Consider the following 56,709-nt stretch of genomic DNA (forward strand, 5'->3'; position numbering starts at 1 on the left):
ATCGCAAGGCGGAGGAGGGAGCCACTGCGGAGCATTGGCGACCGACGACAACGCGGCGAGGTGCGTGCCCCGGCGTCGCCCCGCAGACGCGAGTTCGAAGACAGGCCCTAGCACCGCCAGGGGCGGGTCCCGCGGGATCCGCCGCGGGGCCGACCGGCCCCCGTGAACGTCCGGCCGCCGCCCCCGGCAGTGTGGGGCGGCGGCCGAAGCGCGCCCCGGGGCGCGCGCTCCACGGCGCGTCCGGATGCGAAGTCCCAGATGAGGAGCAGTACTGATGAGCGCGGACGGCCGCTGGATCCGGCCCGAGTCCACCCGCAAGCCCGTCCTCGGCGGAGCCCGGCCGGGCGGGGTGGCCCTCGGCGAGCGCGGCCGGACGGGCCCCGGGCCGACGCCGGCCTCCCCGGCCGACCGGCGCCGCCGCAGGCCCGGGCCGCCCCGGGTGCCGCACCCGGCCCGGCCGGTGCTGCGGGCGGACTGGCTGCCGCTGCTGGCCGTGCTGCTGGTCCAGGCGGCGCTCTCGTACCACCTGATCCTCAGCAACACCGCCTTCATCGACGAGGGCACCTACATCTACGCGGGCTACCAGGAGATCGCGCACCTGCGGCACGGCACCCCGGTGTCGACGTACGAGACCTTCTTCTCCGGTTCCCCGCTGATCTACCCGGTGGTGGTGGCCGTCGCGGACTTCGTCGGCGGGCTGAACGGCGCCCGGCTGCTGAGCCTGGCGTTCATGCTCTCCGCCACCACGGCCGTCCACCTGGCCACCCGTCGGCTGCACGGCTCGCTCGCGGCGTTCTGCGCGGCGGCGGCCTTCGTCGCGCTCGGCCCCACCCAGTTCCTCGGCGGCCTGGCCACCTACGACGCGATGGCGCTGGCGGTCCTCGCCTGGGCCGGGTACTTCGCGGTGCGGCTGACCACGGGCGGCGGGTACCCGAGCCTGGTCGCCTCCGGGCTGCTGCTGGCCCTGGCCGGCGCCACCAAGTACGCCGCGCTGCTGTGGGTGCCGGTGGTGTGCGGCATCGCGGTGCTGGCCGGGCCGCGCGGGTCGCTGCGCAGCTGGGAGGCCTGGCGGCGCGGGCTGCTGGTGCTGCTCACCTTCGTGGTGGCGGTCGGCGCGGCGGCGCTGGCGGCCGGCGAGAAGTACGTCAACGGCTTCAACCACACCACGCTCAAGCGCGCCCCGGGCCACGACTCGTACTCCTACGTGGCCTCGGAGGCCGCCCGCTGGGTGGGTCCGCTGCTGGTGGTCGCGCTGGCCGGGGTGCTGGTGCAGCTGGTGCGGGCGCGGCGGCGCGGCGGCGCGGCCTGGCCCGAGTTCTGGCTGGCGCTGTTGCTGCTGCTGGCCGGGCTGATGGCGCCGGTGAACCAGATCCGCATCCACACCTGGCTGTCGCTGCAGAAGCACGTCGACTTCGGCGCCTGGTTCTCCTGCATCGTGGTGGGCCTGGTGCTGGCCCGTACGGCGCTGTGGCTGAAGGGCCGTCTGCACCTGGTGGCCGGGGTGGCGGCGGCCGCCCTGGTGGTCGGCCCGCTCGCCTGGGTGGGCGCGGCCCAGGGCCGGGAGATGTACGGCGAGTGGTCGAACTCGAAGGAGTTCGTCGCCGCCCTGGAGCCGTACATCGTCAAGGGCGACGACCGGTACCTGGTCGAGAACTACAACGTCCCCGCGTACTACCTGCGCAAGCAGACCACCTGGCAGCAGTGGCACGACCTGGTGGCCGTCTTCCGACGGGACCCGGCCACCGGCGAGATGCAGAACGGGGTGCCCGCGATCCAGGCCGGCATCCAGGCCCACGAGTGGAAGGTCGTGGTCCTGGACTTCACCCAGACCGGGGCCATCGACAAGGCGATCCAGCCCACCCTGAAGGCCTCCGGGTACCGGGTGGTCACCGTGGTGACGAGCGGGAAGCACGGCCGGTACACCGTCTACGTGGCGCCCGGGTACGACAAGAAGCCGTGACGGGCGCCCGGGCCGGTCGTCAGAAGGCCATGGTGTAGACCATCAGGTCCATCCCCGGGTACGGGGCCCAGTCGCGTTCGGGGGTGCGCCGGAAGCCGATGCGCTCGTAGACGCGGTGGGCGGTGGTCATCTCCGGGCGGGTGGAGAAGGCCATGCCGGCCAGGCCGAGTTCGCGGCTGCGGGTGACGGTGGCGCGGACCAGGGCCTCGCCGACGCCGCGGCCGCGGGAGGCGGCGGCGGTGGCGAGCATCCGTATCTCGCCTTCCCGCGGGGTGGCGATGTCCGCCCACTCGGTGCCGCCGACCGCGTAGGTCACGCAGCCGAGGACCCCGGCTCCGGCCGTGTCGACGGCGACCAGGAGTTCGGCCTCGCGGGCCCGTCGCTCGGCGTCGCGCAGCAGGTCGACGTAGCTGCTCGTGGGGTTGGTGAAGCCGTCGCCGACGAAGGCCTCGACGGTGATCCGGCCGGCGTCGGCGAGGTCCTCCGGGAGGGCCTGGCGGATGAGGAAGTCCATGCGGCCAGTGTGCCGGAGCCCTGGTCGGGACGGTCCTCCGGGGTCGAACGGGTCGGAGGGGTCGAACGGGTCGGAGGGGTCGAAGCGCTCGACGGGGCCGGGGTCGAGGACGGGTCGGCGGTGCCGTGCAGCCGGTCGGGGCGGGCCGGGTCGGCCGGGTAGCCGCCCGGGCGGTGGTAGTTGTCGCGGCCGGCCGCCGGGCCGTGGGAGGTCTCGCGGCCGATCAGCAGGCCGAGCAGGCCGAAACCGCCGACGGCCGCGGTCATCGCGAGTGAGCCGATGAGGGTGTCGCTGTCCATGGGCACCACTGTGGCCGGGCGGCGCCGCGGCCACGAGTGGCAGGAACGACCGATCACCTCGAAATCCTGCCATCCTCCCGCCGTCCCCTTCCTTCCGCCGGGGCGGGCGCCGGGGGCATCCTGGTGGGCATGCTGAAGAACGTGGTCGCGGTGGTGCTGGAGGAGGTCCACCCCTTCGAACTGGGTGTGGCCTGCGAGGTGTTCGGCCTGGACCGCACCGCCGACGGGCTGCCGGGCTACGACTTCGCGATCGCCGGGGCCCGTCCCGGGCCGCACGCCACCCACTCCGGCTTCGCGGTGGACGTCCCGTACGGTCCCGAGCGCCTCGCCGGTGCGGACCTCGCCGTGGTCACCGCGGCGAGCATCCGCCCCGGCTACCCGGAGCCGCTGCTGGCGGCGCTGCGCGGGGTGGTCGAGGGCGGCGGCCGGGTGCTGTCCATCTGCAGCGGCGCCTTCGTGCTGGGCGCCGCCGGGCTACTGGACGGCCGTCGCGCCGCCACGCACTGGCGGCACGGCGAGGAGCTGGCCGAGCGCTTCCCGCTGACCACGGTCGAGCCGGACGTGCTGTACGTGGACGACGACCCGGTGATCACCTCGGCCGGGACGGCGGCCGGCATCGACGCCTGTCTGCACCTGGTGCGCAAGGTGCAGGGCGCCGAGGTGGCCCGGGAGATCGCCCGCCGGATGGTGGTGGCACCGCACCGGGAGGGCGGGCAGGCCCAGTTCGTGAACCGGCCGCTGCCGGAGGCCGCCGGCGACTCGCTGGCCCCGCTGCTGGACTGGATGCGCCACCACCTGGCCGAGGAGGCCACCGTCGAGCAGCTGGCCGCCCGGGCGCACATGTCGCCGCGCACCTTCGCCCGCCGCTTCCAGCAGGAGACCGGCACCACCCCGCACCGCTGGCTGGTCGGGCAGCGGGTGCTGCTCGCCCAGCGGCTGCTGGAGTCCACCACCGAGCCGGTGGACGCGATCGCCGCCCGCTGCGGCTTCGGCAACGCGGCCGCGCTGCGGCACCACTTCGGCCGCCGGCTGGGCACCACGCCGCTGGCCTACCGACGTTGCTTCGCCGACCCGGACCCGGACCCGGACCCGAAGGCGGGCTGAGGGGCCGCAGGCTCGCACCAGCAGGTCCCGCCGGCCGTCAGTCCGTCCCGGCCGTCAGGTGCCCGACGCCGTTCCAGCCGTCCGGCCGCAGCCGCCCGTCCTGGGCCCGCCAGAGGCTGGTGGAGCAGTTGTGCACCGGCCCGAGCGCGGTGAGCTGGTCCTCGGTGAGCCGGTCCAGCGCGTAGCGGAGCATCAGCACCGTGCAGTCGTGCGCGACCAGCAGGACGGGCCGTCCGGCCTCCTCCTCGCAGAGGTCCCGCAGCAGGCTGCGCACCCGCAGGGCGACGTCGGCCCAGGACTCGCCGCCCGGCGGGCGGTAGTACAGCTCGCCCATCTTGCGCCGCCGGGCCGCCTCCTCCGGGTGCTTGGCCTCGATCGCGGCCTTCGGCAGCATCTCCAGGACGCCGAGTTCGCGGTCGCGCAGCCGCTCGTCGTACCGGACGGCGAGGGTGACCGGGACGGAGCCGAGCCCGGCGGCCTGGGCGAGCGCGATCCGGGCGGTCTCGGCGGTGCGCACGTACGGCGAGCACCAGACGCTGCGCGGGCGGTCGGCGCTGGGCAGGCCGGCCCACCAGTGGCCGAGCGCCTGGGCCTGCTGCCGGCCCTGCAGCGACAGCGGGATGTCGGCGTCGCGGCAGCTGATCGGGACGCTGAGCGCTCCGGCGGCCTCGGCCAGCTGGAACTCGACGTTGGCGGTGGACTCCCCGTGCCGGGTGGCGATCAGCACGGACGGCAGCCGGCCGGCCGCCGACGGGCGGTGGGCGGTGCCGTGCTGGCCCTGGCCGGTGGTGTGCGGCCCGTGGCCGGCGGTGTGCTGACCCTGGGTGGTGCCGTGCTGGCCCTGCGCGGTGACGTGGTGGTGCTGGCCCTGCGTGGACTGGTGCTGGCCGTTGAGGGTGGTGCCGAGTTCTGCCATGGCCGCGAGCTCCCCGTGGTCGATCAGGTCCCGGCCGGATGCCGGTCCGGTCTGGTGGTGCCCGGCGTGCACGCCTGTTCATACATATGATCGCGCCGCCTTCTCCAGTGTTCACGGAGAAGGCGGCGCGATCACAGGGCGCGTACCGCGCGAATCAGTGCGCCGCTACAGGCTCCGGCGCGTTCTTCAGCTCGTCGTCGCCGGCTTCGGCGCTGTAGTCGGACGGCCTGGTCTCGTCCGGGCCGTCCGGCGCCTTGACCGCCCGCAGCACCAGGGTGAGCGCCACCGCGACGACCAGGTTGAGGGCGAAGGCGGTGACGCCGATGTAGCCGATCTCGCCGATGCCGGGGATCTCGGCCGCGTTGCCGCCGAAGTGCTTGGTGGCCGGGCTGGCGATCCCGTACGCCTTCCAGGTGCCGTACACCATGCCGGCCGCCCAGCCGGCGAACAGCGCCCAGTGGTGGAACCAGCGGGTGAACAGGCCGCCGACGATCGCCACGAAGGTCTGCAGGATCCACAGGCCGCCCAGCAGCTGGAGGTTGATCGCGGCCTGCTTGTCCATGCCGAGCACGAAGACCAGCGCGCCGACCTTCACCAGCAGCGAGACCAGCTTGGCGATCCGGGTCTCGTCGGCGGGGGTGGCGGCGGGCTTGAGCCACTCCTTGTAGACGTTGCGGGTGAACAGGTTGGCCGCCGCGATGGACATGATGGCGGCCGGCACCAGTGCGCCGATGCCGATCGCGGCGAAGGCCACGCCGGTGAACCAGTCCGGGAACATGTCCGCGAACAGCTGGGGCACCGACAGCTGGGCGTTGTAGCCCTTGACGCCCTTGCCGACGCCCGCCGCGAGCGCCATGAAGCCGAGCAGCGCCAGCAGGCCCAGCATCAGCGAGTAGGCGGGCATGATCGCCATGTTGCGGCGCACGGTCTTGCGGGACTTGGAGGCCAGCACGCCGGTCACCGAGTGGGGGTACATGAACAGGGCCATCGCCGAGCCGAGGGCGAGCGTGGCGTACGTCCACTGCTTGTTCTCGGGGATGGTCAGCGAGCCGCCCTTGACCTCCTTGAAGTGCTGCGCGGCCGAGTCGAAGATGTGCCCGTAGCCGCCGAGCCGGATCGGGATGTAGATCACCGCGACGATGATCACGATGTAGACCAGGGCGTCCTTGACGAAGGCGATCAGCGCCGGGGCCCGCAGGCCGGAGGAGTAGGTGTAGGCGGCCAGCACGCCGAAGGCGATGAACAGCGGCAGGTCCTTGACGAACCAGTTGGCGTTCTCCCCGCCGCCGACCCCCAGCACGTCCAGCACGGCCTGGATGCCGACGAGTTGCAGGGCGATGTACGGCATGGTGGCCAGGATGCCGGTGAGCGCGACCACCAGCGACAGCGGCCGCGAGCCGTACCGGCCGCGCACGAAGTCGGCCGGGGTCACGTAGCCGTGCACCCGGGAGACCGACCAGAGCCGGGGCAGGAAGAGGAAGACCAGCGGGTAGGCGATGATCGTGTACGGCACCGCGAAGAAGCCCGCCGCGCCGGTCGCGTACACCGCGGCCGGGACGGCGACGAAGGTGTACGCGGTGTAGAGGTCGCCGCCGAGCAGGAACCAGGTCACCCAGGTCCCGAAGCTGCGGCCGCCCAGGCCCCACTCGTCCAGGTGCGCGGCGTTGTCCGCGCGGCGCCAGCGCGAGGCGAGGAAGCCCATCACGGTGACGAGGGCGAAGAACAGCACGAAGACCACGAGGGCCGGCACGTTGACGTCCTTCATCGCGCACCGCCCTTCCGGGCCGCCTTGCGGGCCTTCTCGTCCCGGGTGATCAGCAGGTAGGCGGCGACCGTGAACACGGCCGACACCGGCACCCAGAGCAGCTGGTACCAGTAGAAGAACGGCACCCCGGCCACCGCCGGGTCGCTCTTGTCGTACGAGGACACCCAGAGCGTCGCGACGATCGGCACGAGCAGGGCGAGGCCGGCCAGCACCCGCTCGGGCGTCACGGCCGGGACGGGCCTCCCGGCTGGCTCGGGCATGACATCTTCGACGCTGGGAGGATCAGAGGGCATCTTCGGCTCCGCTCCGGAGGGGTTCCCCGTCGGCGCCGCAGCCCCTCGGCGCCGAGCGCCGCGCGGGCCCGCCGAGCAGCACCATCGGTGATCGGCAGTCAGGTCAGTACGGCTGCGCAATCTAGAGCATGGGGTGATCCATGTCACCGGGATTGACCGAACTTCCCACCAGCCGGACGCAACCGGCCGGAGTCCGCCGCCGGGGGGCGCAAAAGCCACCACCGCCGGGGGCCGCGGGAGAAGCCGCCGCGGAACGCGAAGGGCACCGGCGCGCGGGTCGCGCGCGCCGGTGCCCGGGATGCGGTGGGGGAGTGCGGCTACTCCGGACGCTTCAGTCGGGTGATGAACTTGTAGCGGTCGCCGCGGTAGATGGAGCGCACCCACTCGACCGGGGCCCCGTCGTTGTCGAAGGAGTGCCGGGAGAGCTGGAGCATCGGCAGGCCGAGGTCGGAGCCGAGCAGGCCGGCCTCGCGCGGGTTGGCCAGGGTGGTCTCGATGGTCTCCTCGGCCTCGGCCACGGTGACCCCGTACACCTCGCGCAGCGCCGCGTAGAGGGAGGTGTGCTTGGCCAGGTTGCGGCGCAGGGCCGGGAAGCGCTTGGCGGAGAGGTGGGCGACCTCGATGGCCATCGGGTCGCCGTTGGCGAGCCGCAGGCGCTCGATCCGCAGCACCCGGCCGCCGGGCTTGATGTCGAGCAGCGGGGCGAGCCGGTCGTCGGCGGTGATGTAGCCGATCTCGATCAGCCGGGAGGCGGGCTCCAGGCCCTGGGCCCGCATGTCCTCGGTGTAGGAGGTCAGCTGGAGGGCCTGGGCGACCTTGGGCTTGGCGACGAAGGTGCCCTTGCCCTGGATGCGCTCCAGCCGGCCCTCGACGACCAGCTCCTGGAGGGCCTGGCGCACGGTGGTGCGGGAGGTGTCGAACTGGGCGGCGAGCGCCCGCTCGGGCGGCACCGGGGTGCCGGCGGGCTGGGTCTCGGTGAGCTGCAGCAGGTGCCGCTTCAGGCCGTAGTACTTGGGGACGCGCGCGGTCGGGTCGGTGCCGGCCTGCGTCGGGAGGCTGTTCACCTCGGGGTCGTTGACCTGGGCGGTGGATCCCCCGTCGCTGCTCATCGGACCTGTTCTCCCGCTTCTCGCGAGGCCTACGGCGACCCCGCCACATCGTTAACGGCTCACATCGTTGCATGTATGGCTACGGAACGAATACCTCATCACGCGATGAACGATGTGCGGTGTCGGCTTGATAACGGGTGGTCGAGATCGGTCGAACAGCCGTTGACAGGCCCATTGGTCTAGGCCAAGCTCCAGGCAGCTGGTCTACACCACTAGGCCGGTAGCTATGAATCCCCCCACCCGTTCGAAGGGGTCCGCGGCACCTTTCCCCCCGCTTTGTGTGGGTCTGCCGCTGCCGCCCGACGGGGGTAACCCAGGCATCCCTCAGGAGGATGGCGTAATGAAGCGTCAGCTCATCGCGGCGGTCGGCGTCGCAGCAATGGTCGTCGGCCTGGCGGCTTGCGGCTCGGACGGCAAGAAGAGCGAGGGCGACTCGGGGTCGTCCTCCGCCTCCGCGGCGGACAAGTACAAGGGCAAGACGCTCAAGGTCTGGACCATGACCGGCTCCGCCCCGAAGGGCTGGACCGACGCGGTCAAGACCGAGTTCGAGACCACCTACCCGGGCTCGAAGGTCGAGTACGCGACCCAGGAGTGGGGCGGCATCGGCGCCAAGATCACCGCCGCGCTGTCGGAGGGCTCGGTCGACGTCCTGGAGGTCGGCAACACCCAGACCGCCGGCTACGCCTCCTCGGGCGGTCTGCTCGACCTCACCAAGGAGAAGGCCGCCCTGGGCGGCGACGCCTGGCCCGCCAACCAGAACGAGTCCGCCGTCCTGGACGGCAAGCAGTACGCCGCCCCGTGGTACGTCACCAACCGCGTGGTCGCCTACAACAAGGACCTGTGGACCAAGGCCGGCCTGACCGACACGCCGAAGACCCTGGAGGAGTTCTACAGCGACCTGGAGAAGCTGAAGACCACCGAGGGCGTCGTCGACCCGATCTACATGCCCGGCCAGGAGTGGTACGTCTACTTCGGTCTGCTCACCAGCGAGGGTGGCAAGATCGCCAAGAAGGACGGCGACAAGTGGGTCGGCGGCCTGGGCTCGCCCGAGAGCCAGAAGGCCTTCGAGACCTACAAGAAGCTCCAGGGCTACTCGGCCACCGGTCCGAAGGACAAGGACGAGGCCACCCCGCAGCAGAAGGACGTCTTCGCCCAGGGCAACGTCGGCGCCATGATCGGCCTCGGCTGGGAGCTGCCGGACGAGAAGGCCATGCCGAAGGACAAGATCGGCTACTTCGCGCTCCCCGGCAAGACCGCCGACAAGCCCACCGGCGTGTTCCTCGGTGGTTCGAACCTCGCGATCGCCTCGCAGAGCAAGAACACCGACATGGCCAAGGACTACCTGAAGATCGCCCTCAACGACAAGAACGAGGGTCTGTTCGCCGCCGCCGGCATCACCACGAACAAGCCCGCGCTGAACGCGAACATCCAGGGCGACTTCGCCAAGGCCGCCCAGCAGGGCGCCACCGTCGGCGCGATCACCCCGAACACCCCGAACTGGTCCAGCGTCGAGGACAACCCGAACCCGGTCAAGGAGTTCCTGACCGCTGTCCTCCAGGGCGGCGACTTCGCCTCCACGGCCAAGAAGTACGACGACGAGATCGCCAAGAAGCTCAACCAGAAGCAGTAAGCACCCGGGACCCGTCCTCGGCCCTCCCGCAGGCGGGAGTCCGGAGGCGGGTCCCAGCAGCGTCGTTCACCGGCCCCCGGCGGGGGGCCGGTGGGCGGCGCCTGTCCGTCGTGGCCAGGTTGTGAGGAAGTGAGAACGATGGCTGTGCATTCGGAGCGGGTGCAGACACAGTCCCCGGACCCAGGGAAGGCCGCTGTGGCCGGTCAAGAGACGAGCGCCTCGGGCGGCGGCTCGAAGGGCACCGCGCCGAAGGGCGCCAGATCCGCGGGCGGCCCCAGCCTGGGCTCACGCCTCGCGCCGTACCTGCTGCTGCTGCCGGCCACCGTGGCGACCCTGGCCCTGCTGGGCTGGCCGCTGCTCAAGACGGTCCTGCTGTCGTTCCAGAACCTCAACAGGCGCCAGCTGGTCCTGCACCTGACCGAGTGGACGGGCTTCGACAACTACAAGGAGCAGCTGACCGACCCGGAGTTCTGGTCGGTCACCGGCCGGACCATCGTCTTCACCCTGGTCAACGTGGTGCTGATCATGGTCGGCGGCACCCTGATCGGCCTGCTGCTGAACCAGCTCGGCAAGAAGATGCGGCTGGTGCTCCAGGTCGCGCTGCTGCTGGCCTGGGCCATGCCGGTGGTCGCCGCGACCACCGTCTACACCTGGCTGTTCGACTCCCAGTGGGGCGTCGTCAACTGGATCCTGGAGCAGCTCGGCTGGCAGTCGATGCACGGCTACAACTGGCTCAGCAACCAGTACTCGACGTTCTTCGTGATCATCCTGCTGATCGTCTGGATGTCGATCCCGTTCGTGGCGTTCAACATGTACGCCGGCCTGACCACCATCCCGAAGGAGCTCTACGAGGCGGCCCGGATGGACGGCGCCGGCGCGCGCAAGATCTTCACCGCGGTGATCTTCCCCAACCTGAAGCCGTTCTTCCTGGCCACGACCTTCCTCGAGGTCATCTGGGTGTTCAAGGCGTTCACCCAGGTCTACGCGGTCAACGCCGGTGGACCGGAGAAGCTGACCCGGACCCTGCCGGTGCACGCCTTCCTGGAGGGTTCGGCCGGCCAGCACTACGGCGTCGGCTCCGCGATCGCGGTGCTCACCATCCTGATGCTGGGCGTGCTGATGGCGTACTACTTCCGCATCATGATCAAGCAGGAGGACGAGCTGTGAGGCGCTCTCTCTTCGGACGTACCTGGCTGAACGTGATCGCGGCCGTCCTCGCCGTCTTCTTCGTGTTCCCCGTCTACTGGATGTTCGCGACCGCGTTCAAGCAGAACAGCGACATCATCAGCCCGACGCCGGTGTTCATCCCGCTCGACGCGACCTTCGAGCACTTCACCACCGCGGTCAACGCGCCGAACTTCTGGACGTACGTCCTCAACAGCGTCGTCGTCACCGTCGGCGCGGTGCTCGGGTCACTGGTGATCGCCACCCTGGCGTCCTTCGCCATCGCCCGGATGAGGTTCCGCGGCCGCAAGGCCTTCGTGCTGGTCATCATGATGGCCCAGATGGCGCCCTGGGAGGTCATGACCATCGCGGTCTACATCATCTCCCGCGACAACGACATGCTGAACAGCCTGGTGCCGCTGACCCTCTTCTACATGATGATGGTCCTGCCCTTCACCATCTGGACGCTGCGCAGCTTCATCGCCGCGGTGCCGAAGGAGCTGGAGGAGTCGGCCATGGTGGACGGCTGCACCCGCTCCCAGGCCTTCGTGAAGGTGATCTTCCCGCTGCTGGCCCCGGGCCTGATGTCGACCTCGCTGTTCGGTTTCATCACGGCGTGGAACGAGTTCCCGCTCGTCCTGATCCTCAACAAGGACCAGGGCAAGACGCTGCCGCTGTGGCTGTCGTCCTTCAAGACCGCCTTCGGCAACGACTGGGGCGCCACCATGGCCGCGTCCACGATGTTCGCCATCCCCGTGCTGATCCTGTTCGTCTTCCTCCAGCGCAAGGCGGTCGGCGGTCTGACCGACGGCGCCGTGAAGGGCTGAGTCCACGTGAGCATCCTCGTTCCCACCGTGCCGGACAGCGACCAGCTGCACCGCGACGCCCTGACCGTCCTCCAGCCCGGCTTCGTCGGCACCGAGCCGCCGGAGTGGCTGCGCCGCCACCTCGCCGCGGGCCTCGGCTCGGTCGCGCTGTTCGACCGCAACGTGGTCGACCTCGACCAGCTGTCCGCGCTCACCCGGGCGCTGCGCGCCGAGAACCCCGACCTCCTGATCGCCATCGACGAGGAGAGCGGCGACGTCACCCGGCTGGAGGCGGGCTCCGGCTCGTCCTGGCCGGGCAACCTCGCGCTCGGCGCGATCGACGACCCGGCGCTGACCCGGGACGTCGCCCGCGAGCTGGGCCGGGCGCTGGCCGCGGCCGGCGTCAACTACAACTGGGCGCCCACCGCGGACGTCAACTCCAACCCGCGCAACCCGGTCATCGGCGTCCGCTCCTTCGGCGCCGACCCCGAGCTGTGCGCCCGGCACACCGCCGCCTGGGTGGAGGGCCTGCAGTCGGCCGGCGTGGCCGCCTGCTCCAAGCACTTCCCCGGCCACGGCGACACCGCGGTGGACTCGCACCACGGCCTGCCGGTCATCGACGTCGACCTGGACGTGCTGCGGGCCCGCGACCTGATCCCGTTCCAGGCGGCGATCGCGGCCGGCACCAAGGCCGTGATGACCGCCCACATCATGATCCCGGCGCTGGACCCGAAGCTGCCGGCCACCCTGAGCCCGACCGTGCTGCGCGACCTGCTGCGCGCGGCCCCGGCCGACGGCGGCCTCGGCTACCAGGGCCTGATCGTCAGCGACGCGATCGAGATGGGCGCCATCGCCGACACCTTCGGGATGGGCGAGGGCACCGTGCTGGCCCTGGCGGCCGGCGCGGACGCGATCTGCGTCGGCGGCGGGCTGGCCGACGAGGAGACCGTGCTGATGCTGCGCGACGCCATCGTGGCGGGCGTGCGCTCCGGCCTGCTCGCCGAGGAGCGGCTGGCGGACGCCGCCGAGCGGGTCCGGGCGCTGGGCAGCTGGGGCCGGATCGCGGCCCAGGGCGAGCGGGTCGAGCCGGACCTGGCGGTCGGCCTGCGGGCCGCGCGCCGGGCGCTCAAGGTGGTCCGGGCGCCGGGCCAGGTGGTGCCGCCGGTGAGCGAGCGCCCGTACGTGGCCTCGTTCTCGGACGAGCCGAACATCGCGGTCGGCGACGTCACCCCGTGGGGCGTGGCCGGCATGCTGGCGGACCGCTTCCCCGGCACCCGCACCCGCGCGGTGTCGGCGGCCGAGGCCGCGCCGGAGCTGCTGGACGCCCTGGTCGGCGAGCTGCTGGCCGGCGCCGAGGGCCGCCGCCTGGTGCTGGTGGTCCGGGACGCGCACCGGCACGCGTGGATGTCCGCCGCGCTGCGCCGCCTGGTGGCGGCCCGGCCGGACGCCGCCGTGGTCGAGATGGGCCTGCCCCAGTCGGAGCCGGTCGGCGCGCTGTACATCGCCACCCACGGCGCCGCCCGGGTCTGCGGACTGGCGGCCGTGGAGGTCCTCACCGGGCAGCCGGGAGCGGTCGGCTGACACGATCGACGCGACGTCACCGGCCCTGTCCGGTGGCGTCGGTGAACGGGCCCGTCATGCGCATGTCGCATGGCGGGCCCGTTCTGTTTCCCCGCCGTCGACCCGGGAGACCGCCGAGTGACCGTGTTCCCTCAAGCAGGCCTTAAATCCACCTTAAGACCTACTTAGGGTGACGGAACGACGACTGGCGGCCACGCGGTACAACGGCTCTGCAACGGCCGCCCCGACGAAGGCTTTTGGTCGTTGACACCACCTATGGTCTAGGCCAGAGTCCAGTCATCCGGTTCGAGATTCAACCTCGCCGGATGTGGTATCGGCCCTCCCCCAAGCTCTTCGCCGCCCCCTGTCCGGACTCTCCGCCACGGGCGCCAATCACGCTGCCGGCGGGCACAACGGCTCTACACCCCTCGGAGGATGGCGTGAAGAAGCGTCAGCTCATCTCGACGCTCGGGACCCTGGCACTGGCGGTCGGCCTGACGGCCTGTTCCTCGACGGCGAAGCCCTCGGGCGACGCCGGCGCGGCCGGTTCCGCGGACCCGAAGGCCGCCGGTGGCACCGTCACCGTCTGGCTGATGGACGACGCCCAGAAGAACTGGCCGGACCTGGTCCAGCGGGTCAACGACGAGTTCGCGGCGAAGTACCCGAACGTCACCCTCAAGCTCGCCTACCAGGGTTGGGCCGACAAGCTGGCCAAGCTCGACAAGGCCATCGCCGACGGCAGCGCCCCCGACGTGGTCGAGCTGGGCAACACCGAGACCATGAAGTACGTGCTCTCCGGCGCGCTGGCCCCGGTGGACCGCGGCACCTTCGACAACTCCGACAGCTGGATCAAGGCGCTCGCCAACACCTGCACGTACCAGGACAAGCTCTGGTGCGTGCCCTACTACGCCGGCTCCCGGGTCGCCATCTACAACTCCACCGCCTTCCAGCAGGCCACCGGCAGCGCCGACTTCCCGAAGACCGAGGCGGAGCTGCTGGCCGCGCTGGACAAGGTCGCGGACCGGAACAAGGCCGACAAGACCTTCTCCCCGCTCTACCTGCCCGGCCCGTACTGGTACGCCGCGATGAGCTACGTGGCCGCGTACGGCGGCGGCATCGCCAAGTTCGACGGCTCCGGCAACTGGCACGGCACCCTGCACGACCCCAAGTCCCAGCAGGGCATCAGCCACTTCGTCGACCTGGTGCGCAAGTACAACAAGGGCGACCTGGCGGTGAACGAGCAGAACCAGTTCGAGTCGATGGCCCGCGGGCACGCCGCGTCCTTCTACGGCAACGGCTACGAGGCGGCCAGCGTCACCGCGCCGGTCACCGGCGACCCGAGCCTCAAGGACGCCGTCAAGGTGGCCACCATGCCCGGCCCGGACGGCAAGCCGCTGCCGACCTTCATCGGCGGCTCCGACCTCGCCGTCACCGCCAAGTCCCAGCAGGTGGCGCTGGCCACCGACTGGATCCGGATGTTCACCAGCACCAAGTCCGAGCAGGCGCTGGCCGACAAGGACATCCTGCCGAACAACCTGACCCAGCTGAACCCGCTGAAGAGCAAGCCGAGCACCGCCGCCGCGGCCAACGCCGTCCCGGACGCCTGGTTCACCCCGCTGGCCCCCGGCTGGGGCGCGGTCGAGAAGCAGAAGATCATCCCGGACATGCTGACCTCGATCCTCAAGGGCAAGTCGGTGGACCAGGCCACCAAGGAGGCCGACGCCGCGATCGACCAGCTGATCAACAAGGCGTCCTGACCTCCCGTCGCGCCCGTCTCCGGACGCCCGTCCCGTCGTCGGAAGGGCGTCCGGAGGGGCGCGCGGGTGGGCGTGCGCGCGGGTGTGCGGACGGAGGTGCCCGGCGGCGGGCGCGCCCGTAGGATCGTGGGACGAAGGACCGCAGCGAGTGTGCGGACTCGCCGCCTGGAGGTCCCCGCCGGGCAGCCGCCCGAGCGGGGTCGAACCGTCTCACCGGAGGCAGACCCAGATGTCCGACCCGCAGACCGTTCCCGTCCCCGGCCGGATCATGGCGGCGGAGATGGCCGAGCAGCCGGCCGTCCTCCAGCGCATCCTCGACGAGGGTGCCCCGAAGATCCGCGAGGTCGCCGCACAGATCGCCGCCCGCCGCCCGCGCTTCGTCCTGCTCACCGCGCGCGGCACGTCCGACAACGCCGCGCTGTACGCCAAGTACCTGATCGAGATCCTGCTCGGCAAGCCGGCCGGCCTGACCTCGATGTCCACCACCACCGCGTACGGCGCCAAGCCGGACCTCACCGACGTGCTGGTCGTCACCGTCAGCCAGTCCGGCGGCTCGCCCGACCTGGTGGCCTCCACCAAGGCCGCCCGCGAGGCCGGGGCCGTCACGCTCGCGGTGACCAACAACGCCGCCTCGCCGCTCGCCGAGGTCTCCGAGTTCCACATCGACGTGCTGGCCGGCCCGGAGAAGGCGCTGCCGGCCACCAAGACGTACACCGCCGAGCTGCTGGCGCTCTACCTGCTGGTCGAGGGCCTGCGCGGGGGCGACGGCGCGGCCGCCAAGGAGCTGCCGGGCCTGGCCGCCGGGGTGCTGTCCCGCCGGGCCGAGGTGAAGGCGCTGGCGGAGCGCTACCGCTTCGCCCAGCGCCTGGTGATCACCTCGCGCGGCTACGGCTACCCGACCGCCCGCGAGGCGGCGCTCAAGCTGATGGAGACCACCTACATCCCGGCCACCCCGTTCTCCGGCGCCGACCTGCTGCACGGCCCGCTGGCGATGGTGGACAACGTCTCGCCGGTCATCGCGATCGTCCCGGACGGCAAGGGCGGCGAGGCCCTCCAGCCGGTGCTGGACCGGCTGCGCGGGCGCGGCGCGGACCTGGTGGTGGTCGGCCAGCAGGCGCAGGTGGACGCCGCCTCGGCCGGCTTCGCGCTGCCGGCCGGTGTGCCCGAGGAGGTGCAGCCGATCCTGGAGATCCTGCCGCTGCAGCTGCTGGCCTACGAGGTCACCATCGCCCGCGGCCAGGACCCGGACGCCCCGCGCGCCCTGGCCAAGGTCACCGAGACGCGGTAGCCCGTCCCGCGCGCGAGCCGGCCCCGGTCCACGGATTGTGGACCGGGGCCGGCTCGTTGAGCGGCGGAGACATGGTTCCGGGGGTGGAAAACACTACGGGCCACGGCGCCGACACGGGACCCTCAACCCATGCGGCACCGCAGCCCGGAGCTGTCGTCGGGCGCCAGATGGGATCGAGAACTGTGCGGGGTCCTCGATCTGCGGCGTCCGACCGAGGAGGGGCCGCGCGCGGTCAGGGCAGTTGCGCGGGGACCTCTCCTTGGTGCCCTTCCATTGTGGACTAGACCAATCTCGGTTGTCCAGGCCTCCCGGAAAATTGGTCTAAACAACTCAGGGGGTGTCCGGACCCGGCGGGAGGCCTGGCGCGCCCCGCCCGGACCGGCGGCGCTACCCTCGCCATGTGCCCTCGCTGAACGAACTCGTCCGCCGCCACACCACCCTCACCGGGGCCGATGTGGAATGGCTCCACCACCTGGTCTCGGAGTGGCAGCTGCTCTCCGACCTCTCCTTCGCCGACCTGGTGCTGTGGATCCCCACCTGGGACGGCATCCGCTACGTCTCGGTGGCGCAGATGCGGCCCAACACCGGGCCCACCTCCTACCAGGACGACATGGTCGGCCACCTCGTCCCGCGCGGCCGCCGCCCGCTGCTGGACGCCGCCTTCGACGAGGGCCGGATCGTGCGCGAGGGCGACCCGGAGTGGCGCGAGGAGGTCCCGGTCCGGGTCGAGTCGATCCCGGTCCGGCGCGAGGGCAAGGTGCTGGGCGTGATCGCCCGCAACACCAACCTGCTGACCGTCCGCACCCCCAGCCGGCTGGAGCTCACCTACCTCCAGAGCGCCTCCGACCTGGCCCAGATGATCGCGGCCGGCTCCTTCCCCTTCCCCGGCGTCGAGCAGGCCGACATGGACGCGGCCCCCCGGGTCGGCGACGGCCTGATCCGGCTGGACGCGGACGGCGTGGTCACCTACGCCAGCCCCAACGCCCTCTCCGCGTACCACCGCCTCGGCCTCACCACCGACCTGGTCGGCAGCCACCTCGGCCGGGCCACCGCCGACCTCGCCCCGCCGTCCCGCTCGGCCGTCCACGAGGCGCTGGTGAAGCTGGCGAGCGGCTGGGCGCCCCGGCAGACCGAGGTGGAGGCGCAGGGGGGAGTGGTGACCCTGCGGGCGATCCCGCTCAAGCCCAAGGGCACCCTGACCGGTTCGCTGGTGCTCTGCCGGGACGTGACCGAGCTGCGCCGCCGCGACCGCGAGTTGATGACCAAGGACGCCACCATCCGGGAGATCCACCACCGGGTGAAGAACAACCTGCAGACCGTCGCGGCCCTGCTGCGGCTGCAGTCCCGCCGGATGGAGTCGGAGTCCGCCCGGGCCGCGCTGGACGAGGCGGTGCGCCGGGTCGGCTCGATCGCGATCGTGCACGAGACGCTCTCCCAGGCGCTGGACGAGCAGGTGGCCTTCGACGAGATCGCCGACCGGGTGCTGGCGATGGCGATGGAGCTGACCCAGGACGGCCGGGTGGCGACCCGCCGCACCGGCAGCTTCGGGATCCTCTCCGCCGAGGTGGCCACCCCGCTGTCGATGGTGCTGACCGAACTGCTCCAGAACGCCCTGGAGCACGCGTTCGGTCCGACCGCCTCCGGGAACCTGGAGGTCAGCGCGCTGCGCGGGCGGGCCCCGGCGACCGGCAAGGGCTGGTCGGACACCTGGAACGGCGGCGCCCGGCCGGAGGAGTACCTGCTGATCACGGTGCAGGACGACGGCCGCGGCATGCCAGAGGGCTTCGACCCGAAGACGGCGGGCAACCTCGGGCTGCAGATCGTCCGGACGCTGGCCACCGGCGAACTGGGCGGCACCTTCGACATGGTGGCCGGCCCGAACGGCGGTACGAAGGTGATCCTGGAGATCCCCGTCCGCTGAGATCCCCGTCCGCTGCGGTCGCGGCCGCGGGGAAACCGTTGCGCGGGGATGCGCACAGGTGCGTGGAGGGGGCGTGCGTCCGGCGGAAGCGCCGGGTGCGCGCACCCGCACGCCGGGGTGCGGAACGGGGTGCGGAAACAGAAACGAGGCCCTGTCGACCGGGGGGGGTGGGTCGACAGGGCCTCTCAACCCGTTCCGGCCGTCGGGGGGAGTCGGCCGGAGCGGGGGCTCTGGGTGGTGCGACACCTCGCCGGTGCGTTGCACACGGTGAGCGCCACAGCTCCACGATATTGCTCTAAGTGAACAGTATCAAGTGCTTGGGCGGGTCCGGTGTCGCGGGACCTGGCTGGGCGAGGTCCTTGGTGCGGAAGGCTTCACCAGGAGGTGCAGGGAAGCCTTTGATCATGTGTCGATCGGTACTGCGGTCACTGCTGGTACTACGGCGTGTGATCGCCGGGTGATCAGGCGGTGCGGGCGCGGTTGCGGGCTGCACGGCGCTTCATCGCGCGGCGCTCGTCCTCGCTCATGCCGCCCCAGACGCCGGCGTCCTGACCGGTCTCGAGCGCCCACTGGAGGCACTGCTCCATCACCGGACAGCGGCGGCACACGGCCTTGGCTTCCTCGATCTGCAGCAGAGCAGGACCGGTGTTCCCGATCGGGAAGAACAGCTCGGGGTCCTCTTCGCGGCAGACAGCGCGGTGGCGCCAGTCCATGGTCGTCCAACTCCTCCTGCCGCGGGGGGTGGCCCGATCGGCATAATCGAATGGCTTGTGAATGTGAACGCTTTCACGAATCCCGCAACAGCAAAAGAGACCAAAGGCCCGTCGGGCCCGGGTGGTCTGTGCTGGGGGGGATTCGGCGATTCGAGGGACGCCCCGCGGTCGGCGCTCCTGTGGTTCCGGAGTTGCCGTCGCTGCGATGTGTCCCGATCGCCATGTAGAGGTTCGCAAACCTCGGGCTCGGATACAACCCCCTTCGGGGAGGAATTTTGGATTCTTCGGTGTCGCCTAGCTCACAGCCAGTACTTCTATGGAGTGAAGGGGGCTTGTGCGTTCGAGAAGAAGGAGGAACCCCCCTTCCAGTCACACAATCACACGCAGTGCCCGCCGTACGCCTGTGAAACTGACGCGACTCCTGTCTCCAAGATGGTCCCCGTCGACCTGGAACGGGGCCGGTTCCTCCGAAACCAAGGTGAAGTGTCTGACGTCGTGATAGGAGACGACGTGCTTCCCGGAGGGACCGCTGGGAGGGGCGCCGTCACTCGAAGTCGTGTACGACCGCAGGATCTGACGGACCGTTCGAGCGGTGCCGAACGCCGTCATCCGGGTGATGCCGAAGACGTCCAGGTCCGTGTCGAAGGAGGCGAGCGGTGAGGGGTAGACCGGACGATTGCCGAGGAACGTCCAGGGAGAGGTGTTGCTGACTATCGACAGCACCAGGCCCGGAACCCGCTCGTGGCCCGGCAGCTCCAGGGAGACGGGGCCGGAACGGCGCTGCTCACGCTGGGTGAAGTAGTGCCGCAGGGCCTGGCCGACGTACAGGGCGTGGGTGGACTTGCGCCCGGCCCGGCGCTGCTCCTCGACCCGCCCGACCACCCCGGCGTCGAAGCCGAGGCCGGCGGTGAAGGTGAACCAGCGGTCCGGCAGCCCGTCGGTCATCGCCTTGCCCAGCCCGATCGGCCGCTCCCGGCCGTGCTCCAGCGCGTCCAGCAGGGCGCCGGTGGCCTCCACCGGGTCGTTGGGCAGGCCCAGCGCGCGGGCGAACACATTGGTCGAACCGCCCGGCACCACGGCCAGTCGCGGGACCTTCTCGCCCGGGCCGTGCGCCAGCAGCCCGTTCACCACCTCGTTGACGGTGCCGTCCCCGCCCAGCGCCACCACCAGGTCGACCGTGCCGTCCTCCGCCGCCTCGCGGGCCAGGTCGCGCGCGTGGCCCCGGTAGCGGGTCTCGGCGACCTCCAGCTTGAGATCGCTGCGCAGGGCGTGGATCAGGACGTCCCTGGTCCGGCCACTGGTGGTGGTGGCCTTGTGGTTCACGACCAGGAGAGCGCGCATGGGGAAAGCCTACGGGTCGGTACGGAGCAACCGGCGGCTACCCTGCTGGAGTGACCGCAGAAACCTCCGCACCCGTACCCTCGGCCGGATCCGGCCGCCCGGCCTCCCTGACCCTGGGCGCCGCCATCACGGCCCTGGCGGGCGCCGCGCTGGCCGTCGTCGGCGTCTGGGACATGGTGGCCGCGCTGTCCGGCCAGTCCAAGCAGCTGGCCCTGAACGAGTTCGGCGGAGCGGTCATCGTGCTGCTCGGGGTGCTGCCGGTGCTGGCCGCCCGCGCCCTGCTCAAGGAGCGCCGCTGGGGCCGCAGTCCGGCGGTGCTGACCAACTCGATCTGCCTGCCGGTCGGCTACTACATGGCCGAGAGCGGCGGCGCGATGATCGCGGTCGGCGTGCTGGTCGGCGCACTCGGCCTGGTGGGCATCGGCTGCCTGCTGAACCCGAAGTCGACGGCGGCCCTGTACGCCCCGTCCGAGGACTAGGGATACAGGGCCGCCGGGAGCCTGAAGCCGGGGGGACTGAAGGAGCGTCAGTCCTACTCCTCCACCAGGAGCTTCTCCCGCAGCTGGGCCAACGTCCGGGCGAGCAGCCGGGACACGTGCATCTGGGAGATCCCCACCTCGGCGGCGATCTGCGACTGGGTCATGTTCCGGAAGAACCGCAGCACCAGGATCTTCTGCTCCCGGGGCGGCAGTTGGGCCAGCAGCGGCTTGAGCGACTCGCGGTACTCGACGCCCTCCAGCGCCTCGTCGGTCGCGCCCAGGGTGTCCGCGACGGCCGGCGACTCGTCGTCGCTGTCCGGCACGTCCAGGGACAGCGTGGAGTACGCGTTGGCGGACTCCAGGCCCTCCAGGACGTCCTCCTCGGAGATCCCCAGGTGCTCGGCCAGCTCGTGCACCGTGGGGGAGCGGCCGTGCCGCTGGGAGAGCTCGCTGGTCGCCGTGGTGAGCGACAGCCGCAGCTCCTGGAGGCGGCGCGGGACGCGCACCGCCCAGCCCTTGTCGCGGAAGTGCCGCTTGATCTCCCCGACGATGGTCGGCGTCGCGTAGGTGGAGAACTCGACCCCGCGCTCGTGGTCGAAGCGGTCCACCGACTTGATCAGGCCGATGGTGGCGACCTGGGTCAGGTCGTCCAGCGGCTCGCCCCGGTTGCGGAAGCGCCGGGCCAGGTGCTCGACCAGCGGGATGTGCATCCGCACCAGCTGGTTGCGCAGCTCGACCCGCTCCGGGGAGCCCTCGGGCAGTGCGGACAGCCGGACGAACAGCGCGCGGGCGGCCTCCCGGTCCGGGGCGCCGGTGCGGTGCGAGCCCTGGGCGGGCAGGGCGACGTGCGGCTCGACCTCGGCCGTCGACTCGGCCTCGACCGCGGGGTCGGCCTCGACCGCCGGTTCCGTCCCGACGGCCGGGGCCGTCTCGTCCACCGGGTCCGGCGGGGGCGCGGAGGCAGGCGTCGGCTCGGACGTCGGCTCGGTGGGGTGGCTCATCCGCTGGGCGTCCTTCGGGTGCGCTTCGTCGTTGGCGGCGAGGCCGGGAACGCTCGCCTGGGTCGGTACGGCAGGTCCCGCCGTCGCGAGGCCGGTACGGTCCAGATCACTCACGGCCATTCCCCCGTTCCGTTCCGGGAGCACCGGGGCCGGTGGCCCCGGAATCGTCTCGTTGGTCGTACCGCGTGGGTGGCGGTACCGGGAGCCGTCCGTCGGTCCCCTGAGCGGGGGAGCGGCGGACGGCCCTTGCGCGGGTGCTGCTCGGTGCTGCTCGGTCGTGCGGTGCGGTCCGGCGCCCGACTAGTGGGAGGGGGACCCGCCGCGCTTCTTGTGCAGGCTGATCGTCACGGTCCTGTCCTCGGCGACCGAGGAGTCGACCTCGCCGGCCAGGGCGGAGAGCACCGTCCAGGCGAAGGTGTCCCGTTCGGGAGCCTTGCCGTCGGTGGTCGGGGCGGAGACGGTGACCTTCAACGAGTCGCCGACCAGCCGGAACTCGCAGGACAGTACGGAGCCGGGCACCGCCTGCTGGAGCAGGATGGCGCAGGCCTCGTCGACCGCGATCCGCAGGTCCTCGATCTCGTCGAGCGTGAAGTCCAACCGGGCCGCCAACCCGGCCGTCGCTGTTCGCAGGACGGAGAGGTAGGCCCCGGCTGCGGGCAGCCGGACCTCCACGAAGTCCTGAACGCCGAGATCGCCGTCGATCTGGGACACCCTTGCCTCCTGGGTGGCGCGCTGTGCTTTCTTGGTACCCCGCTTGTTACCGCTTGCTACCCCCGAAGGGGGCCCGGCGCCGCGGATCCGCCATCGCTCTGCCTTCCGCACCCCGGTTCGGGAGTTACTCATGGTAAGGCATTGCGACGCAGGGTGGCAGACCCTTTCCCCGGACTCCCGGGAGCCGTTCAGCGCTGCCCGGCGGCGGCCAGCGCCCCGTCGGAGAGCCGGTACACCGTCCACTCGTCCATCGGCACCGCGCCGATCGACTTGTAGAAGTCGATCGAGGGCTGGTTCCAGTCCAGGACCGACCACTCGACCCGGGAGTAGCCGCGCTCGACGGCGATCCGGGCGAGTTCCAGCAGCAGCGCCTTGCCGTGGCCGCCGCCGCGCGCCTCCGGGCGGACGTACAGGTCCTCCAGGTAGATCCCGTGGGTGCCGCGCCAGGTCGAGAAGTTGCGGAACCAGACCGCGAAGCCGACCGGTTCACCGGTGGCGTCGTCCTCGGCGATCAGCCCGAACAGGGCCGGGTTCTCGCCGAACAGGGCCTCGTGCAGCTGCTCCTCGGTGGCCTTCGCCTCGTGCAGGGCCTTCTCGTACTCCGCGAGTTCGCGGATCATGGCGTGGACGACGGGGACGTCGGTGGCGACGGCGGTGCGGATCATGTCCGTGAGCCTACTGCTCGGGACCGGTCTCGTCCCAGGCCTGGAGGGAGGTCTGGTCGATGATCCGGCCGTCCCGCAGACCGGCCATCGAGGACATCAGCACCCGGACGCCGTCCGGGTACCGGCAGGACTCCAGGAAGGCGACGTGGTCGCCCTGGACGACCACCTGTTCCAGTGTGTGGGTCATCTCGCGGCCGTAGACGTCGTCCAGCATGGCGCCGATCTCCTCCCGCCCGTGCATCACCAGGGGGTGGCTGGGCTGGGTCTTGCGGTCGACCATGCGCAGTTCGGCGTCCTCCGCGTAGAGCGCCAGGAGGGCCTCGGCGTCGCGGCGTTCGATGCCCTCGCGCAGTGCGCGGGTGTCGAAGGCGGCGGGGGCCGTCGTGGTGGTCATGATCTCGCTCCTCCGGTCGGGTTCCGTCGGCTCGTACCTTGAGCGTACGCCCGCGGCCGCCCGGACCCGGAGGAGCGGGATCCGGGCCGGTCAGGGGGCCGGCACGGTGCGCAGGTAGGCGGCCAGCGCGCTGATCGCGGCCGGGTTGCGCGGGCTCTCCACCAGGTCGACGTAGTCCATGACGAAGATCCGGCCGTTCCTGACCGCGGCGACGTTCGCCAGCGGCGGGAAGGACATCAGGAACTTCCGCTTCTCCTCGGCCTTCGGCGTCGCGTAGTCGTTGATCACGATCACCTCGGGGTCGCGCTGCACCACGCTCTCCCAGCCGGCCGTGACCCAGCTGTCGGCGAGGTCGCCCATGATGTTGGTCCCGCCCGCCTTGGCGATGATCTCGTTGGCGGCGGCGAACTTCCCGGCGGTGTACGGCTTGTCCTGCCCGCTGTCGTACAGGAAGACGGAGGGGTGGCGCTCGGCCGGCGGGACGGCGGCGATCCGCGCCTTGAAGTCCGCGATCAGCTGGTCGGAGCGGTCCTTGACGTCGAAGATCTCGCCGAGGTTGGCCAGGTCGGTGTAGAGCGCCTCCAGCGGGTCCATCACGCCGCGCTCGGTGCCCTTGCCGCTGCGGCAGGACTCGCTGAGCACGTACGAGTCGACGCCGAGCGCCCTGAAGGCCTGCGGGGTGACGCCGCTGCCCTCGTCGAAGCCGTAGTGCCAGCCGGCGAAGACCAGGTCGGCCTTGGCGTCCAGCGCGATCTCCTTGGTGAGGATCTTCTTGGAGAGCCAGGTGGTCTGCTGGTAGCCGTCCTTCCAGGCGACCTGGTCGATCTTCCCCTTGTCGTCGGGCATCACGTAGCCGGCCATCCGGTCGGCGAGGCCGAGCGAGAGCATCAGTTCGGTGATGTTGACGTCGTTGGTCACCACCCGGGCGGGCTTCTGCGCGAAGGTGAGCTTCTCCCCGCAGTTGTCCACCGTCACGGGGTAGTGGGCGGAGGCGGTGGCGGCCTCCTTCGGGGCGATCTCGGCGCCGCAGCCGACGAGTCCGAGGGCGAGCAGGGCGGTGGCGGCAACGGCCTTGGTGCGCACGGGAGTTCCTTGGGGGGTCAGGGGAGGCGGTCGAAGAGCAGCTGGAGGGCGCCGGTCTCCGGGTGGCGCACCGGGGTGCCCCGGACGCCGAACACCTCGGCCAGCAGGGCGGGTCGGAGCACCTCGTCGGGCGGCCCGGAGGCGACGATCCGGCCGTCCCGCAGGACGTACAGCAGGTCGCAGTGGCCCGCCGCCAGGTTGAGGTCGTGCAGCGCGGTGAGCACCGTCGGACCGGCCTCGCGGGCGAGCGCCAGCACCTCCAACTGGTGCGCGATGTCGAGGTGGTTGGTGGGTTCGTCGAGCACCAGCAGGCGCGGCTCCTGGACCAGCGCGCGGGCGAACAGCACCCGCTGCTTCTCGCCCCCGGACAGGCTCAGGAAGCCCCGCTCGGCGAGGTGCCCGGCCCGGACCTTGCGCAGCGCCTCGGCGCAGCGCCGCTCGTCCCCGTCGACTTGGGCGCCGAAGCCGCGGCGGTGCGGCAGCCGGCCCATGGCGACCACCTCGGCGACGGTGAAGTCGAACTCGGCGGAGTGCTCCTGGGTCAGCGCGGCCACCCGGCGGGCGCTCTCGCGGGCGGTGAGGGCGTGCAGGTCGTCGCCGGCCAGCCGGACCACGCCGCCGGCCGGCTTCAGCACCCGGTAGACGCAGCGCAGCAGGGTCGACTTGCCGCTGCCGTTGGGGCCGATCAGCCCGACCACCTGCCCGGCGGCGGCCGCCAGGCTCACCTCGTGGACCAGCCGGGTGCCGGCCAGCTCCACCGAGACGCCGTCGACGGCGAGGTCCTGGGCGTGCACCGGGGCCGGGTCGGTCGTCGCGGTCACCGGGCACCTCCGAAGGCCTGGCCGCGGCGGCGCATCATCACCAGGAAGGCGGGCACGCCGAGCACCGCGGTGAACACCCCGACGGGCAGTTCGGCGGGCGCCAGCAGGGTGCGCGAGGCGATGTCCACCCAGACCAGCAGCAGCGCCCCGGCGAGCGGCGCGACCACCAGCACCCGGCGGTGCCCGGCGCCGACCAGCATCCGCGCCAGGTGCGGCATCAGCAGCCCGACGAAGCCGATCGCCCCGCTGACCGCGACCACGGTGCCGGTGACGGCGGCGGTCACCACGAACAGCTCGCGGCGCAGCCGGTCCGGGTCCACGCCGAGCGAGGCGGAGGTCTCGTCGCCCATCGCGAGCGCGTCCAGCCGCCCGGCGGTGCAGGCCAGGTAGGCGAGCCCGGCCAGCACGGTGACGGCGGCGATCGGCACCTTGCCCCAGGTGGCGCCGCCGAGGCTGCCGAGCAGCCACATCATGACGTCCCGGGCGGCCTCGCCGCGGTCGGCGGCGAAGACCATCAGGGTGGTGGCGGCGGAGAAGCCGTACGACAGCGCGGTGCCGGTGAGCACCAGCCGCAGCGGGGTGAGCCCGTACGCGGTGCGGGCCGCGACGTAGACCAGGGTCATGGCGGCCAGCGCGGAGCCGAAGGCGGAGGCGGAGATCGCCCACACCCCGAGCGAGGCGAAGGCGCCGAACAGCATCACGGCGTTGGCGCCGACGGCCGCGCCGGAGGAGATGCCGAGCACGAAGGGGTCCGCCAGCGCGTTGCGCACCAGGGCCTGGACGGCGACCCCGCAGGCGGCCAGCCCGGCGCCGACCACGGCGGCCAGCACGGTGCGCGGCAGCCGGATCTCCCAGACGATCGCGTACGCGGCCGCCTCGTCCGCGTCCAGCCGGCCGCCCGTCAGCCCGGCGCCCAGGAGCCGCAGCACCCGGGGCAGGCCGAGCCCGGAGGAGCCGAGGGCGACCCCGCAGACCAGGGAGAGCAGCAGGGCGGCGGCGAGTCCGGCGGCGAGCGGGACGACGGGTATTCGGCGAGCGGGCGGGCCGACTGCACGGTTGACGGGTGCGCGGTTCACGGGTGCGCCTTGCCTCGGGCCGGGAGCGCGCCGGGGCGGGCGCGGGCCGGGGGCGTGCCGGGGCGCCGTTCCCCTCGCAGTCCGCGGCGAGTTGTCGGGAGGTCGGCGGCCGAGGGCGATCGGGCTGGCGCGGCCGTACGGGCGGGTACGGGCCGTGCTCACCGTTGCGGGTCAGCGCCGGATTCGCACCGGACTTCCCCCTCGGACGCCCTGGCAGCATAACAGCCACTCAGGGCAGGCAACCCTTACCGGGCCGGGTCGGACGTGAACGCACGACCGCCCCCGTCCGGCGGTGCGGACGGGGGCGGTCGGGTGGCGACGCGTCAGGCTCAGGCCTGCTTGGTCTCCCAGAAGATCTTGTCGACCTCGGCGATCAGGTCGAGCAGGGCCTGGCCGGTGGCCGGGTCCGTGGACGCCTTGGCGGCCGAGGCGGCCTTCAGGGTGTCGTTGATCAGCTGGTGCAGCTGCGGGTACTTCTCGAAGTGCGGGGCCTTGAAGTAGTCGCTCCACAGCACCGAGATGTGGTGCTTGACGGCCTCGGCGCGCTGCTCCTTGATGATGACGGCGCGGGCGCGGAAGTGCGGGTCCTCGTTGGCCTGGTACTTCTCCTGGGTGGCCTTGACCGACTCGGCCTCCAGCTTGGCCTGCGCGGGGTCGTAGACGCCGCAGGGCAGGTCGCAGTGGGCGTGGACGGTGGCGCGCGGTGCAAACAGACGAGAGAACATGGGAGTCCTTCCTTAGATCGTCTTCCCGCGCCCGAGATTACCCTTCCGCCCTCCCGGTTTCGCGATCGGGCGGTGGGCCTAGGGCGAAAGACGGACCGGGAACCGGCGCAATCCGGACATCGGACGGACGGCGGTCCGTACGGCAGACTGGGGGCGCGAGCGGGGGCGGGAGGAGGAGTCGTGGCGCGGAGCACGCGAGCGGAGGGCGCCGGGGCGGGGGAGCGCGGCCCGGGCGGCGCGCTGCCGTTCGGGCTGGTCGACGTGGCGGGGCCGTCGATGGTCCCGACCCTGCGCGAGGGCGACCGGCTGCTGGTCCGCTACGGCGCGCCGATCCGGCCCGGCGCGGTGGTGGTCTTCCGGCACCCCTTCCAGCAGGACCTGCTGGTGGTGAAGCGGGCCGCCGAGCGCCGGGCCACGGGCTGGTGGCTGCTCTCCGACAACCGCCCGGTGGACAGCGACAGCCGCAGCTACGGCGCAGTCCCGGACGAGCTGGTGCTCGGCCGGGTGCTGCTGCGGCTGCGCCCGAGCCCGGTCTGGCTGGCGCCGGGGCGCCGGCTGGAGCGGCTGCTGCTCACCCCGCGGCTGGCCCGGGTGCCGGGCCTGGCCCGCCGGCTCGGCGCCTGGGTCGAGGAGGTCTAGCGGGCCGCTACGCCCGGGCCGCCGCCTCCGCCTCCAGGCGCTTGCGGGCCCGGTAGGCGGCCACGTTGGCGCGGGTCGCGCAGCGGTCCGAGCAGTAGCGGCGGGAGCGGTTGGTCGAGGTGTCCAGGTAGGCGTTGCGGCAGGGCGCGGCCTGGCAGATGCCGAGCCGGTCGGCGCCCAGCTCGGTCAGGTGGACGGCCAGGCCCATGCAGGCGACCGCGCTGAAGTGGGCGGTGGCGGTGGGGGAGTTGTCGGCCAGGTGCAGGTGCCAGCGCGGCCGCCCGGCGTCGTCCAGGTAGTCGTGCCCGGAGATCAGCGGGCTGACCGGGTACTCCATCAGCAGGCTGTTCAGCAGGTCGACGCCGCGGATCTCGTCCCCGCCGGCGGCGGCCTCGAAGACCCCGCGCAGCCGGGTCCGCACCGCCCGCAGCCGGGGCACGTCGGACTCGTCGGCGAGCGAGCGGGCCCGCGAGGAGTCGGAGAAGAGACCGCGCACCGCCTCCACGGAGGTCAGCGAGTCGGTGCCGCGCTCGGGCTCCTCGGTGTTCACCAGCCGGACGGCGAGATCGGCGTAGGCGGCGAGCTCCACAGGGGTCCTTCCAGGGGGGTCGGTAACGGGCTGACTGCCTCCAGCCTATTACCCGGGCGGGGAAAACGACGGCGCCCGGCAGGAGTGACCTGCCGGGCGCCGGGCGTACGGGCTCAGAGCACCTTGGAGAGGAAGGCCCTGGTGCGCTCGTGCTGCGGGTCGGTGAGCACCTCGCGGGGGTTGCCGGACTCGACCACCACCCCGCCGTCCATGAACACCAGCGCGTCGCCGACCTCGCGGGCGAAGCCCATCTCGTGGGTGACGACCACCATGGTCATGCCCTCCTCGGCGAGGCCGCGCATGACGTCGAGGACGTCGCCGACCAGCTCCGGGTCGAGCGCGGAGGTCGGCTCGTCGAAGAGCATCAGCTTGGGCTTCATGGCCAGCGCGCGGGCGATCGCCACGCGCTGCTGCTGGCCGCCGGAGAGCTGCGAGGGGTAGTTCTTCGCCTTGTCGGCGAGGCCGACCCGCTCCAGCAGGGCCATCCCGCGCTCGCGGGCGTCGGCCCGGCTCTCGCCCTTGACCTGGACCGGCGCCTCCATGACGTTCTCGACGGCGGTCATGTGCGGGAACAGGTTGAAGCGCTGGAAGACCATGCCGATGTCGCGCCGCTTGAGGGCGACCTCGCGGTCCCTGAGCTCGTGCAGCCGGTCGCCCTTCTGCCGGTAGCCGACCAGCTCGCCGTCCACCCAGAGGCGGCCGCCGTTGATCTTCTCCAGGTGGTTGATGCACCGCAGGAAGGTCGACTTGCCGGAGCCGGACGGGCCGATCAGGCAGAACACCTCGCCCTGCCTGACCTCCAGGTCGATGCCCTTGAGCACCTCGACCAGGCCGTACGACTTGTGCACGTTCTCGGCGCGGACCATCGGCTCGCCGGACGCGCCGCCGGCGGGGGACTTGGTCGGATCGGTCATACGTGACCACCTCCCTCGAGCCCCGGGACGACGTCGGCGGTCGTCCTGGGGGCGGGCTTCCCGGCGAACAGCCTCCGCAGCCGCTGCAGCGGGGTGGGCGGGAGGGTGCGGTTGGAACCTCGGGCGTAGTGGCGCTCGATGTAGTACTGGCCGATGGTCAGCACCGAGGTGAAGAACAGGTACCAGAGGCTGACCACGATCAGCAGCGGGATGTTCTGGTAGTTCCGGGAGTAGATGACCTGGCCGGCCCGGAAGATCTCCTCCAGGGAGATCACGGAGACCAGCGAGGTGGTCTTCAGCATCGAGATGGTCTCGTTGCCGGTCGGCGGGATGATCACCCGCATGGCCTGCGGCAGGACGATCCGGCGCATGGTCTGGAACCGGCTCATGCCGAGCGCGTGCGCGGCCTCGGTCTGGCCCTCGTCCACCGACTGGATGCCGCCGCGGACGATCTCCGCCATGTAGGCGGCCTCGTTGAGGCCGAGGCCCAGCAGCGCGGCGACGAAGGTCGGGATCAGCACGTTGGTCTGCTCGGACCAGAACTCCGGCCCCCACGGGACGCCGATCGACAGCTTGGCCCAGATCAGGCCGAGGAAGTTCCAGAACACCAGCTGCACCAGCACCGGGGTGCCGCGGAAGATCCAGATGTAGACCCACGCGACGCCGGCCAGCAGCGGGTTCGGGGACAGGCGCATCACCGCGAGGACGATGCCGCCGACCACACCCATGAGCATGGCGAGCACGGTCAGTTCCAGCGTCACCAGCAGGCCGTGCATGATGCTGTCGTGGAACAGGTACTGACCGACGATGTCCCACTTGAAAGCGGGGTTGGTGAAGAGGGCGCTCACCAGCATCGCCGCGAGTACGGCGATGACGACGGCGCCGGCCCAGCGTCCGGGGTGGCGGACGGGGACGGCCTTGATGGTCTCGGGCCGGCCCTGCTCCGCCGTCCCCTTGTCCAAAGAGTTCACGGTGTGGCCTCGGGGGAGAAGATGGAGCGGACGAGGGTCAGCTGACGGCGCCGTTGACGGTCGAGGTGGTGATGGCGCCGGACTCGACCCCCCACTTGGCGAGGATCTGCTTGTAGGTGCCGTCGTCGATCAGCGACTGGACGGCCCCCTGGACGGCCGGGGTGAGCTTGGAGCCCTTGGCCAGCGCGACGCCGTAGGGGGCCACGCCGTAGGTCTCGCCGACCTTCTCCAGCTGGCCGCCGGACTGCTTGATCGCGTAGTCGACGACCTGGGAGTCGGCCATCATCGCCTGGTCGCGCCCGGAGACCACGGCGTTGGTGACGTCCGTCTGGAGGTCGAACTTGTCGCCGCCGTTCTGGACGCCCGGCTTGCCGGCCTTGGCGCAGTCCGGGTCGCGGGTGTCCTTGATCTCGTCGGCCTGGGTGGTGCCGGTCTGGACGGCGACCTTCTTGCCGCAGAGGTCCTTCGGGTCGATCTTCTCCGGGTTGCCCTTCTTCACCGCGACGGCGCTGCCGGAGTTGAAGTAGGTGACCATGTCGACGATCTGCTCGCGCTCCTTGTTGTCCGTGAAGGACGACATGCCGAGCTGGAACTTGTTCGACTGGATGCCGGGGATGATCGCGGTGAAGCCGGAGTCCTGGACCTCGGCCTTCAGCCCGAGCTTGGCGGCGATGGCGTTGGCCAGGTCGACGTCCATGCCGATGACCTTGCCGCTGTCGTCCTTGAACTCGTCCGGCGCGTACGAGGCGTCGGCGCCGACCAGGAGCTTGCCGGCGGCCTTGACGTCGTCCGGGACGAGCCCGGCCAGCTTGGGGTCGGCCTTGACCTCGTTGACGGTCGCGGAGGCGTTGGGGGCGCCGCTGCTCTCGCTCTTGCTGCTGCTGCAACCGGTCAGCACCAGGGAGACCGAGGCGGCGACCACACCGGCTGCGAAGAGCCGGCTGCGCTGGGTACGGGTGGTCATGAGGGGGATCTCCATCCTGGGGGAGAGAGGTCGGGCGGAGCGCGCCGCGGGAGCGGCGCACCGGAACGGCGAGCCGCGCGGCTCGGTACGGGTGCGTGTCGCCGTACGTCGTCGTACGTGCAGGCCGGGTCGTGCAGTTGCCCGGGCACGGGGGAGCCGTCCGGGGTTGTACGAGGTACTGCTTCCGCCACCCTCCGCCGAGGTGGACGTTGACCGGACGGCCTCGACCAGTGGCCGGCTCGATCCGAGATGGGGGGAATCCTGCCATCTGATGACAGTCAGGTGGCCCTCATCCAGATCAAAATCGGATAACGAGGGGTCGCGCTGTCCGCTATTCGGACTTATTCCGCGCCCCTGTCACTCTGCGCATAAGTATGCAGATCGGTCCGTGCCGTCCCCGGAGGCCCGCCGCCCCCGACTCAGATGCCCCCGTTGACCACCGCGTTCTGCGCCGCGCCGGCGCCGACGTTCCACTTGGCCAGGATCTTGTCGTACTCGCCGCTGCGGATCAGCTGGTCGATCGCCCCGGCCAGCACGTCCCGCAGCGGCCCGTCGTCCTTGCGCACCGCGATCCCGTACGGGTTGGAGGTGGACTGCCCGCCGGTCACCTCGAAGCGGGCGCCGCCGTCGGTGGTCTTCGCCGCGTAGGCGGCCACCGGGTAGTCGTTCAGGCCGGCCGCGGCGGCGCCGGAGGCGACCTCGGCCAGCGCCTTGGTGTCGGTGTCCAGCTTGTGCGGGGTCAGCGGGCGGCCGGCCCGGGTGCAGACGCCGACCTGGCGGGTGACGATCTCGTCCTGGGTGGTGCCCTGCTGGAACGCGACGGTCTTGCCGCACAGGTCGTCCAGGCCCCTGATCCCCTTGGGGTTGCCCTTCGGGACGACGATCGAGGGGCCCGCGATGAAGTAGTCCACGAAGTCCACGCCCGGGCCGGTCGGCTTGCCGGTCTCGTCCACCGCGTCCCGGCGCCGGCGGGTGTCGCTGAGCGCGGACATCGCCACGTCGTACTGCTTGGCCTGGAGGTTCGGCACCAGCTTGTCGAAGGGGGTGTCGACGAACTCGACCCGCACGTCGAGGATCCGGCCCAGGGCGGCGGCGAGGTCCGGGTCGAGGCCGGTCGGCTTGCCGTCCGGGCCGCGGAACTCCACCGGGGCGTAGTTGACGTCCATGCCGACCCGCAGCGCGCCGGCCGACCGCTGGGCCTTCGGCAGCTTGCCGCGGAGGTCCTTGACCGGGTCGCCCGGGGCGGCCTGCCCGCCGCCGCAGCCGGTCAGCAGGAGGGCTCCGGCGGCGGCCAGGGCGGCGCCGGCCGGGACCGGACGGAGGGCGTGGCGGACGTGCGGCATGAGGGCGGCTCCTGAGGGAGGGAGGTGGGGCCGCCACGGTGTCGCACGGGTGTACGCGAAATGGCGGACAAGCGATCCTGCCATCCCGCCCTGCCGGGCCCGGCGGCGGGTGTGTCAGAATTCGGTACCGGGTGACCCCCGAACGCTCGAACCAGGCCGACGAGCCCCGACAGGCTCGGGGTGCCCGGGAACGGAAGTCCTCACGCGGCTCCGTATCCGGGGCACCGGATCCCCTTCGGCCTGTGTTCACTCCTGCGGGTGCGCGTGCGCTCATGCCGTTGCCGCCGCCGGAGCCCGGCGCTTCCGACGCCGGGCCCCTGTGACGCGACAGCGCGGCGATGAACCGTACGTGACGAGGACGAAAAGGCATAGGTGCGATGCCTTCCTCCGACCTACGCTCGGCCCGGAAGCACAACGCGGACAACACAGACCCCATACAACCCTCATCCGAGGGCGCCGCCCGACGGCAGCGCCCCGACCCCGACCCCGGGTCCGCTTCGGCGTACCCGGTTTCCGGTTTCCGGACGGGTCGCCCTGCCCGTCGGCCGCGCGTCCTCGCCAGATCAATGACGAAGAGGTCATCGTGGCAGCGGAGATCATTCACAGCAGCACCCAGGACACCGAGGATCCGGTCGACGCGGTCTTCGCGCTCCACCGCGGCGGGAAGATGGAGATCCGGGCGACCGTCCCGGTGCGCGACGCGGACGACCTGTCCCTCGCCTACACCCCTGGTGTCGCCCGGGTCTGCACGGCCATCGCCGAGCAGCCGGAGCTGGTCAACGACTACACCTGGAAGTCCAACACCGTCGCGGTGGTCACCGACGGCACCGCGGTGCTGGGCCTCGGCGACATCGGCCCGCAGGCCTCGCTGCCCGTGATGGAGGGCAAGGCCATCCTGTTCAAGCAGTTCGGCGGCGTGGACGCGGTGCCGATCGCGCTCGACTGCACCGGGGTCGACGAGATCGTCGAGACCGTGGTCCGGCTGGCGCCCTCCTTCGGCGGCGTCAACCTGGAGGACATCTCCGCGCCCCGCTGCTTCGAGATCGAGCGCCGGCTCCAGGAGGCCCTGGACATCCCGGTCTTCCACGACGACCAGCACGGCACCGCGATCGTCACCACCGCGGCCCTGTGGAACGCCGCCAAGGTGACGGGCCGTGAGATCGGCTCGCTGCGGGCCGTCATCTCCGGCGCCGGCGCGGCCGGCATCGCCATCGCCAAGATGCTGGTCGCGGCCGGCATCGGCGACGTGGCCGTCTGCGACCGCAAGGGCGTGGTGTACGAGGGCCGCGGCGACCTCACCGACGTCAAGGCCGAGATCGCCGGGCGGACCAACCGCACCGGTCTCAAGGGCTCGCTGGCCGACGCGCTGGCCGGCGCCGACGTGTTCATCGGCGTCTCCGGCGGCACCGTGCCGGAGGAGGTCGTGGCGACCATGGCCGAGGGCGCGTTCGTCTTCGCGATGGCCAACCCCAACCCGGAGATCCACCCCGAGGTCGCCCACAAGTACGCGGCCGTGGTGGCCACCGGCCGCAGCGACTTCCCGAACCAGATCAACAACGTGCTGGCCTTCCCGGGCATCTTCGCGGGCGCCCTCCAGGTCCGCGCCTCCCGGATCACCGAGGGCATGAAGCTGGCCGCCGCCAAGGCGCTGGCCGGCGTCGTGGCCGACGAGCTGACGCCGCAGAAGGTCATCCCCTCGCCGTTCGACGAGCGGGTCGCGCCGGCGGTCACCAAGGCCGTCGCCGAGGCCGCCCGGGCGGAGGGCGTCGCCCGGATCTGACGAGGTGATCGGGGGAGCGCGCCCGCCACGGCGGCCGCTCCCCCGCGTCCCCCCGAGCGCCCGGAGGCGAGCGGGGGAGCAGCAGCCGGGACACGCGTCACACCTCCGCGTGGTTCCCGGCCCCGGCCGTCGCGGCTATCGTCCGGGGCATGTTCGCTGCCTACGCCGCACGTACCGACGCCGCCGACCCGCTGAGCGGGCTGGAGCTGGGCGACCTCCCCGAGCCGCAGGCCCGCCCCGGGTGGAGCGTGGTCACCGTCCGGGCCGCCAGCCTCAACCACCACGACCTGTGGTCGCTGCGCGGGGTCGGCCTGTCCGCCGAGCGGCTGCCGATGATCCTCGGCTGCGACGCCGCCGGCGTCGACGAGCACGGCAACGAGGTGGTCCTGCACTCGGTGATCGGCCAGAGCGGCCACGGGGTCGGCCCGGACGAGCCGCGGTCCATCCTGACCGAGCGCTACCAGGGCACCTTCGCCCAGCGGGTCGCGGTGCCCACCTGGAACCTGCTGCCCAAGCCCGCCGGGCTGAGCTTCGAGCAGGCCGCCTGCCTGCCCACCGCCTGGCTGACGGCCTACCGGATGCTGTTCACCAACGCCGGGGTCAAGCCCGGGGACACCGTCCTGGTGCAGGGGGCGGGCGGCGGCGTGGCGACCGCGCTGATCGTCCTCGGCAAGGCGGCCGGCCTGCGGGTCTGGGTCACCGGTCGGGACGAGGCCAAGCGCGCCCGGGCGGTGGAGCTCGGCGCCGACGCGGCCTTCGAGAGCGGCGCCCGGCTGCCCGAGCGGGTGGACGCGGTGCTGGAGACGGTCGGCGCCGCGACCTGGTCGCACTCGGTGAAGTCGCTGCGCCCGGGCGGCACCATCGTCATCTCGGGGGCCACCTCCGGCACCAACCCGAGCTCCGTCGAGCTGAACCGGATCTTCTTCCTGGAGCTCAGGGTGGTCGGCTCGACCATGGGCACCAAGGAGGAGCTGGCCGGGCTGCTCGCGTTCTGCGCCAACACCGGCGTCCGGCCGGTGATCGACTCGGTGCTGCCGCTGGCCGAGGCCCGGGACGGCTTCGCCCGGCTCGCCGAGGGCGACGTCTTCGGGAAGATCGTCCTCACTCCCTGACGGCACCCCGCTCCTGACGGAGCCCCACCCCCTGACGCCTGCCCGCGGGCGTGCGGCGGCCCGGTGCCTCCCGTGACGGGGGCACCGGGCCGCAGGAGCCGTTCCGGGCTCAGCCGAGCAGCCGCTTCAGCCGCTCGCCCGCGGCGCCCAGCACCGTACGGGCCTCGGCCAGCGTGTCCGCGTTCACCCCGCCGTCCCGGGCCGCGTCGCGGACCTGGTCGCGGAAGCGGTCGAGCAGCCGCTCCAGCTCGCGGGCCGGGTCCCCGGCCGGGTCGGTGGCGGCCCACGGCGGCAGGTCGGCCGGGGTGTCGGAGCCGTCCTTGTCCAGGTCGATCCTGGTCACGGTGACCCGCTCGGCGGGCTCGGCGGGCGGCTCCTCCGCGCCGTGGCCCCAGCGGGCCGCGTCCGCCAGGCCGGCCAGGCCCTTGGTCAGCTCGGACAGGCCCTCGGCCAGCCCGGTCGGCCAGTCGCCCTTCGCGGCGTGCTCGCGCACCTGCTGCTCGACCCGGCGCTTGATCCGCAGCGCCTCCTGCTGGGCCGCGGTGCGCGAGGCCTTGGCCTGCTCGCGCAGCCGTCGGGCCTCCGCCTCGGCGGCCTTCGCCTTGGCCTTGGCGGCCTTCTCCTGCTCCCGGGCGCGCTTGGCCTGCTCCTTGGCCTGCTGCTTGAACTGGGCGAACTCCTCCTTGGCGCGCTGCCAGGACTCGTTGTCGCCCCAGGGCCCGGCCCACGGGTCGCCGGGCTCGGTGCGCTCCGGCCCGGGCGCCTGCCGGGCGGCGTTCCACAGCTCCTCGCGCAGGTCCTTGGCGCTGTCCCGGACGTCCTCGCGGATCGCCCCGGCGAGCTGCGCCACGGAGTCCCGGATCTCCACCTCCAGCTCGTCCAACTCGACCTGTCGGGCTTCGAGTTCGGCGCGCCCGGCGTCGGTCAGCCGGTACACCTTGCGGCCGCCCTCGGTGCTGTGGGCGACCAGGCCCTCCTGCTCCAGCTTGGCCAGCCGCGGGTAGACCGTCCCGGCCGAGGGGGCGTACAGGCCCTGGAACCGCTCCTCCAGGAGCCGGATCACCTCGTAGCCGTGGCGCGGGGCCTCGTCCAGCAGCTTCAGCAGGTAGAGGCGGAGCCGGCCGTGGCCGAACACAGGGGTCATCTCAGGCCTCCTTGGTGAGGTTCGGGGTGCCCGGGCCGGCCGGGAGCTCCTTGACCACGACCGGGCCGTCCTCCTCCGCCTCGGGGCGGCGCAGCACGGTGACCGCGCCGGAGACGGTGGTGACGTGGAGGCTGCCGCGGCCCTCGCCGAGGCGGCCGGAGATCTTCTTGGCGCCCCAGGTGCTGCTCATCTGGAGCTCCTCGAAGGTGCTGGAGACGTCGCCGCTGGTGGAGCCGGCCTCGACGGTGGCGTCGGCCAGCGAGGGGATCCGGATCACGACGGCGCCGCTGACGGTGTTGACCTTGACGTCGGTCTCGCCGGCCACGTCGAGGTCCAGGGTGACGGCGCCGGTGACGGTGTTGGCCTGGACCCGGTCGGCGGTGCCGGCGATCACAGTGAGCTGCCCGGAGACGGTGTTGACCTTGAGCCGGCCGCCGACCGCGTGGGCGTCCACGTCACCGGTGACGGTGCCGGCCTCGATCTGGCCGGTGACCCCGGCGAGGGTGGTGTCGCCGTTGGCGCTCTGCACCGAGACGTGCCCGCTGACGCCGCTGACGGTGGTGTCGGCCGACACGGTGCCGACCTTGACCTCGACCTCGGTCGGGACGGTCACCGTCACGGCGGCGATCCGCTTGCGCTTGAAGGAGCCGAAGAGGTCCTTCACCGAGCCGACCGACTTGAGCCGGTCGCCGAACTCGCCCCAGCTGTGGATGTCCTTGTAGGTGACCGTCAGGACGCCGTCCACCAGGGTCACGTGCAGGGGCTCGCCGGCCAGCTCGGTGACCTCCAGGCGGGTCGGGCCGTCGGCCGCCACCACGTTCACCGTGCCCTCGATGGTCCGCACGTGCAGCGCGCGCACCGGCTCGTCGAAGGTGATCCTCTCGGTGCCCTCGACCGTCCACTGGCTCATGTCCGTCGCCTCCCGTTGTCGATCGCGATGTATCGCGTTCTCTTCTAAAGACGATATATCGCGTGCTGGCAGAGTCAAGCGCCCCGACCCCCGAACCCGACCCCGATCCGTCCCCGACCCGTCCCCGAGTCCTCCCCTACGAGGCCCCCCGGGGTTTCGCATCCCTCCGCATCCCTCCGCGCCCTTCCGCGCCCTTCCGCGCCCGGACACGCGCGAGGCCCGGGAGGCGGTTGCCTCCCGGGCCTCACGGCGGCCGTCACCGGGTCACTCGTCGTCCTCGTCGTCGAGCCGCGCCAGCCAGGTGGCCAGCCGCTCGACCGGGACCTCGAAGTCCGGGTTGAGGTCGACGAAGGTGCGCAGCTGCTCGGCCAGCCACCCCAGGGTGACCTCCTCCTCGCCGCGCCGGTTCTCCAGCTCCTCGATGCCTCGGTCGGTGAAGTACACGGTTCGCTCCGGTCCGGTGGGGATTGACCTGGTCAGGATAGTCCGGGCCGGTCGGCCGTCGTACCGGTGGTGGCCCGGCGAACGCCCGCGGCCCCGCCCTCCCGGTGGGGAGGACGGGGCCGCGGGTGTGGAGAGCGTCGGGCTTCGGCTCGTCAGAGCGCGAAGACCTCCTCGACCAGTGCCTGCTGCTCGGCGGCGTGCCGCTTGGCCGAGCCGACCGCCGGGGACGAGGCGGCGGTACGGGCGACGCGGCGCAGACGGGCGTCGCCGCCGGTGCGGCCGATGACGACCTGGAGGTGGTCGACCAGGTTCATCGCGATGAACGGCCAGGCACCCTGGTTGGCCGGCTCCTCCTGCGCCCAGACGAACTGGACGTTGTCGCCGTAGCGGGCCAGCTCCTCCTGGAGCTCGGCCACCGGCAGCGGGTAGAGCCGCTCGACCCGGACGATCGCGGTGTCGGTGACGCCGCGCTCGGCGCGGGCCGCCGCCAGGTCGTAGTAGAACTTGCCGGCGGTGATGACCACCTTGCGGACCTGCGCCGGGTCGACGGTGGAGTCGCCGATGACCGGGCGGAACGAGCCGGACAGGAACTCCTCCGCCGCACTCGCCGCGGCCTTCAGACGCAGCATCGACTTCGGGGTGAAGACGACCAGCGGCTTGTGGTGCGGGTTGTGCGCCTGCCAGCGCAGCAGGTGGAAGTAGTTCGACGGCAGGGTCGGCATCGCGACCGTCATGTTGTCCTGCGCGCACATCTGCAGGAAACGCTCCGGACGGGCGGACGAGTGGTCCGGTCCCTGGCCCTCGTAGCCGTGCGGCAGCAGCAGGGTGACGCCGGAGTGCTGGCCCCACTTCTGCTCGGCGGAGGCGATGTACTCGTCCACCATGGTCTGCGCGCCGTTGACGAAGTCGCCGAACTGCGCCTCCCACATGACCAGCGCGTTCGGGCGGGTCAGCGAGTAGCCGTACTCGAAGCCCATGGCCGCGTACTCCGACAGCAGGCTGTCGTAGACGGTGTAGCGGGCCTGGTCCTCGGTGAGGTACTGCAGCGGGGTGTAGTCCTCGCCGGTCTTGCGGTCGATCAGGACGGCGTGCCGCTGGCCGAAGGTGCCGCGGCGGCTGTCCTGGCCGGCCAGGCGGACCGGGTGGCCCTCCATCAGCAGCGAGCCGATGGCGAGGGTCTCGCCCATCGCCCAGTCGATGGTGTTGTCCTCGACCGAGGCGGCGCGGCGCTGCAGCTGCGGCAGCAGGCGCGGGTGGACGGTCAGCCAGTCCGGGTGGTTGACCTGCGAGGCGGCGATCCGCTTGACCATCTCCTGGGAGATGCCGGTCTGGATGGAGACCGGGAAGTCGGCCTGCGGCTTGCCGGCGGTGGCGTCGGCCGGCGCCTGGGCCGCGTCGCGGACCTCGGCGAAGACCTTCTCCAGCTGGCCCTGGAAGTCCTGGAGCGCCTGCTCCGCCTCTTCCATGGTGATGTCGCCGCGACCGATCAGGCCCTCGGTGTACAGCTTGCGCACCGAGCGCTTCTTGTCGATCAGGTCGTACATCAGCGGCTGGGTGAACGACGGGTTGTCGGCCTCGTTGTGACCGCGGCGGCGGTAGCAGATGAGGTCGATCACCACGTCCTTGTGGAACGCCTGGCGGAACTCGAAGGCGAGCCGCGCGACGCGGACCACGGCCTCCGGGTCGTCGCCGTTCACGTGGAAGATCGGGGCCTCGATCATGCGGGCCACGTCGGTGCAGTACATCGAGGAGCGCGAGGACGCCGGGGCGGCGGTGAAGCCGACCTGGTTGTTCACCACGACGTGCACGGTGCCGCCGGTGCGGTAGCCGCGCAGCTGCGACATGTTCAGGGTCTCCGCGACGACGCCCTGGCCGGCGAAGGCCGCGTCGCCGTGGACCTGGATCGGCAGCACCGGGAAGGTGGTGCCGCCCTGGTCCAGGATGTCCTGCTTGGCGCGGGCGATGCCCTCGACGACCGGGTCGACCGTCTCCAGGTGGGAGGGGTTCGCGGCGAGCGAGACCTTGATGGTCTCGCCGTCCAGGCCGGTGAAGGTGCCCTCGGAGCCCAGGTGGTACTTGACGTCGCCGGAGCCGTGCATCGACTTCGGGTCGAGGTTGCCCTCGAACTCGCCGAAGATCTTGCCGTACGGCTTGCCGACGATGTTGGCCAGCACGTTCAGGCGGCCGCGGTGGGCCATGCCGATGACGGCCTCGTCGAGGCGGTGCTCGGCGGCGGAGTCGATGGTCGCGTCCAGCAGCGCGATCAGCGACTCACCGCCCTCCAGCGAGAAGCGCTTCTGGCCGACGTACTTGGTCTGCAGGAAGGTCTCGAAGGCCTCGGCCGAGTTCAGGCGGCGGAGGATCCGCAGCTGCTCCTCGCGCTCGGGCTTCGCGTACGGCTTCTCCAGGCGCTCCTGCAGCCACTTGCGCTGCTTCGGGTCCTGGATGTGCATGTACTCGATGCCGACGGTGCGGCAGTACGTGTTGCGCAGCAGGCCGAGGATGTCGCGGAGCTTCATCATCTTCTGGCCGCCGAAGCCGCCGACCGCGAACTCGCGCTCCAGGTCCCACAGGGTGAGGCCGTGGGTGGTGACGTCCAGGTCGGGGTGCTTGCGCTGCTTGTACTCCAGCGGGTCGGTGTCGGCCATGAGGTGGCCGCGGACCCGGTAGGAGTGGATCAGCTCCATGACGCGCGCGGTCTTGTTGACCTCGTCGTCGTGGGTGGTGGCGACGTCGGTGGCCCAGCGGACCGGCTCGTACGGGATCCGCAGCGACTCGAAGATCTCGTCGTAGAAGCCCTTTTCGCCGAGCAGCAGGCGGTGGATCTCGCGCAGGAACTCGCCGGACGCCGCGCCCTGGATGACGCGGTGGTCGTAGGTCGAGGTCAGCGTCATGATCTTGGAGACGCCCAGCCGGGACAGGGTCTCCGGGGCGGAGCCCTGGAACTCGGCCGGGTACTCCATGGCGCCGACGCCGACGATGGTGCCCTGGTTCTGCATCAGGCGCGGCACGGAGTGCACGGTGCCGATGCCGCCGGGGTTGGTCAGCGAGACCGTGACGCCGGTGAAGTCGTCCATGGTCAGCTTGTTGGCGCGGGCCCGGCGGACGATGTCCTCGTAGGCCTGCCAGAAGCCGAAGAAGTCGAGCGTCTCGGCCTTCTTGATGGCCGCGACGACCAGCTGGCGGTCGCCGTTCGGCTTGACCAGGTCGATGGCCAGGCCGAGGTTGACGTGCTCCGGCTTGACCAGGAAGGCCTTGCCGTTCTCCACCTTGTAGCTGTAGTTCATGCCCGGGGCGGCCTTGATGGCCTGGACCAGGGCGTAGCCGATCAGGTGGGTGAAGGAGACCTTGCCGCCGCGGGCGCGCTGCAGGTGGTTGTTGATGACGATGCGGTTGTCGATCAACAGCTTCGCCGGCACGGCGCGGACCGAGGTCGCGGTCGGCACCTCCAGCGAGGCGTCCATGTTGGTGGCGACGGCCTTGGCCGGGCCGCGGAGCTGGATCAGCTCGGGGCCGGCGGCGGCAGCGGGCTCGGCCGGCGCCGGGGCGGCGGCCTTGGGGGCCGGGGGCGCGGCGGGCGCGGCGGCGAGCGGAGCCGGGGCGGCGGCCGGAGCCGGAGCCGGGGCGGCCGACGCCGGAGCGGCCGGAGCGGCGGCGGGCGCGGCCGGAGCAGCGGCTGCGACGGCGGGCGCGGGGGCAGCGGCAGGGGTCGGCGCGGGGCCGGCCTGGGTCGCGGCCTGGGTCACTGGGGTCACCTCGGTACCGGGCTTGTAGTCGGCGAAAAAGTCCCACCAGGCTCGGTCGACCGAGTTCGGGTCCTGGAGGTACTGCTGGTAGATCTCGTCGACGAGCCACTCATTGGGGCCGAAGCCAGTGGAGCTTGCCGAGCTGTTGGGGGTTTCAGGGGACTGTGGCGACACGGCGGCAACCGCCCTCTTCCGCTTCCTTTTGGGATGTTTGGACAGCGGGGATTAAGGCTACGCCCCTGACCAGTGATCGCGCAGTCCCCGGGGCCCAGGCGTCGCCCAGATCACAGTGCTGACCTGCACTTTGGCTGAAAAAGTGCGTTAGAAAGCCGTATCTGAGGGGAACCGATCAGCGCCGAACAGGGGGCATACCGGGGCCAAAGCGGACAAAAACCCGGCCAAATCCTCTAACGATCTTCGTAGACCGCTGTGTCGGATCTGTGACAAATGTCCCGACCGTCGCTCTGACGCCGTGCGGGCAGCCGGACCTCGATCCGGCAGCCGCGCGGGGACTCGGCCACCGCGATCCGTCCGCCGTGCAGGTCCACCGCCCAGCGGGCGATGGCCAGGCCCAGTCCGGTGCCGCCGTCCGAGCCCGGTCCGGCGGCGGTCGCGGTGCCGCTGCGGCTGAACCGCTCGAAGACCCGGGAGCGGTCGGCCGGCGGGATGCCGGGGCCCTCGTCCTCGACCTCCAGCAGCAGGCCGCCCTCCTCGCCCTCCGGCCTCGCCCGCACCGTCACGGTGCCGCCGGGCGGGGAGTGCTTGCAGGCGTTGTCGACCAGGTTGGCGACCACCTGGTGGAGCCGTTCCGGGTCCGCCACGCCGGTCAGGCCGGTCGGGCTGACCTCCAGGGCCAGCCGGACGTCCCCGCGCCGGGAGAAGGCGCCGCCGGCCGTCGCGCCGTCCACGGTGACCCCGCGCAGCACGCCGTCCAGGAACTCGCGCACCTCGAAGGGGCGGGCGTCCAGGGCGACCACGCCGTCGTCGATCTTGGAGAGGTCGAGCAGGTGGGTGACCAGGCGGCCGAGCCGCTCGGTCTGCTCCAGGGCCGCCCCCAGGGTGGCCGGATTGGGCTGGACGACGCCGTCCACCACGTTCTCCAGGACGGCGCGCAGCGCGGCGATCGGCGTCCGCAGTTCGTGCGAGACGTTGGCGACCAGCTCGCGGCGGTGCCGGTCGGCGGCCTGGAGGTCGGCGGCCATGGCGTTGAAGGCGGCCGCCAGCTCGCCGATCTCGTCGCGCGAGTTCACCTCGACCCGGCGGCTGTAGTCGCCGGAGGCCATCGCGCGGGCGGCGGCCGTCATCTCGCGCAGGGGGGCGGTCAGCCCGTGCGCGAGGAACTGCATGAAGAGCAGTGAGGCGATCATGGAGAAGACCATGATGATCCGGATCTGGGTCTCGGACCGGATCGCCACGACCACCATCCCGGTGGCCAGGCACACGGAGACGATCACGAGCAGGGTGAGCTTGCCCTTGATCGAGCGGACCGGGTCGAGCGGCCGGATGTCGGCCCAGACCCGGCGGGCGGCACGGGCGGCCAGGTTCTGCGGCCGCGTGTCGGCGGATTCCCCGTTGCGTTGCTGTGGAAAGGTCATCGGTTCCTTGTGGTCCCCGCGGTGTCGGCCCGCGTGGTGGCACGGCGTCGTCCGGGCTGCGGGCCCCCCGGTGGCCCGTCGCCCTGGGAGGCCCTAGGAGAGCGGGGCCTCCAGCGCGTATCCGACACCGTGGACGGTGCGGATCCAGCTGGCGCCGATCTTCCGGCGCAGCGCCTTGACGTGGCTGTCCACCGTGCGGGTGCCGGAGGCGTCGGTCCAGTCCCAGACCTCGGCCAGCAGCTGCTCGCGGGTGAGCACGGCGCGCGGCTGGGCGGCCAGGCAGGCGAGCAGGTCGAACTCGGTCGGCGTCAGGTGGACGTCGCCCGAGGCCAGCCGGACCCGGCGCTGCACGTGGTCGATCTCCAGCTCGCCGAACCGCAGGCTGCCCAGCGCGGGCGTGCGGGCGGCCTGCTGGGCGCGCTCGACGCGGCGCAGCAGGACGTTGACGCGGGCGGCCAGTTCGCGCATCGAGAACGGCTTGGTCATGTAGTCGTCCGCGCCGACGCCGAGGCCGACCAGCAGGTCCGTCTCGTCGTCGCGGGCGGTCAGCATCAGCACCGGCACCGGGCGCTGGGCCTGGATCCGGCGGCACACCTCCAGGCCGTCGAAGCCGGGCAGCATGATGTCGAGGACCACCAGGTCCGGCTGCCAGGTGTGGAAGCCGTCGACCGCGCCGGGGCCGTCGTGGGCCACGGCGACCTTGAAGCCCTCGGCGCCCAGCCGGGCGGCGATCGACTCGGCGATCGTGGGCTCGTCCTCCACCACCAGGACTCTGCGCTGGCTGCTCACAGTGCCGCCGGCGTTGTGGTTGTCCTGCTGAATCTCTGTCACGGTCACGCCACCGCCCCCAGGGCTGCGGGCCGGCCACCTGTGGGGATGGCGGGGCTCCGCTCGTAGTCTTGTTCCGTCGTGGACTGTGCCGGGTCCGCCGTCCCGTCGCGCGATCGGGAGCCGAGGACGGATGGTCGGCCGCCCACTTCTCCCGCGCACTTCGCAGCGTACGGACAGCGGATGCTTCCCGGCAGGTGGACCGGACGTTTCCGGCCCGTGGGCCGGCTGTCGGGCCGCCCTCGGACCCACTGCACGAGTGGGCACGGGCCGATACCTTACCCGTCGAATTTTCTCTGCGTAACGGTACGTATGCAGTGCAGTTGACGCCAAGTCGCCGGTCAGAGGCCCTGGTGCCCCGTTTATGGGGAGAAGGTCTGGACCAATGTCGGGAATCCGGCGGTCCGCTACGGCGACGGTCTTCACGGGCTTCTTTCAGGTGCCTCTCAGAACCTCGACGTACCGTGGCCACGTGAGCGCCCGGCCGGGCGGAATCCGCGGCGCGCGCCGGTACGTTGGGCATCCGGCGGGGAGCCGGTGGCTGCGGCGTGGAGCGGAGGCGGCATGGCGGGACTCGGGCGGGGTGCCGACGGGTACGGGAGTGCGGGGGCGCCGTACGGAATGCTCCGCCTCGGGCTGCGCACCGGCGTCCTGGAATGGCTGCTGGAACGGGTGCCGACGCCCCGGAGAACGCCCTTCACGCTCGGGTACCTCGCCGTCGTGGGAGCCACCACGACCTTCGCCCGGCTCGCCGATCCGGAACTCGTCCAGCGTCTGCAGGAGGCCTCCAGTTCGGACGGCCACAACCTGCTCCAGCATCCTTTGCGCGCCCTTGTGCTGAGCGGGTTCTGGGTGGCCGGCGAGGTGTGGATGCCGTACCTGTGGGGATTCGCCCTCACCCTCGCCCCGCTGGAGCGCAGGGTCGGCCCGGCCCGGGCCGCGGCGGTGTTCGCGGCCGGGCATGTCGCGGCGACACTGCTCTCCCAGGGCGTGGTGATCACCGCGGTGGAGACCGGGCGGATGGCGCCCGAGGCGATGGACTACCTGGACATCGGGGTCAGCTACGGCGTGCTCGCCTGCCTGGGCGCGGTGGCCGGGCTGCTCTCCTGGCGCGGGCGGCTGCTCGCGCTGGGCGGCGCCGGGCTGATGATCGCCGAGCAGATCGCCACCGACAAGGACGTGATCACCGGGGTGGGGCACCCGGCCGCGGTGCTGACCGGGGTCGCGCTGTGGCGCTGGCTGCGCCGGGCCGAGCGGCGCCCGCCCCGGCCGCGCCCGGCCGCCGCGGCGGCCGCGGGCGGTGCGCCCGCGCGGGTGCGTGCGGCGCGCTGACGCCGTCGCCCGGTCGGACCTCCCTGGACTCGCGGGGCTCCCCGTCGGGACTTTTCGAGGCGTGTCCGGTGCTCTTTTGACGAAGTCGGGTGCCGCGCTTTCCCCGCCGATTCCTGTTCGCTCACGGCGAACAGGGGGCCGGGAACATCCGGCGCCCGTGAAGCCTTAGTCAGGTCGACTCAAGTTCACTGACTGGGGAGAGATCATGGCATCGACGTCCACACCGCTCACCCTGCCCGTGCTGCCGCTCGACGACGAGGTCGTCCTGCCGGGCATGGTCGTCCCGCTGGACCTGAAGGACACCGAGGTGCGCGCCGCCGTCGAGGCCGCCCGGGCCGCCGCCACCGGCGCCGGCAAGCCGCAGGTCCTGCTGGTCCCGCGGGTGGACGGCTCGTACGCGGCGGCCGGCACGCTGGCCACCGTGGAGCAGGTCGGCCGGCTGGCCGACGGGGAGCCGGCCGCGCTGGTGCGCGCCGTGCGCCGGGTCCGGATCGGGGTCGGCACCACCGGCCCCGGCGCCGCCCTCTGGGTGGAGACCACGCCGTTCACGGAGTCCTCGGTGGGCACCCCGGTGGCCGGCCGGGCCGCCGAGCTGGTCAAGGAGTACAAGGCGCTGTCCACCCAGTGGCTGCGCAGGCGCGGCGCCTGGCAGATCGTCGACCGGGTGGCGCAGATCGAGGGCGTCGGCGAGCTCGCCGACAACATCGGCTACGCGCCCTTCGCCACCGCCGAGCAGAAGCTCAAGGTGCTGCTGGAGGCCGACCAGGTCGCCCGCCTGGAGTACGCGCTCGCCCTGCTGCGCGACCACCTCGCCGAGGAGGAGGTCAACGACACCATCCGCAAGGACGTCGAGGAGGGCGTGGCCAAGCAGCAGAAGGAGTTCCTGCTCCGCCGCCAGCTGGAGGCCGTCCGCAAGGAGCTGGCCGAGCTGAACGGCGACCCGGCCGACGAGGAGGGCGACTACCGCGCCCGGGTCGAGGCCGCCGACCTGCCGGAGAAGGTCCGCGAGGCCGCGCTCAAGGAGGTCGACAAGCTGGAGCGCTCCTCCGACCAGTCGCCCGAGGGCTCCTGGATCCGCAGCTGGCTGGACACCGTCCTGGAGCTGCCCTGGAACGAGCGCACCGAGGACGCGTACGACATCGCCGGCGCCCGCGCGGTGCTGGACGCCGACCACGCCGGCCTGGCCGACGTGAAGGAGCGGATCGTCGAGTACCTGGCCGTCCGCAAGCGCCGGGCCGACCAGGGCCTCGGGCTGATCGGCGGCCGCCGCGGGGGAGCGGTGCTGGCCCTGGTCGGGCCGCCCGGAACGGGAAAGACCTCGCTCGGAGAATCGGTGGCCCGCGCCATGGGCCGGAAGTTCGTCCGGGTCGCGCTCGGCGGCGTCCGGGACGAGGCGGAGATCCGCGGCCACCGGCGCACCTACGTCGGCGCGCTGCCCGGCCGGCTGGTGCGGGCGATCAAGGAGGCCGGCTCGATGAACCCGGTCGTCCTGCTCGACGAGATCGACAAGGTCGGCTCCGACTACCGGGGCGACCCGGCCGCCGCCCTGCTGGAGGTGCTGGACCCGGCGCAGAACCACACCTTCCGGGACCACTACCTGGAGGTCGAGCTCGACCTCTCCGACGTCGTCTTCCTCGCCACCGCCAACGTGCTGGAGTCCATCCCCGGGCCGCTGCTCGACCGGATGGAGCTGGTCCGGCTGGACGGCTACACCGAGGACGAGAAGGTCGTCATCGCCCGCGACCACCTGCTCCCGCGCCAGCTGGAGAAGGCCGGTCTGGGCGGCGGGCAGGTCACCGTGGACGAGCCGGCGCTGCGCAGGCTCGCCGGGGAGTACACCCGGGAGGCGGGCGTCCGCACCCTGGAGCGCTCGATCGCCCGGGTGCTGCGCAAGATCGCCGCACAGGCCGAGCTGGGCGAGCGCGAGCTGCCCGCCGCGGTCGGCGCCGAGGACCTGCGGGCCCTGATCGGCCGGCCGCACCACGTGCCGGAGTCCGCCCAGGAGCCGGCCGAGCGCCGTACCGCCGTCCCCGGCGTGGCCACCGGCCTCGCGGTGACCGGCGCCGGCGGCGACGTCCTCTACATCGAGGCCTCGCTGGCCGACGCCGAGACCGGCGGCACCGGGCTGACCCTCACCGGGCAGCTGGGCGACGTCATGAAGGAGTCCGCGCACATCGCGCTCTCCTACCTGCGCTCGCGCGGCGCCGAGCTGGAGCTGCCGGTCACCTCGCTGCGCGACCGCGGCGTGCACCTGCACATCCCGGCCGGGGCCATCCCCAAGGACGGGCCGAGCGCCGGCATCACCATGACCACGGCGCTGGCCTCGCTGCTCTCCGGGCGCAAGGTGCGCACCGACGTGGCGATGACCGGCGAGGTGTCGCTGACCGGGCGGGTGCTGCCGATCGGCGGGGTGAAGCAGAAGCTGCTCGCCGCCGACCGGGCCGGGGTCACCACGGTGATCATCCCCAGGCGCAACGAGGCCGACCTGGACGACGTCCCGGCCGAGGTGCTGGAGCGGCTCACCGTCCACCCGGTGGCGGACGTCCGGGAGGTGCTGGAGCTGGCGCTGGAGCCGGCCGGGGCCGCGGTGCTGGTCGCCGCCTGACCGGCTCGCCCCGGGCCGCCGCTCCGGCCGCCGCCCGGGCCGCCCCAGCGGCGGTCCGGGCGGCCCGTCGGCGCTCCGCGGGGCCGCGGCGGTCTGCGGGGCCGACGGCACCTCCGCGTGCGAGACTGCGGAGATGCCGTCCCCCACGCAGCGGGCCCTGGCCCGGGTGCCCGAGCGGCTGCGCCCGTTCCTGGTGCGGCACCGCCGGCTGGTGAAGTTCCTGCTGGTCGGGAGCGGCTGCTTCGCGCTCACCACGGTGATCGACTTCGAGCTCAAGTTCACCGTGCTGGAGCACAAGCCGGTGGTCGCGCTGACCGTCGCGACGGTGATCGGCACCGTCGTCTCGTACGTGCTGAACCGCCGCTGGGCCTTCCGGGCCCTGCGGGCCGACGGCCGGCGGCGCGAGGTGCTGGTGTTCGTCCTGGTCAGCGCGGTGGCGATCGCCGTCAACGACGTCCCGCTGGCGGTCTCCCGGTACCTCCTGGACCTGCGCGAGCCGTACGTCGACCCGCTCCGGCAGGAGGTCGCGGACTACCTCAGCGGGATGGTCGTCGGCACCTTCGTGGCGATGCTGTTCCGCTACTGGGCGATCCGGCGGTGGGTCTTCCCGCCCGCCGGGACGGCCCCGGCCGAGCCCGTCCCGGTGCCGACGACGGTGCCCCCGGAACCCGGCTACGCTGCACCCGAGATGCCACGGGATGTGCCGTAAGGACGCAAAAGGGGCGAGGTGAGCCTTGTGCACGAGTCCGACCCCGCCCGGACCGGGCCCGCCAGCCAGCAGGGGATGCGCCGGGCCAACCTGGCCCTGGTGCTCGGGACGATCGCGAGCGGGCCGCGCTCGCGCGCCGAGGTGGCCGCCGGGACGGGGCTGACCAGGGCCGCCGTCTCCTCGCTGGCCGAACAGCTGATCGCCGCCGGCCTGGTGGTCGAGGAGGGCCCCGCCGCGCCCAGCGGCAAGGTCGGCCGCCCCGGCACCGCCCTCGGCCTCAACCCGGCCGGGCCCGGCGGCCTCGGCGCCGAGATCGGCGTGCGGCACCTGGGCGCCTGCGTGGTCGACCTGCGCGGGGAGGTCCGCGCCTGGCGGCGCCGGGAGGTCTCCAACCACGGCCGCGAGCCCGCCGCCGTGATGGCCGACCTCGCCCACCTGCTGGACGAGGCCGTCGCCGAGTCGGGGCTGCGCCCGGCCGCCCTCACCCTGGCCGTGCCCGGGCTGGTCGGCGGCTCCGGCGGGATGCTCCAGCGGGCCGCCAACCTGGGCTGGCAGGACGTCCCGCTGGCCGCCGCCCTGCGCCCCGCGCTGCGGGCGGCCGGGGGCGGACTGGCCGACCTGCCGATCGAGGCGGACAACGAGGCCAACCTCGGCGGACTGGCCGAGCGCTGGCTGGGCGAGGGCCCGGAGGACTTCCTGTACGTCTCCGCCGAGGCCGGGGTCGGCGCGGCGATCGTGGTCGGCGGCCGGCTGCTGCGCGGGGCGGGCGGCTTCGCCGGGGAGTTCGGCCACGTGCCGGTCCACCCCGGCGGGCCCCGCTGTGCCTGCGGGGCGCACGGCTGCCTGGAGCAGTACGCGGGCGAGGCGGCGGTGCTGCGGGCGGCCGGCCTGACCGGGGCCCGCGGCGACTGGGTGGCCCTGCTCGCCGACCGCGCCGGGGCCGGGGACCCGGCCGCCCTCGCGGCGCTGGCCGGGGCCGGTACCGCGCTCGGCACCGCGGCCGCCGGCGCGGTCAACCTGCTGGACCCGGCCGAGGTGGTGCTGGGCGGCGGCTACGCCCGGCTGGCGCCCTGGCTGCTGCCCGCGATGCGGGCCGAGCTGGCCGCCCGGGTGACGGTGCGGCCCTGGTCGGAGGAGCGGCTGACGGTCTCCCGGCTGGGCCGCCGGGGCCCGCTGCTGGGCGCGGCGGTGCGGGTCGTCCGGGCCGTCGTGGCCGACCCGGGCCCGGTCGGGTAGCGGCGGGCCCCGGCGGCGAACGCGCCCGAGCCCCCGGCCGTGGCGGCCGGGGGCTCGGTGACGATCGGGAGGAGTGCGGGGCTCAGCTCTCGGTGGCGGCCAGTTCGCGGCCGCCGGAGCGCGGGCCGCGCAGCACGGCCAGCAGGGCGACGCCGATGCCGATCAGCGCCCAGACCACCATGACCAGGATCGGCAGCCCCAGGTTGGTGGAGCCGAAGTAGGCGACCGACTTGGTGGCGGTGGTACCGGCGCCGTTCGGGATCCAGGAGCCGATCGCCCGCCAGAACGGCGGCGTCATCGGCGCCGGGTAGACCCCGCCCGCGCTCGGGTTGCCGAGCACCACGAAGATCAGCACCGCGACGCCGATCCCGAGGATGTCGAACAGGCACTGCAGCGCCATGGTGAACGCGCCGACCGTGAACACCACCAGGGCGCCGATGGCGCTCAGCCCGAGGACCGAGCCCGGCAGGGCGTCCAGCACCGGCCCGGCGATCACCGTGCCGAGGACGCCGGCGCCGACCGAGTACACCGCGAGGACGCCGAGGCGGATCAGCAGGCGGTGGGTGTTGGCCGGCTTGGAGCCCGCGCTGATGCCCAGGATCGAGGCGACCAGGTAGCCGCCGACGCACCAGCCGATCACCAGGTAGAAGGCGGAGAGGCCGTTGGTGTCGCCCTTGGCGAGCGGCACCACGTCGTGGACCTTGACCGTACGGCCCTGGGTCTGGTCGATCGCGGTGGTGATGGACTCGGCGGCCTTGGCGGCGGAGGTGCCGCGGGCGCTGCCGACCAGCAGGGTGTCCTGGGTGGAGGTCGGGTCCACGACCAGCGCGGCGTAGAGCTTCTGGTCCTTGATCAGCTGGGTCGCCGTCTCGGCGTCCGGCGCGGTGCTGGCGCGGACGGCGTCGTTCGGCACCGACTCCAGCGCGCCGACCAGCTTGGGGGCGACCTGCGGCGGGGCGACCACCGCGATGGAGAGGTTCTGCGGGGCGGGCTTGTGCAGTGCCCCGATGTAGGAGGTGATGAAGCCGAGCTGGAGCAGCAGCACGCCGATCACGAGCAGTGCCGCGCGCGGGGTGACCGCGCTCTTCAGTTCGGCGATGAAACCCTGCCCCGGGGCTGCCATCCACATCTCCTCGTGTAATGGGGAAAAACGGTACTTCCAGAACCGATACTTCATACCATGAAGTAGTTGGCTTGTCGCACCGGCCGCGCCGGGCCGCCGCCGGCGTCGCTGCGCGATACTGGCGCGGTGAGTGACGAGGAATCCCTGGTGGCGGTGGAGCGCGAGGTCGCGCTGATGTTCCGACGGGGCCGGGCCAGAGTGGCGGAACTCTCACGGCGGGTGCACCCCGGGCTGGAGGGGATGGCGTACAGCCTGCTCGGCTACATCGAGCAGGCCGGGCCGGTGCGGGTGACCGACGTCGGCGCGCACTTCTCGGTCGGCAAGGCGACGGTGAGCCGGCAGGTCCGGACGCTGGAGGAGCTGGGCCTGGTGGCCCGGGAGACGGACCCGCTGGACCGCCGGGCCGCGCTGGTCTCGCTCACCGAGGACGGGCGGCGGCGCTACCTGGCCGCGCAGGGCGTCCGGATGCGGCGGGTGCGCGAGGTGATGGGCGGCTGGTCGCCGGAGGACGTGACCCGTTTCGCGGAGCTGCTGCACCGCTTCAACGACGTGCTGGGGGAGTCGGCGGCCGACTGACCGGGCGGTCCCCGACGGTGCGACAGGGCCCGTAGCTGCGGGTTTTACTTGCCCTTGAAGAAAGTTGCCTTATTCAACCATCTCGTTTTATGGTTGCTTACGGCAACGAAATTTCATGATCCGCGCATCCCGCCCGCCCGCCGAAGGACCCAGATGACCGTGACCACCGAGGCCGCGAGCGGAACCGCCGCCGCGGCCGACAGTCCCCAGATGACGCACCGGCAGGTGATGGAGGCGCTCTCCGGCCTGCTGCTCGGCCTGTTCGTGGCCGTGCTCTCCTCGACCGTCGTCTCCAACGCCCTGCCGCACATCCTGGCCGACCTGCACGGCGGCCAGTCCGCGTACACCTGGGTGATCACCGCGGCCCTGCTCACCCTCACCGCCTCCACCCCGATCTGGGGCAAGCTCTCCGACCTCGTCAGCAAGAAGCTGCTGCTCCAGATCGCCCTGCTGATCTACATCGGCACCTCGGCGCTGGCCGGCCTCTCGCAGAACACCGGCGAGCTGATCGCCTGCCGCGCGCTCCAGGGCGTCGGCGCCGGCGGTGTCGTGGCGCTCGGCCAGATCTGCCTGGCCGCGATGGTCCCGCCGCGCGAGCGCGGCCGGTACAGCGGCTACTTCGGCGCGGTCTTCGCGCTCGCCACCATCGGCGGGCCGCTGATCGGCGGCGTCATCGTGGACACCTCCTGGCTGGGCTGGCGCTGGTGCTTCTACGTCGGCATCCCGTTCGCGCTGGTCGCGATCCTGGTGGTGCAGCGCACCCTCAAGCTGCCGCTGGTCAAGCGCAAGGCGAAGATCGACTACCTGGGCGCGCTGGTCATCACCGCCTCGGTCAGCCTGCTGATGATCTGGATCACCCTGGCCGGCAAGAACTACGCCTGGCTGTCCTGGCAGACCGCGGCCATGGTCGGCGGCGGCCTGGTGCTGGGCGTCCTGGCCGTCGTGATCGAGCGCCGCGCCGCCGAGCCGATCATCCCGCCGAGCCTCTTCAAGTACCGCACCGTCACCCTGGCCGCCATCGCCAGCGTGCTGGTCGGCGTCGGGATGTACGGCGCGACCACCTTCCTCAGCCAGTACTTCCAGCTGGCCCGCGCCAAGTCCCCGACCATGGCCGGCCTGATGACCCTGCCGATGATCCTCGGCCTGGCGGTCTCCTCCGCGGTGGCCGGCCGGCTGATCACCAAGTACGGCAAGTGGAAGGCCTACCTGGTCTCCGGCACCGCGCTGCTCGCCATCGGCTTCGGCCTGCTGGGCACCGCCCGGGCCGACACGAACTACGCGCTGCTCTCCCTCTACATGGCGATCACCGGCGTCGGCCTCGGCCTGACCAGCCAGAACCTGGTGCTCGCGGTGCAGAACACGGTGCCCCGGCACGAGCTCGGCGCGGCCAGCTCGGTGGTCACCTTCTTCCGCACCATGGGCGGCGCGATGGGCGTCTCCGCGCTCGGCGCGCTGATGACCAACAAGGTCGGCCACTACCTGGCCGAGAACCTGGCCGCGGCGCACGTCCCGGCCTCGCCCGCGGCGACCGGCGGCGGCATCCCGGACCTGGCCAAGCTGCCGGCCCCGATCGTGCCGCTGGTGACGGACGCCTTCGGCCACGGCGTCGGCACCGTCTTCCTGTGGGCCGCCCCGTTCGCGGCGCTGGCCTTCGTCACCGTCCTCTTCATCCGGGAGACCGTGCTGAGGACCACCCAGGAGGGCTGACCGGCCGGCGGGACCGACCGCGGGCAGGGATGCGCGAACGGGCCGGGGAGTGTGGAGACACTCCCCGGCCCGTTCCGTCGTGCGCGGCGCGTGCGGTGGCTAGTGGCCGGCGATCAGGGACAGCCCGTAGAGGACGACCCCGCCGCACAGGGCGAAGCAGACGTACGCGCCGGCCAGGGCCAGCCGGCCGCCGCCCGCGGCCCCGGCGGTGCCCTCGCCCGTACCGGCGGCGCTCACCGCGGCCTCGCGGCGGGACAGCGCCAGGATGCCGAGCGCGAAGACGGCGACCACGGCGACGGTGATGCCGAAGCTGAGACCGGCGGTCTGGGCCAGGGCGTTCCACTTGATGTGCATGGTGAGTGCTCCTCAGCCGGTGGCGCTCAGGCCGCGACGGTGGTCGAGGCGGGGGTGGGGGCGTTCGCGGTACCGGCCGGTGCGACCTCGACCGGGGTGACGTCGACGTCGTTGACGTTGTCCGCGCCGACCGGCTGGCGGCGGGAGATCACCCACATCGCGGCCGCGCCGGCCACCAGCACGGCACCGACCAGGGCGACGCCCCAGCTGCCCTGCTCGGCCAGCAGGGCGGCGCCGCCGGAGACCACCGCGGCGGCCGGCAGGGTCAGGCCCCAGGTGTAGACCATGCGGCGGACCAGGCTCCAGCGCAGCTCGCCCTTCGGGCCGCCGAGGCCGGCGCCCATGATGCCGCCGGAGCAGACCTGGGTGGTGGAGAGGCCGAAGCCCATGTGCGAGGAGGTCAGGATGACGGTCGCGGCGGCCGACTCGGAGGCGAAGCCCTGCGGCGGGCGGATGTCCGCCAGGCCCTTGCCCATCGAGCGGATGATCCGCCAGCCGCCCATGTAGGTGCCGAGCGCGATCGCCGCGCCGGCGGAGACGATCACCCAGGTGGGGGGCAGCGCGCCGTGCGGTAGGGCGCCGACCGAGACCAGGGTCAGGGTGATGATGCCCATCGTCTTCTGGGCGTCGTTGGTGCCGTGCGCGAGCGAGATCAGCGAGGAGGAGAAGACCTGGCCGGTCTTGAAGCCCTTCTCGGTGGTCGCGGTGTTGCCCTTGCGGGTGATCGCGTAGGCCAGCTTGGTGGCGCCCCAGGAGGCCAGTCCGGCGACGAAGGGGGACGCGACGGCCGGGATGAGGATCTTGGTGACCACGGTGTCGAAGTTGACGCCGCTCGTGCCGACGCCGACGATCGTGGCGCCGATCAGGCCGCCGTACAGGGCGTGCGAGGAGCTGGACGGCAGGCCGCGCAGCCAGGTCAGCAGGTTCCAGAGGATCGCGCCGGCCAGTGCGGCGAAGATGATCTCGGGATGGACGCCGGCCTTCTCGTTGACGATGCCGCCGGAGATGGTGGTGGCGACCTTCACGGACAGGAACGCGCCCGCGAAGTTGAGCAGGGCCGCGATGGTGACCGCGACCTTCGGACGAAGGGCCCCGGTCGCGATCGCGGTGGCGGCCGCGTTGGCGGTGTCGTGGAACCCGTTGGTGAAGTCGAAGGCGAGCGCCGTGATGATCACAACGGCTACCAGGAACGAGATGTGTTCCATACCCAAACAATCGTCGTAGTTGTCGCACGGACGTTGGTGACGTCGCGACCGTAGGTCTGCTTGGTAAACGGAAGGTGAACTGGGCCGGGAATCGTGGTTCCAATGGTTGACTCGCAGTGACCACTGGGTTTCGTCGGGGTGACATACGGCGCGCTGAACTGGACATTAGCGAAGAACGCGCCGGTTCGACCCGGTTTGCTGAGAGCTGTCTCACAGGTCAATCGAGAATTAACCTCCCAGTCCGCATGCGCCCTGTTTCCGGTGAGTAACCCGTGGGAGGATCTGCGGGATCCGGGAAGCCGGGACAGGGGCAGTGCGCGGCGGGGAGGACCAGCCATGGGCGGGGCGGGACAGAGAGCGGAGACGGCACACGTACGGCCCTGGGTACGGGCGGCACTGCGCTGCGGAGCCGTCCTCGCGGCCGCGGCGCTCGCGCTGCCGGTCGGCGCGGCGGCCGCCTGGGCCGCACCCGACCCGGGAGCCGGGCAGGTCGTCGCCGGCGCGGACCCGCTCGCCGACGCCAAGGCCACCCTCGGCCCGCTGCTCGACCGGCTGCACGCGCTGTACCAGAGCGCCGAGGCCGCCACCGAGCAGTACAACGGCGCCGTCGCCAAGGCGGCGGAGCAGCAGACCTCGCTCACCGACCTCCAGGGCCGGCAGGACCGCCAGCAGAAGCAGGTCGACGCCGGAACCGACATCGCCTCCCAGCTCGCCGCCGCGCAGTACCGCAACGGGTCCGCCTCGGCCTACGCCGAGCTGCTGCTCTCCAAGGACCCGTACGAGGCGGTCGTCATCGCCGAGCTGCTCGCCTCGGCCAGCCGCTCGCAGTCGGAGTTCCTGGACAAGCTGAAGAGCGACCGGGACGCGCTGGACGGGCTGAAGAAGCAGACCGAGGAGGCGCTGAAGACCTCCCAGGCGCTGGTCGCCCAGCAGGACGCGGCCAAGGCCAAGGCCGCCTCCGACCTGGCCGCCGTCGAGCAGACGGTCGCCACCCTGACCGGCGCCCAGCGGGCCGAGCTGGAGCAGCTGGAGAAGGCCAAGGCGGACGAGGCGCAGCTCGCGTTCCTCGCCTCCGGGGCGCTCGGCAAGGGCGAGCGCACGCCCTCCCAGCAGGGGCGCGGGGCGATCGCCTTCGCGCTGGCGCAGGTGGGCAAGCCGTACCTGTGGGGCGGCACCGGCCCGGACGCCTACGACTGCTCGGGCCTCACCTCGCAGGCCTGGCTGCACGCCGGCCGGCCGATCCCGCGCACCAGCCAGGAGCAGTGGGCGCAGCTGCCGCACGTGGCGCTCAACCAGCTGCGGCCCGGCGACCTGGTGGTGTACTTCCAGGACGCCTCGCACATCGGGATGTACATCGGTGGCGGGCTGATCGTGCAGGCGCCGCGGCCCGGGGCGTTCATCAAGATCTCGCCGATCGGCTCGATGCCGATCCTCGGCGCCGTCCGGCCGGACCCGACCGGTGCGGCGGACGAGGCCGGCGGCGCCTGGAAGGTGCCCGACCTCCCGGCGAACTGGGACTCCGTGACGCCGATCGCGCCGAGCCCGGCCAACCAGGTGCCGGCCCCGCCGGCCACGGGCGGCACGGTGACGCCGCCGGCCGTGCCGGGCACGCCGACCGACCCGGGCACGCCGAGCACGCCGGGCGGGACCGGTACGCCGACCGACCCGGGGACGCCGACCGGCGGCACGCCGACCACGACCCCGACGGGGACGCCGACCGGGCCGGGCACCCCGAGCGGGACCGGCACGCCCACCCCGACCGGGACGGGCACCCCGACGGGGAGCCCG

At 72.2% G+C, this 56,709-nt stretch carries 49 protein-coding genes and 1 riboswitch (1 of these 50 only partly in view); of the genes, 20 read left to right on the top strand and 29 right to left on the bottom strand.

Features of this window, described 5'->3' with window-relative positions:
• Window positions 1–274 precede the first annotated feature (274 nt).
• Window positions 275–1,960: a glycosyltransferase family 39 protein gene (locus tag ACFY4B_RS15225; protein ID WP_074001411.1), complete on the top strand. Its 1,686-nt coding sequence runs from the start codon at window positions 275–277 to the stop codon at window positions 1,958–1,960.
• A gap of 19 nt (window positions 1,961–1,979) precedes the next feature.
• Here the strand turns inward: ACFY4B_RS15225 and ACFY4B_RS15230 are convergent, their stop codons facing one another.
• Entirely contained in the window at window positions 1,980–2,474 is a 495-nt protein-coding gene (locus tag ACFY4B_RS15230) for a GNAT family N-acetyltransferase (protein ID WP_049649416.1), read from the bottom strand.
• A 428-nt stretch (window positions 2,475–2,902) separates the two neighbouring features.
• On the opposite strand from ACFY4B_RS15230, the gene ACFY4B_RS15235 reads away from it, so the two are divergent.
• Entirely contained in the window at window positions 2,903–3,877 is a 975-nt protein-coding gene (locus ACFY4B_RS15235) for a helix-turn-helix domain-containing protein (protein ID WP_117489493.1), read from the top strand.
• A 37-nt stretch (window positions 3,878–3,914) separates the two neighbouring features.
• Here the strand turns inward: ACFY4B_RS15235 and ACFY4B_RS15240 are convergent, their stop codons facing one another.
• The 4 genes from ACFY4B_RS15240 to ACFY4B_RS15255 form a co-directional block, all read right to left on the bottom strand.
• The gene (locus ACFY4B_RS15240; RefSeq protein ID WP_117491952.1) at window positions 3,915–4,793 is read right to left on the bottom strand and encodes a histidine phosphatase family protein; all 879 of its coding nucleotides are present in this window, start codon (window positions 4,791–4,793) and stop codon (window positions 3,915–3,917) included.
• A gap of 154 nt (window positions 4,794–4,947) precedes the next feature.
• A complete protein-coding gene (gene mctP, locus ACFY4B_RS15245) occupies window positions 4,948–6,558 on the bottom strand; it encodes a monocarboxylate uptake permease MctP (RefSeq protein WP_049649418.1) in 1,611 nt (536 codons plus the stop codon).
• Window positions 6,555–6,818, bottom strand: a complete 264-nt coding sequence (locus ACFY4B_RS15250) for a DUF3311 domain-containing protein (RefSeq protein ID WP_049649419.1) — start codon at window positions 6,816–6,818, stop codon at window positions 6,555–6,557. The genes mctP and ACFY4B_RS15250 overlap by 4 nt, the downstream gene beginning before the upstream one ends.
• A 350-nt stretch (window positions 6,819–7,168) precedes the next feature.
• A complete protein-coding gene (locus tag ACFY4B_RS15255; RefSeq protein ID WP_049649420.1) occupies window positions 7,169–7,960 on the bottom strand; it encodes a GntR family transcriptional regulator in 792 nt (263 codons plus the stop codon).
• Between the two features lie 340 nt (window positions 7,961–8,300).
• Between ACFY4B_RS15255 and ACFY4B_RS15260 the strand changes: the two genes are divergently transcribed.
• The 7 genes from ACFY4B_RS15260 to ACFY4B_RS15290 all read left to right on the top strand — a co-directional run bounded on the left by ACFY4B_RS15260 (window position 8,301) and on the right by ACFY4B_RS15290 (window position 18,086).
• Window positions 8,301–9,590: an extracellular solute-binding protein gene (locus tag ACFY4B_RS15260; RefSeq protein WP_049649421.1), complete on the top strand. Its 1,290-nt coding sequence runs from the start codon at window positions 8,301–8,303 to the stop codon at window positions 9,588–9,590.
• A gap of 138 nt (window positions 9,591–9,728) precedes the next feature.
• Complete coding sequence (locus tag ACFY4B_RS15265) at window positions 9,729–10,757, top strand: carbohydrate ABC transporter permease (protein WP_049649422.1); 1,029 nt, start codon at window positions 9,729–9,731, stop codon at window positions 10,755–10,757.
• Window positions 10,754–11,581 (top strand): carbohydrate ABC transporter permease, encoded by an 828-nt coding sequence (locus ACFY4B_RS15270; RefSeq protein ID WP_049649423.1) that lies wholly within the window; start codon window positions 10,754–10,756, stop codon window positions 11,579–11,581. Before ACFY4B_RS15265 ends, ACFY4B_RS15270 begins: the two co-directional genes overlap by 4 nt.
• Window positions 11,582–11,587: 6 nt before the next feature.
• Entirely contained in the window at window positions 11,588–13,141 is a 1,554-nt protein-coding gene (locus ACFY4B_RS15275; RefSeq protein WP_049649424.1) for a glycoside hydrolase family 3 protein, read from the top strand.
• A gap of 419 nt (window positions 13,142–13,560) precedes the next feature.
• On the top strand, window positions 13,561–14,877 hold the full coding sequence (locus tag ACFY4B_RS15280; RefSeq protein WP_259316730.1) for an extracellular solute-binding protein: 1,317 nt from the start codon (window positions 13,561–13,563) through the stop codon (window positions 14,875–14,877).
• A 229-nt stretch (window positions 14,878–15,106) separates the two neighbouring features.
• The gene (locus ACFY4B_RS15285; protein ID WP_049649426.1) at window positions 15,107–16,165 is read left to right on the top strand and encodes an SIS domain-containing protein; all 1,059 of its coding nucleotides are present in this window, start codon (window positions 15,107–15,109) and stop codon (window positions 16,163–16,165) included.
• A gap of 400 nt (window positions 16,166–16,565) precedes the next feature.
• A complete protein-coding gene (locus ACFY4B_RS15290; protein ID WP_181970676.1) occupies window positions 16,566–18,086 on the top strand; it encodes a sensor histidine kinase in 1,521 nt (506 codons plus the stop codon).
• Between the two features lie 461 nt (window positions 18,087–18,547).
• Here the strand turns inward: ACFY4B_RS15290 and ACFY4B_RS15295 are convergent, their stop codons facing one another.
• Together ACFY4B_RS15295 and ACFY4B_RS15300 are read right to left on the bottom strand one after the other, a co-directional pair.
• Window positions 18,548–18,799: a WhiB family transcriptional regulator gene (locus tag ACFY4B_RS15295; RefSeq protein ID WP_014138019.1), complete on the bottom strand. Its 252-nt coding sequence runs from the start codon at window positions 18,797–18,799 to the stop codon at window positions 18,548–18,550.
• A 369-nt stretch (window positions 18,800–19,168) separates the two neighbouring features.
• Window positions 19,169–20,140 carry a diacylglycerol kinase family protein gene (locus tag ACFY4B_RS15300; protein ID WP_074001417.1) on the bottom strand — a complete coding sequence of 324 codons (972 nt, stop codon included), beginning with the start codon at window positions 20,138–20,140 and terminating at the stop codon, window positions 19,169–19,171.
• 50 nt (window positions 20,141–20,190) lie between these two features.
• On the opposite strand from ACFY4B_RS15300, the gene ACFY4B_RS15305 reads away from it, so the two are divergent.
• The gene (locus tag ACFY4B_RS15305) at window positions 20,191–20,619 is read left to right on the top strand and encodes a hypothetical protein (protein ID WP_049649428.1); all 429 of its coding nucleotides are present in this window, start codon (window positions 20,191–20,193) and stop codon (window positions 20,617–20,619) included.
• Between the two features lie 53 nt (window positions 20,620–20,672).
• On the opposite strand, the gene ACFY4B_RS15310 is transcribed toward ACFY4B_RS15305, so the two are convergent.
• From ACFY4B_RS15310 to sodN, 8 genes are all read right to left on the bottom strand, one after another.
• Window positions 20,673–21,740 (bottom strand): RNA polymerase sigma factor SigF, encoded by a 1,068-nt coding sequence (locus ACFY4B_RS15310; RefSeq protein WP_117489497.1) that lies wholly within the window; start codon window positions 21,738–21,740, stop codon window positions 20,673–20,675.
• Window positions 21,741–21,920: 180 nt separating this feature from the next.
• A complete protein-coding gene (locus ACFY4B_RS15315; protein WP_049649429.1) occupies window positions 21,921–22,331 on the bottom strand; it encodes an anti-sigma regulatory factor in 411 nt (136 codons plus the stop codon).
• A gap of 188 nt (window positions 22,332–22,519) precedes the next feature.
• On the bottom strand, window positions 22,520–22,996 hold the full coding sequence (locus ACFY4B_RS15320; protein WP_049649430.1) for a GNAT family N-acetyltransferase: 477 nt from the start codon (window positions 22,994–22,996) through the stop codon (window positions 22,520–22,522).
• Window positions 22,997–23,006: 10 nt separating this feature from the next.
• Window positions 23,007–23,390, bottom strand: a complete 384-nt coding sequence (locus ACFY4B_RS15325) for a nuclear transport factor 2 family protein (RefSeq protein ID WP_049649431.1) — start codon at window positions 23,388–23,390, stop codon at window positions 23,007–23,009.
• A gap of 90 nt (window positions 23,391–23,480) precedes the next feature.
• Window positions 23,481–24,473: an ABC transporter substrate-binding protein gene (locus ACFY4B_RS15330; protein ID WP_387968230.1), complete on the bottom strand. Its 993-nt coding sequence runs from the start codon at window positions 24,471–24,473 to the stop codon at window positions 23,481–23,483.
• A 17-nt stretch (window positions 24,474–24,490) separates the two neighbouring features.
• On the bottom strand, window positions 24,491–25,294 hold the full coding sequence (locus ACFY4B_RS15335; RefSeq protein WP_387968232.1) for an ABC transporter ATP-binding protein: 804 nt from the start codon (window positions 25,292–25,294) through the stop codon (window positions 24,491–24,493).
• Window positions 25,291–26,370 carry an iron ABC transporter permease gene (locus tag ACFY4B_RS15340; protein WP_074001420.1) on the bottom strand — a complete coding sequence of 360 codons (1,080 nt, stop codon included), beginning with the start codon at window positions 26,368–26,370 and terminating at the stop codon, window positions 25,291–25,293. Before ACFY4B_RS15340 ends, ACFY4B_RS15335 begins: the two co-directional genes overlap by 4 nt.
• 122 nt (window positions 26,371–26,492) lie before the next feature.
• A riboswitch (cobalamin riboswitch) is annotated at window positions 26,493–26,618 on the bottom strand.
• An 81-nt stretch (window positions 26,619–26,699) separates the two neighbouring features.
• The gene (gene sodN, locus ACFY4B_RS15345) at window positions 26,700–27,095 is read right to left on the bottom strand and encodes a superoxide dismutase, Ni (protein ID WP_387968234.1); all 396 of its coding nucleotides are present in this window, start codon (window positions 27,093–27,095) and stop codon (window positions 26,700–26,702) included.
• 276 nt (window positions 27,096–27,371) lie between these two features.
• Between sodN and sodX the strand changes: the two genes are divergently transcribed.
• Complete coding sequence (gene sodX / locus ACFY4B_RS15350) at window positions 27,372–27,734, top strand: nickel-type superoxide dismutase maturation protease (RefSeq protein ID WP_082345175.1); 363 nt, start codon at window positions 27,372–27,374, stop codon at window positions 27,732–27,734.
• A gap of 7 nt (window positions 27,735–27,741) precedes the next feature.
• Here sodX and ACFY4B_RS15355 read toward each other — a convergent pair whose 3' ends face one another.
• From ACFY4B_RS15355 to ACFY4B_RS15375, 5 genes are all read right to left on the bottom strand, one after another.
• A complete protein-coding gene (locus ACFY4B_RS15355) occupies window positions 27,742–28,323 on the bottom strand; it encodes a CGNR zinc finger domain-containing protein (protein ID WP_049649436.1) in 582 nt (193 codons plus the stop codon).
• Between the two features lie 113 nt (window positions 28,324–28,436).
• Complete coding sequence (locus ACFY4B_RS15360) at window positions 28,437–29,237, bottom strand: amino acid ABC transporter ATP-binding protein (RefSeq protein WP_049649437.1); 801 nt, start codon at window positions 29,235–29,237, stop codon at window positions 28,437–28,439.
• Window positions 29,234–30,208: an amino acid ABC transporter permease gene (locus ACFY4B_RS15365; protein WP_049649438.1), complete on the bottom strand. Its 975-nt coding sequence runs from the start codon at window positions 30,206–30,208 to the stop codon at window positions 29,234–29,236. The genes ACFY4B_RS15360 and ACFY4B_RS15365 overlap by 4 nt, the downstream gene beginning before the upstream one ends.
• Window positions 30,209–30,245: 37 nt before the next feature.
• Window positions 30,246–31,172: an ABC transporter substrate-binding protein gene (locus ACFY4B_RS15370; RefSeq protein ID WP_063780035.1), complete on the bottom strand. Its 927-nt coding sequence runs from the start codon at window positions 31,170–31,172 to the stop codon at window positions 30,246–30,248.
• Window positions 31,173–31,591: 419 nt separating this feature from the next.
• Complete coding sequence (locus tag ACFY4B_RS15375) at window positions 31,592–32,515, bottom strand: ABC transporter substrate-binding protein (RefSeq protein ID WP_387968236.1); 924 nt, start codon at window positions 32,513–32,515, stop codon at window positions 31,592–31,594.
• A gap of 583 nt (window positions 32,516–33,098) precedes the next feature.
• Between ACFY4B_RS15375 and ACFY4B_RS15380 the strand changes: the two genes are divergently transcribed.
• Window positions 33,099–34,295 carry an NADP-dependent malic enzyme gene (locus ACFY4B_RS15380; protein WP_117489503.1) on the top strand — a complete coding sequence of 399 codons (1,197 nt, stop codon included), beginning with the start codon at window positions 33,099–33,101 and terminating at the stop codon, window positions 34,293–34,295.
• A gap of 149 nt (window positions 34,296–34,444) precedes the next feature.
• On the top strand, window positions 34,445–35,407 hold the full coding sequence (locus ACFY4B_RS15385) for a zinc-binding dehydrogenase (protein WP_387968239.1): 963 nt from the start codon (window positions 34,445–34,447) through the stop codon (window positions 35,405–35,407).
• Window positions 35,408–35,516: 109 nt separating this feature from the next.
• Here ACFY4B_RS15385 and ACFY4B_RS15390 read toward each other — a convergent pair whose 3' ends face one another.
• The 6 genes from ACFY4B_RS15390 to ACFY4B_RS15415 form a co-directional block, all read right to left on the bottom strand.
• Entirely contained in the window at window positions 35,517–36,551 is a 1,035-nt protein-coding gene (locus ACFY4B_RS15390) for a PadR family transcriptional regulator (RefSeq protein ID WP_049649443.1), read from the bottom strand.
• A 1-nt stretch (window position 36,552) separates the two neighbouring features.
• Window positions 36,553–37,461: a DUF4097 family beta strand repeat-containing protein gene (locus ACFY4B_RS15395; RefSeq protein ID WP_074001425.1), complete on the bottom strand. Its 909-nt coding sequence runs from the start codon at window positions 37,459–37,461 to the stop codon at window positions 36,553–36,555.
• Window positions 37,462–37,725: 264 nt separating this feature from the next.
• Window positions 37,726–37,905 carry a DUF6104 family protein gene (locus ACFY4B_RS15400; RefSeq protein ID WP_049649445.1) on the bottom strand — a complete coding sequence of 60 codons (180 nt, stop codon included), beginning with the start codon at window positions 37,903–37,905 and terminating at the stop codon, window positions 37,726–37,728.
• A gap of 152 nt (window positions 37,906–38,057) precedes the next feature.
• Entirely contained in the window at window positions 38,058–41,825 is a 3,768-nt protein-coding gene (locus tag ACFY4B_RS15405; protein WP_387968241.1) for a multifunctional oxoglutarate decarboxylase/oxoglutarate dehydrogenase thiamine pyrophosphate-binding subunit/dihydrolipoyllysine-residue succinyltransferase subunit, read from the bottom strand.
• A 233-nt stretch (window positions 41,826–42,058) separates the two neighbouring features.
• The gene (locus tag ACFY4B_RS15410; RefSeq protein WP_082346227.1) at window positions 42,059–43,246 is read right to left on the bottom strand and encodes a cell wall metabolism sensor histidine kinase WalK; all 1,188 of its coding nucleotides are present in this window, start codon (window positions 43,244–43,246) and stop codon (window positions 42,059–42,061) included.
• A gap of 93 nt (window positions 43,247–43,339) precedes the next feature.
• Window positions 43,340–44,077 carry a response regulator transcription factor gene (locus ACFY4B_RS15415; protein WP_181970677.1) on the bottom strand — a complete coding sequence of 246 codons (738 nt, stop codon included), beginning with the start codon at window positions 44,075–44,077 and terminating at the stop codon, window positions 43,340–43,342.
• A 561-nt stretch (window positions 44,078–44,638) separates the two neighbouring features.
• Here ACFY4B_RS15415 and ACFY4B_RS15420 point away from each other — a divergent pair.
• The 4 genes from ACFY4B_RS15420 (at window position 44,639) to ACFY4B_RS15435 (ending at window position 49,956) form a co-directional block, all read left to right on the top strand.
• Window positions 44,639–45,406 carry a rhomboid-like protein gene (locus ACFY4B_RS15420; RefSeq protein ID WP_387968243.1) on the top strand — a complete coding sequence of 256 codons (768 nt, stop codon included), beginning with the start codon at window positions 44,639–44,641 and terminating at the stop codon, window positions 45,404–45,406.
• A gap of 205 nt (window positions 45,407–45,611) precedes the next feature.
• Window positions 45,612–48,011, top strand: a complete 2,400-nt coding sequence (gene lon, locus ACFY4B_RS15425) for an endopeptidase La (RefSeq protein ID WP_387968247.1) — start codon at window positions 45,612–45,614, stop codon at window positions 48,009–48,011.
• A 133-nt stretch (window positions 48,012–48,144) separates the two neighbouring features.
• On the top strand, window positions 48,145–48,720 hold the full coding sequence (locus ACFY4B_RS15430) for a GtrA family protein (RefSeq protein ID WP_387968249.1): 576 nt from the start codon (window positions 48,145–48,147) through the stop codon (window positions 48,718–48,720).
• A gap of 75 nt (window positions 48,721–48,795) precedes the next feature.
• Window positions 48,796–49,956, top strand: a complete 1,161-nt coding sequence (locus tag ACFY4B_RS15435; protein WP_387968364.1) for an ROK family protein — start codon at window positions 48,796–48,798, stop codon at window positions 49,954–49,956.
• A gap of 82 nt (window positions 49,957–50,038) precedes the next feature.
• On the opposite strand, the gene ACFY4B_RS15440 is transcribed toward ACFY4B_RS15435, so the two are convergent.
• The gene (locus ACFY4B_RS15440; protein WP_375876493.1) at window positions 50,039–51,079 is read right to left on the bottom strand and encodes a DUF3533 domain-containing protein; all 1,041 of its coding nucleotides are present in this window, start codon (window positions 51,077–51,079) and stop codon (window positions 50,039–50,041) included.
• Between the two features lie 126 nt (window positions 51,080–51,205).
• Between ACFY4B_RS15440 and ACFY4B_RS15445 the strand changes: the two genes are divergently transcribed.
• The gene (locus tag ACFY4B_RS15445) at window positions 51,206–51,655 is read left to right on the top strand and encodes a MarR family winged helix-turn-helix transcriptional regulator (protein ID WP_234348623.1); all 450 of its coding nucleotides are present in this window, start codon (window positions 51,206–51,208) and stop codon (window positions 51,653–51,655) included.
• A 153-nt stretch (window positions 51,656–51,808) separates the two neighbouring features.
• The gene (locus ACFY4B_RS15450) at window positions 51,809–53,362 is read left to right on the top strand and encodes an MDR family MFS transporter (protein WP_049658083.1); all 1,554 of its coding nucleotides are present in this window, start codon (window positions 51,809–51,811) and stop codon (window positions 53,360–53,362) included.
• Between the two features lie 99 nt (window positions 53,363–53,461).
• Here the strand turns inward: ACFY4B_RS15450 and ACFY4B_RS15455 are convergent, their stop codons facing one another.
• Both ACFY4B_RS15455 and ACFY4B_RS15460 read right to left on the bottom strand, forming a co-directional pair.
• Complete coding sequence (locus ACFY4B_RS15455; RefSeq protein WP_049658085.1) at window positions 53,462–53,716, bottom strand: hypothetical protein; 255 nt, start codon at window positions 53,714–53,716, stop codon at window positions 53,462–53,464.
• A gap of 26 nt (window positions 53,717–53,742) precedes the next feature.
• Window positions 53,743–54,921: an anion permease gene (locus ACFY4B_RS15460; protein WP_380776537.1), complete on the bottom strand. Its 1,179-nt coding sequence runs from the start codon at window positions 54,919–54,921 to the stop codon at window positions 53,743–53,745.
• A 336-nt stretch (window positions 54,922–55,257) separates the two neighbouring features.
• Here ACFY4B_RS15460 and ACFY4B_RS15465 point away from each other — a divergent pair, with 336 nt between their 5' ends.
• Window positions 55,258–56,709 carry the 5' portion of an NlpC/P60 family protein gene (locus tag ACFY4B_RS15465; RefSeq protein ID WP_387968252.1) on the top strand. The gene runs 78 nt beyond the window's last position, so 1,452 of the gene's 1,530 nt are visible here — the first part of the coding sequence; the start codon lies at window positions 55,258–55,260; its stop codon lies beyond the right edge, outside the window.

This window comes from Kitasatospora sp. NPDC001261 (genome assembly GCF_042896795.1).
Lineage (GTDB): Bacteria > Actinomycetota > Actinomycetes > Streptomycetales > Streptomycetaceae > Kitasatospora.

Bases quoted from the DNA above. Each gene is read 5' to 3' on its own strand.
- ACFY4B_RS15225 (WP_074001411.1), top strand. From the start codon at position 275: ATGAGCGCGGACGGCCGCTGGATCCGGCCCGAGTCCACCCGCAAGCCC.
- ACFY4B_RS15230 (WP_049649416.1), bottom strand. From the start codon at position 2,474: ATGGACTTCCTCATCCGCCAGGCCCTCCCGGAGGACCTCGCCGACGCC.
- ACFY4B_RS15235 (WP_117489493.1), top strand. From the start codon at position 2,903: ATGCTGAAGAACGTGGTCGCGGTGGTGCTGGAGGAGGTCCACCCCTTC.
- ACFY4B_RS15240 (WP_117491952.1), bottom strand. From the start codon at position 4,793: ATGGCAGAACTCGGCACCACCCTCAACGGCCAGCACCAGTCCACGCAG.
- mctP (WP_049649418.1), bottom strand. From the start codon at position 6,558: ATGAAGGACGTCAACGTGCCGGCCCTCGTGGTCTTCGTGCTGTTCTTC.
- ACFY4B_RS15250 (WP_049649419.1), bottom strand. From the start codon at position 6,818: ATGCCCGAGCCAGCCGGGAGGCCCGTCCCGGCCGTGACGCCCGAGCGG.
- ACFY4B_RS15255 (WP_049649420.1), bottom strand. From the start codon at position 7,960: ATGAGCAGCGACGGGGGATCCACCGCCCAGGTCAACGACCCCGAGGTG.
- ACFY4B_RS15260 (WP_049649421.1), top strand. From the start codon at position 8,301: ATGAAGCGTCAGCTCATCGCGGCGGTCGGCGTCGCAGCAATGGTCGTC.
- ACFY4B_RS15265 (WP_049649422.1), top strand. From the start codon at position 9,729: ATGGCTGTGCATTCGGAGCGGGTGCAGACACAGTCCCCGGACCCAGGG.
- ACFY4B_RS15285 (WP_049649426.1), top strand. From the start codon at position 15,107: ATGTCCGACCCGCAGACCGTTCCCGTCCCCGGCCGGATCATGGCGGCG.
- ACFY4B_RS15295 (WP_014138019.1), bottom strand. From the start codon at position 18,799: ATGGACTGGCGCCACCGCGCTGTCTGCCGCGAAGAGGACCCCGAGCTG.
- ACFY4B_RS15300 (WP_074001417.1), bottom strand. From the start codon at position 20,140: ATGCGCGCTCTCCTGGTCGTGAACCACAAGGCCACCACCACCAGTGGC.
- ACFY4B_RS15310 (WP_117489497.1), bottom strand. From the start codon at position 21,740: ATGGCCGTGAGTGATCTGGACCGTACCGGCCTCGCGACGGCGGGACCT.
- ACFY4B_RS15320 (WP_049649430.1), bottom strand. From the start codon at position 22,996: ATGATCCGCACCGCCGTCGCCACCGACGTCCCCGTCGTCCACGCCATG.
- ACFY4B_RS15325 (WP_049649431.1), bottom strand. From the start codon at position 23,390: ATGACCACCACGACGGCCCCCGCCGCCTTCGACACCCGCGCACTGCGC.
- sodN (WP_387968234.1), bottom strand. From the start codon at position 27,095: ATGTTCTCTCGTCTGTTTGCACCGCGCGCCACCGTCCACGCCCACTGC.
- sodX (WP_082345175.1), top strand. From the start codon at position 27,372: ATGGTCCCGACCCTGCGCGAGGGCGACCGGCTGCTGGTCCGCTACGGC.
- ACFY4B_RS15360 (WP_049649437.1), bottom strand. From the start codon at position 29,237: ATGACCGATCCGACCAAGTCCCCCGCCGGCGGCGCGTCCGGCGAGCCG.
- ACFY4B_RS15370 (WP_063780035.1), bottom strand. From the start codon at position 31,172: ATGACCACCCGTACCCAGCGCAGCCGGCTCTTCGCAGCCGGTGTGGTC.
- ACFY4B_RS15375 (WP_387968236.1), bottom strand. From the start codon at position 32,515: ATGCCGCACGTCCGCCACGCCCTCCGTCCGGTCCCGGCCGGCGCCGCC.
- ACFY4B_RS15385 (WP_387968239.1), top strand. From the start codon at position 34,445: ATGTTCGCTGCCTACGCCGCACGTACCGACGCCGCCGACCCGCTGAGC.
- ACFY4B_RS15390 (WP_049649443.1), bottom strand. From the start codon at position 36,551: ATGACCCCTGTGTTCGGCCACGGCCGGCTCCGCCTCTACCTGCTGAAG.
- ACFY4B_RS15395 (WP_074001425.1), bottom strand. From the start codon at position 37,461: ATGAGCCAGTGGACGGTCGAGGGCACCGAGAGGATCACCTTCGACGAG.
- ACFY4B_RS15410 (WP_082346227.1), bottom strand. From the start codon at position 43,246: ATGACCTTTCCACAGCAACGCAACGGGGAATCCGCCGACACGCGGCCG.
- ACFY4B_RS15420 (WP_387968243.1), top strand. From the start codon at position 44,639: ATGGCGGGACTCGGGCGGGGTGCCGACGGGTACGGGAGTGCGGGGGCG.
- lon (WP_387968247.1), top strand. From the start codon at position 45,612: ATGGCATCGACGTCCACACCGCTCACCCTGCCCGTGCTGCCGCTCGAC.
- ACFY4B_RS15430 (WP_387968249.1), top strand. From the start codon at position 48,145: ATGCCGTCCCCCACGCAGCGGGCCCTGGCCCGGGTGCCCGAGCGGCTG.
- ACFY4B_RS15435 (WP_387968364.1), top strand. From the start codon at position 48,796: ATGCGCCGGGCCAACCTGGCCCTGGTGCTCGGGACGATCGCGAGCGGG.
- ACFY4B_RS15440 (WP_375876493.1), bottom strand. From the start codon at position 51,079: ATGGCAGCCCCGGGGCAGGGTTTCATCGCCGAACTGAAGAGCGCGGTC.
- ACFY4B_RS15450 (WP_049658083.1), top strand. From the start codon at position 51,809: ATGACCGTGACCACCGAGGCCGCGAGCGGAACCGCCGCCGCGGCCGAC.
- ACFY4B_RS15455 (WP_049658085.1), bottom strand. From the start codon at position 53,716: ATGCACATCAAGTGGAACGCCCTGGCCCAGACCGCCGGTCTCAGCTTC.
- ACFY4B_RS15460 (WP_380776537.1), bottom strand. From the start codon at position 54,921: ATGGAACACATCTCGTTCCTGGTAGCCGTTGTGATCATCACGGCGCTC.